47 protein-coding genes (1 of these 47 running past the window's edge) are annotated in these 57,671 nt (G+C 65.3%); 33 read left to right on the top strand and 14 right to left on the bottom strand.

What is annotated here, in order from left to right:
* Positions 1–277, top strand: the 3' end of a protein-coding gene (locus tag CBW66_RS04260) for a LysR family transcriptional regulator (protein ID WP_086136749.1). It extends 620 nt beyond the left edge of the window; only the last 277 of its 897 coding nucleotides appear in the window; its start codon lies off the left edge, out of view; it ends in the stop codon at positions 275–277.
* 2 nt (positions 278–279) lie between these two features.
* On the opposite strand, the gene CBW66_RS04255 is transcribed toward CBW66_RS04260, so the two are convergent.
* Positions 280–849, bottom strand: coding sequence for an XRE family transcriptional regulator (locus tag CBW66_RS04255; protein ID WP_086136748.1), 570 nt, complete (start codon positions 847–849; stop codon positions 280–282).
* A 102-nt stretch (positions 850–951) separates the two neighbouring features.
* Between CBW66_RS04255 and CBW66_RS04250 the strand changes: the two genes are divergently transcribed.
* Positions 952–1,482, top strand: a complete 531-nt coding sequence (locus tag CBW66_RS04250; protein ID WP_086136747.1) for a GNAT family N-acetyltransferase — start codon at positions 952–954, stop codon at positions 1,480–1,482.
* 27 nt (positions 1,483–1,509) lie between these two features.
* Here the strand turns inward: CBW66_RS04250 and CBW66_RS04245 are convergent, their stop codons facing one another.
* From CBW66_RS04245 to CBW66_RS04235, 3 genes are all read right to left on the bottom strand, one after another.
* Positions 1,510–2,700, bottom strand: coding sequence for a low temperature requirement protein A (locus tag CBW66_RS04245; RefSeq protein ID WP_086136746.1), 1,191 nt, complete (start codon positions 2,698–2,700; stop codon positions 1,510–1,512).
* A 62-nt stretch (positions 2,701–2,762) separates the two neighbouring features.
* Positions 2,763–3,716, bottom strand: coding sequence for a 2-hydroxyacid dehydrogenase (locus CBW66_RS04240; protein ID WP_086136745.1), 954 nt, complete (start codon positions 3,714–3,716; stop codon positions 2,763–2,765).
* A gap of 243 nt (positions 3,717–3,959) precedes the next feature.
* Entirely contained in the window at positions 3,960–4,631 is a 672-nt protein-coding gene (locus CBW66_RS04235) for a hypothetical protein (RefSeq protein WP_139841553.1), read from the bottom strand.
* Positions 4,632–4,862: 231 nt separating this feature from the next.
* On the opposite strand from CBW66_RS04235, the gene CBW66_RS04230 reads away from it, so the two are divergent.
* The 9 genes from CBW66_RS04230 to CBW66_RS04190 all read left to right on the top strand — a co-directional run bounded on the left by CBW66_RS04230 (position 4,863) and on the right by CBW66_RS04190 (position 15,581).
* On the top strand, positions 4,863–7,079 hold the full coding sequence (locus CBW66_RS04230) for a TonB-dependent siderophore receptor (protein ID WP_086136743.1): 2,217 nt from the start codon (positions 4,863–4,865) through the stop codon (positions 7,077–7,079).
* A gap of 85 nt (positions 7,080–7,164) precedes the next feature.
* A complete protein-coding gene (locus CBW66_RS04225) occupies positions 7,165–8,037 on the top strand; it encodes a hypothetical protein (RefSeq protein WP_139841552.1) in 873 nt (290 codons plus the stop codon).
* A gap of 83 nt (positions 8,038–8,120) precedes the next feature.
* A complete protein-coding gene (locus CBW66_RS04220; protein ID WP_170932813.1) occupies positions 8,121–9,248 on the top strand; it encodes a sensor histidine kinase KdpD in 1,128 nt (375 codons plus the stop codon).
* A gap of 169 nt (positions 9,249–9,417) precedes the next feature.
* Complete coding sequence (locus CBW66_RS04215; RefSeq protein ID WP_086136740.1) at positions 9,418–10,887, top strand: circularly permuted type 2 ATP-grasp protein; 1,470 nt, start codon at positions 9,418–9,420, stop codon at positions 10,885–10,887.
* The gene (locus CBW66_RS04210) at positions 10,881–11,825 is read left to right on the top strand and encodes an alpha-E domain-containing protein (RefSeq protein ID WP_086136739.1); all 945 of its coding nucleotides are present in this window, start codon (positions 10,881–10,883) and stop codon (positions 11,823–11,825) included. The genes CBW66_RS04215 and CBW66_RS04210 overlap by 7 nt, the downstream gene beginning before the upstream one ends.
* Positions 11,825–12,634, top strand: a complete 810-nt coding sequence (locus CBW66_RS04205) for a transglutaminase family protein (RefSeq protein ID WP_086136738.1) — start codon at positions 11,825–11,827, stop codon at positions 12,632–12,634. The genes CBW66_RS04210 and CBW66_RS04205 overlap by 1 nt, the downstream gene beginning before the upstream one ends.
* A gap of 91 nt (positions 12,635–12,725) precedes the next feature.
* Entirely contained in the window at positions 12,726–13,604 is an 879-nt protein-coding gene (locus CBW66_RS04200) for a peptidase (RefSeq protein ID WP_086136737.1), read from the top strand.
* Between the two features lie 108 nt (positions 13,605–13,712).
* Complete coding sequence (locus CBW66_RS04195) at positions 13,713–15,053, top strand: alpha/beta hydrolase (RefSeq protein ID WP_086136736.1); 1,341 nt, start codon at positions 13,713–13,715, stop codon at positions 15,051–15,053.
* Between the two features lie 102 nt (positions 15,054–15,155).
* Positions 15,156–15,581 carry a Fur family transcriptional regulator gene (locus CBW66_RS04190; protein WP_086136735.1) on the top strand — a complete coding sequence of 142 codons (426 nt, stop codon included), beginning with the start codon at positions 15,156–15,158 and terminating at the stop codon, positions 15,579–15,581.
* Between the two features lie 13 nt (positions 15,582–15,594).
* On the opposite strand, the gene CBW66_RS04185 is transcribed toward CBW66_RS04190, so the two are convergent.
* From CBW66_RS04185 to zigA, 4 genes are read right to left on the bottom strand one after another with little or no spacing between them, the layout of a single operon-like run.
* Positions 15,595–16,113, bottom strand: a complete 519-nt coding sequence (locus CBW66_RS04185) for a GNAT family N-acetyltransferase (protein ID WP_086136734.1) — start codon at positions 16,111–16,113, stop codon at positions 15,595–15,597.
* 44 nt (positions 16,114–16,157) lie between these two features.
* Positions 16,158–16,946: a hypothetical protein gene (locus CBW66_RS04180; RefSeq protein WP_086136733.1), complete on the bottom strand. Its 789-nt coding sequence runs from the start codon at positions 16,944–16,946 to the stop codon at positions 16,158–16,160.
* Entirely contained in the window at positions 16,943–17,947 is a 1,005-nt protein-coding gene (locus tag CBW66_RS04175; RefSeq protein ID WP_086136732.1) for a GTP-binding protein, read from the bottom strand. Before CBW66_RS04175 ends, CBW66_RS04180 begins: the two co-directional genes overlap by 4 nt.
* Positions 17,948–17,966: 19 nt before the next feature.
* On the bottom strand, positions 17,967–19,193 hold the full coding sequence (gene zigA / locus CBW66_RS04170) for a zinc metallochaperone GTPase ZigA (protein WP_086136731.1): 1,227 nt from the start codon (positions 19,191–19,193) through the stop codon (positions 17,967–17,969).
* Between the two features lie 251 nt (positions 19,194–19,444).
* Here zigA and CBW66_RS04165 point away from each other — a divergent pair, with 251 nt between their 5' ends.
* The 4 genes from CBW66_RS04165 to CBW66_RS04150 all read left to right on the top strand — a co-directional run bounded on the left by CBW66_RS04165 (position 19,445) and on the right by CBW66_RS04150 (position 25,170).
* Positions 19,445–20,491 (top strand): hypothetical protein, encoded by a 1,047-nt coding sequence (locus CBW66_RS04165; protein WP_205701091.1) that lies wholly within the window; start codon positions 19,445–19,447, stop codon positions 20,489–20,491.
* 114 nt (positions 20,492–20,605) lie between these two features.
* Complete coding sequence (locus CBW66_RS04160; protein WP_086136730.1) at positions 20,606–22,702, top strand: bifunctional 2',3'-cyclic-nucleotide 2'-phosphodiesterase/3'-nucleotidase; 2,097 nt, start codon at positions 20,606–20,608, stop codon at positions 22,700–22,702.
* A 56-nt stretch (positions 22,703–22,758) separates the two neighbouring features.
* Positions 22,759–23,451 (top strand): tetratricopeptide repeat protein, encoded by a 693-nt coding sequence (locus tag CBW66_RS04155; protein WP_086136729.1) that lies wholly within the window; start codon positions 22,759–22,761, stop codon positions 23,449–23,451.
* A gap of 282 nt (positions 23,452–23,733) precedes the next feature.
* Positions 23,734–25,170, top strand: a complete 1,437-nt coding sequence (locus CBW66_RS04150; RefSeq protein ID WP_086136728.1) for a catalase — start codon at positions 23,734–23,736, stop codon at positions 25,168–25,170.
* A gap of 78 nt (positions 25,171–25,248) precedes the next feature.
* Here CBW66_RS04150 and CBW66_RS04145 read toward each other — a convergent pair whose 3' ends face one another.
* Positions 25,249–25,581 (bottom strand): hypothetical protein, encoded by a 333-nt coding sequence (locus CBW66_RS04145; protein ID WP_086136727.1) that lies wholly within the window; start codon positions 25,579–25,581, stop codon positions 25,249–25,251.
* Between the two features lie 149 nt (positions 25,582–25,730).
* A complete protein-coding gene (locus CBW66_RS04140; RefSeq protein ID WP_086136726.1) occupies positions 25,731–26,909 on the bottom strand; it encodes a hypothetical protein in 1,179 nt (392 codons plus the stop codon).
* Positions 26,910–27,165: 256 nt separating this feature from the next.
* Between CBW66_RS04140 and CBW66_RS04135 the strand changes: the two genes are divergently transcribed.
* Genes CBW66_RS04135 through CBW66_RS04125 form a run of 3 tightly spaced genes read left to right on the top strand, consistent with a single transcriptional unit; the run spans position 27,166 to position 31,852 of the window.
* Positions 27,166–29,127 carry a serine protein kinase gene (locus CBW66_RS04135; protein ID WP_086136725.1) on the top strand — a complete coding sequence of 654 codons (1,962 nt, stop codon included), beginning with the start codon at positions 27,166–27,168 and terminating at the stop codon, positions 29,125–29,127.
* 2 nt (positions 29,128–29,129) lie between these two features.
* Entirely contained in the window at positions 29,130–30,347 is a 1,218-nt protein-coding gene (locus tag CBW66_RS04130) for a DUF444 family protein (protein ID WP_086136724.1), read from the top strand.
* Positions 30,344–31,852, top strand: a complete 1,509-nt coding sequence (locus CBW66_RS04125; protein ID WP_086136723.1) for a SpoVR family protein — start codon at positions 30,344–30,346, stop codon at positions 31,850–31,852. Before CBW66_RS04130 ends, CBW66_RS04125 begins: the two co-directional genes overlap by 4 nt.
* Before the next feature lie 71 nt (positions 31,853–31,923).
* Here CBW66_RS04125 and CBW66_RS04120 read toward each other — a convergent pair whose 3' ends face one another.
* Both CBW66_RS04120 and CBW66_RS04115 read right to left on the bottom strand, forming a co-directional pair.
* Positions 31,924–33,144: an SDR family oxidoreductase gene (locus tag CBW66_RS04120; RefSeq protein WP_086136722.1), complete on the bottom strand. Its 1,221-nt coding sequence runs from the start codon at positions 33,142–33,144 to the stop codon at positions 31,924–31,926.
* Positions 33,144–34,436 (bottom strand): nucleotide sugar dehydrogenase, encoded by a 1,293-nt coding sequence (locus CBW66_RS04115; protein WP_086136966.1) that lies wholly within the window; start codon positions 34,434–34,436, stop codon positions 33,144–33,146. Before CBW66_RS04115 ends, CBW66_RS04120 begins: the two co-directional genes overlap by 1 nt.
* 257 nt (positions 34,437–34,693) lie before the next feature.
* On the opposite strand from CBW66_RS04115, the gene prsT reads away from it, so the two are divergent.
* The 3 genes from prsT to CBW66_RS04100 are packed head-to-tail and all read left to right on the top strand — an operon-like array spanning position 34,694 to position 40,716.
* Positions 34,694–37,477 carry an XrtA/PEP-CTERM system TPR-repeat protein PrsT gene (gene prsT, locus CBW66_RS04110; protein WP_086136721.1) on the top strand — a complete coding sequence of 928 codons (2,784 nt, stop codon included), beginning with the start codon at positions 34,694–34,696 and terminating at the stop codon, positions 37,475–37,477.
* Positions 37,478–37,480: 3 nt separating this feature from the next.
* Complete coding sequence (locus CBW66_RS04105) at positions 37,481–39,943, top strand: hypothetical protein (RefSeq protein WP_086136720.1); 2,463 nt, start codon at positions 37,481–37,483, stop codon at positions 39,941–39,943.
* Positions 39,940–40,716: a serine protease gene (locus CBW66_RS04100; protein ID WP_086136719.1), complete on the top strand. Its 777-nt coding sequence runs from the start codon at positions 39,940–39,942 to the stop codon at positions 40,714–40,716. Before CBW66_RS04105 ends, CBW66_RS04100 begins: the two co-directional genes overlap by 4 nt.
* A 4-nt stretch (positions 40,717–40,720) precedes the next feature.
* Here CBW66_RS04100 and CBW66_RS04095 read toward each other — a convergent pair whose 3' ends face one another.
* Positions 40,721–41,467 carry a long-chain N-acyl amino acid synthase gene (locus tag CBW66_RS04095; protein WP_086136718.1) on the bottom strand — a complete coding sequence of 249 codons (747 nt, stop codon included), beginning with the start codon at positions 41,465–41,467 and terminating at the stop codon, positions 40,721–40,723.
* A gap of 200 nt (positions 41,468–41,667) precedes the next feature.
* On the bottom strand, positions 41,668–42,291 hold the full coding sequence (locus tag CBW66_RS04090) for an XrtA/PEP-CTERM system exopolysaccharide export protein (RefSeq protein ID WP_086136717.1): 624 nt from the start codon (positions 42,289–42,291) through the stop codon (positions 41,668–41,670).
* Between the two features lie 253 nt (positions 42,292–42,544).
* On the opposite strand from CBW66_RS04090, the gene CBW66_RS04085 reads away from it, so the two are divergent.
* The 12 genes from CBW66_RS04085 to CBW66_RS04030 form a co-directional block, all read left to right on the top strand.
* Entirely contained in the window at positions 42,545–44,074 is a 1,530-nt protein-coding gene (locus CBW66_RS04085; RefSeq protein ID WP_086136716.1) for an XrtA system polysaccharide chain length determinant, read from the top strand.
* Positions 44,075–44,093: 19 nt separating this feature from the next.
* Positions 44,094–44,918 (top strand): XrtA-associated tyrosine autokinase, encoded by an 825-nt coding sequence (locus tag CBW66_RS04080; protein WP_086136715.1) that lies wholly within the window; start codon positions 44,094–44,096, stop codon positions 44,916–44,918.
* Positions 44,902–46,437: a TIGR03016 family PEP-CTERM system-associated outer membrane protein gene (locus CBW66_RS04075; RefSeq protein WP_086136714.1), complete on the top strand. Its 1,536-nt coding sequence runs from the start codon at positions 44,902–44,904 to the stop codon at positions 46,435–46,437. Before CBW66_RS04080 ends, CBW66_RS04075 begins: the two co-directional genes overlap by 17 nt.
* Positions 46,438–46,449: 12 nt before the next feature.
* Positions 46,450–47,610 carry a non-hydrolyzing UDP-N-acetylglucosamine 2-epimerase gene (wecB, locus tag CBW66_RS04070; protein WP_086136713.1) on the top strand — a complete coding sequence of 387 codons (1,161 nt, stop codon included), beginning with the start codon at positions 46,450–46,452 and terminating at the stop codon, positions 47,608–47,610.
* Entirely contained in the window at positions 47,607–48,458 is an 852-nt protein-coding gene (locus CBW66_RS04065) for an XrtA system polysaccharide deacetylase (RefSeq protein WP_086136712.1), read from the top strand. The genes wecB and CBW66_RS04065 overlap by 4 nt, the downstream gene beginning before the upstream one ends.
* The gene (locus CBW66_RS04060; RefSeq protein WP_086136965.1) at positions 48,458–49,549 is read left to right on the top strand and encodes a FemAB family XrtA/PEP-CTERM system-associated protein; all 1,092 of its coding nucleotides are present in this window, start codon (positions 48,458–48,460) and stop codon (positions 49,547–49,549) included. The genes CBW66_RS04065 and CBW66_RS04060 overlap by 1 nt, the downstream gene beginning before the upstream one ends.
* A gap of 15 nt (positions 49,550–49,564) precedes the next feature.
* Positions 49,565–50,854, top strand: a complete 1,290-nt coding sequence (locus tag CBW66_RS04055) for a TIGR03087 family PEP-CTERM/XrtA system glycosyltransferase (RefSeq protein WP_086136711.1) — start codon at positions 49,565–49,567, stop codon at positions 50,852–50,854.
* Positions 50,851–52,440 carry an exosortase A gene (gene xrtA / locus CBW66_RS04050; RefSeq protein ID WP_086142835.1) on the top strand — a complete coding sequence of 530 codons (1,590 nt, stop codon included), beginning with the start codon at positions 50,851–50,853 and terminating at the stop codon, positions 52,438–52,440. The genes CBW66_RS04055 and xrtA overlap by 4 nt, the downstream gene beginning before the upstream one ends.
* Positions 52,430–53,644 (top strand): TIGR03088 family PEP-CTERM/XrtA system glycosyltransferase, encoded by a 1,215-nt coding sequence (locus tag CBW66_RS04045; RefSeq protein ID WP_086136708.1) that lies wholly within the window; start codon positions 52,430–52,432, stop codon positions 53,642–53,644. Before xrtA ends, CBW66_RS04045 begins: the two co-directional genes overlap by 11 nt.
* A gap of 10 nt (positions 53,645–53,654) precedes the next feature.
* Positions 53,655–55,595: an XrtA/PEP-CTERM system amidotransferase gene (locus CBW66_RS04040; RefSeq protein ID WP_086136707.1), complete on the top strand. Its 1,941-nt coding sequence runs from the start codon at positions 53,655–53,657 to the stop codon at positions 55,593–55,595.
* A 4-nt stretch (positions 55,596–55,599) separates the two neighbouring features.
* Complete coding sequence (locus CBW66_RS04035) at positions 55,600–56,814, top strand: TIGR04063 family PEP-CTERM/XrtA system glycosyltransferase (protein WP_086136706.1); 1,215 nt, start codon at positions 55,600–55,602, stop codon at positions 56,812–56,814.
* The coding region (locus tag CBW66_RS04030; RefSeq protein ID WP_139843041.1) for a glycosyltransferase family 4 protein at positions 56,811–57,671 on the top strand (861 nt) is incomplete at its 3' end. The genes CBW66_RS04035 and CBW66_RS04030, both read left to right, overlap by 4 nt.

The raw sequence follows: 57,671 nt of genomic DNA, 5'->3' as shown, positions 1-57,671 counted from the left end.
GGGGACATTGGAGGCGAGCCGGCGCGGCGGCTTTGCGGCGCAGGTGGTGTCGCGCCCGGGCAGCCTGGTGGCCGTGCTGACGGAAGTGTCGCTGGGCGTGGGCTGCGCCATCGTGCCCCATTCCGTAATGGCCAGCGTGCAATTGCCCGGCGTGGTCTTTCGCGAGCTGGAAGGGCCGCAGATCAGCTCGGAAATCGCCGTGGCCTTCCGCCGCCATGAACAGGCGCCCGCCGCGCGCGCCTTCATCGCCCAGCTGCGCGCGGCGGCGCTGGCCTGAGCTCAGCCGTTTTTCAATACCGCCACGGCGTAGGTGCAGGCGGTGGCCGCTTCATTGCGGAACACGCAGTCGGCGGGCGGCCCCAGTTCCAGGCAGTCGCCCTCGTCCAGCACATGGCGGGTTTCTCCTTCGACGAAGACGAGGCTGCCGGACAGCGACCAGATCAGCTGTCTGCGCGCCACATAGGCGGCAGCCGGCATGGCCACCACGGCGCCCGGCGGCAAGGTAATATGCACGAGGTCGAGCGGCATGTCGGACGCGGGCGACACATGGCGCCGTACATAGCCGCTCTGCGGATCGGTCCACACGGGCTGCTCAAGCTTGCGCAGCAAGCGCCCTGCGCGCATCTCGGCGCGGGCGATCAGTTCGGACATGCTCAGGCCGAAGGCGCCCGACAAGCGCGCCAGCAAGGTGGCCGTGGGACTGCAATCGCCCCGCTCCACCTTGTGCACCATGGCGCGCGACACGCCCGAGCGGGCCGCCAGTTCCGTCAGCGACCAGCCCAGGTTTTCCCGCTCGAGGCGCACCCTGGCGCCGATGCGCTGGTTCAATTCGTCTGGTTTAGTGGACATATGTCGGCTTCTATTCCGGTTTCCATTCGATTTTATTGGACAAGGTGTGGGCGGCAATCTATGATTTGTCCATTATAGTGGACACTTGACGAGGAGAGCAACATGCACATACGCGATGCCCACGCGGGCGATATCGGGGCCATCACGGCCATCTACAACGATGCCGTCAGCCATACCCTGGCCATCTGGAATGAACGGACGGTCGATGCGGCCAACCGCGCCGCCTGGCTGGCCGACCGCCAGCGGGCCGGCTATCCCGTGCTCGTCGCCATCGATGCAGAGGAAAAGGTGGCCGGCTACGCCACGTTCGGCGACTGGCGCCCGTTCGAGGGTTTCCGCCATACGGTCGAGCATTCCGTGTATGTGCGCGCCGATCGTCGTGGCGCCGGTGTCGGCAAGGCCTTGATGGGGGAACTGATTATGCGGGCGCGCGGCCTGGGCAAACACGTGATGGTGGCGGGCATCGAGGCCGGCAATGCCAGCTCGATCGCCCTGCACAAGCAGCTGGGCTTCGAGGAAGTGGGCTTGATGCGCCAGGTGGGCACCAAGTTCGGCGCCTGGCTCGACCTGGCGTTCTTGCAGCTGCAGCTCGATGCGCGCAGCGATCCGGACGACATCGCGCCGGCCGGATAAGGCCGGGCGGACGTCAGGAATTGCGCATCAGGGATCGATGTCCGGTGGCGGGCGGCGCAGCGCCATGTGCTCCCACACGGCTACCAGTACCAGCACGCAGCTCGTGATGCAGGCCAGGATCAAGGGCGAATACAGGCGGCCGTAGGCCATCGGGATCAACGCCAGGATGATCAAAATGCCCAGCAGATGCGACAGCGGCGGCGCGGCACGGTCGCTGCTGACCCATTTGAACAGCGCATTGCCCAGCAGATACAGGATCGGGCCACCCAGCAAGGCGCTGATGCCGGCGAAGCTCGCCTCGTCCGGATGCACGAGGGCCAGCTCATCGGCCACGGCGGAAACGATCACACCGCCCACGATCAGCACGTGGATATACGTGTACGCCTTGCGGGCGATGCGTCCCGGGTCTTTCGAGTGGGCGATGCGGTGGTGGCCCGCTTCGGCGCCCGTGTCGAAATAAATCCACCACATGGCGATGCTGCCGACCAGGGCCGACAGGAAGCCCAGCCAGTTGCCGGCCGTCCATTCCAGGCCCGCGAAGGTGGCGCCCGTCACCAGCAAGGATTCGCCGAGGGCGATGATGACGAACAGGCCGCAGCGTTCGGCCATGTGGCTGCCATCGACGTCCCAGTCGGCCGTCGTCGAGCGCCCCAGGCCCGGTATGCCGAACAGCATCCAGGGTCCGGCCAGGTCGATCAACAGGGCCGCGGCCCACCAGAAGATGCGCTGCTCGGGCGACGCGATGCCGCCGGCGATCCAGAAGATGCCGGATAGCACGGCCCACAGGGCGATGCGCTGGAAATTGCGGCGGCGCGCCAGCGCTTCGTGACGCACAGCCCACCAGGCGAACAGGGGCCGGCCCACCTGCATGGCGACGTAGGCACCCGCAAAGCCCAGGCCCCGCGTGCCGAACGCTTCCGGTATCGAGGCCGACATGATCAGCCCGCCCAACATCAGCGCAAACAGGCTGATGCGTACAGGAATGCGCTCGGGGTCGAGCCAGTTGGTGATCCACGAGGTGAATATCCACACCCACCAGACGGCCATCAGCAGCAAGCCCGTCTGCAGCCAGCCCATGGCGCTCAGGTGCGCCAGCAAGCCGTGCGACAGTTGCGTGACCGCAAACACGAACACGAGATCGAAGAACAGCTCGATCATGCCCACCTTGCCGCTGTCCAACCCGCCGCGCGTGCGCAACAGCGATTTACTTAATTCCATAGCTACTCTTTCATTCATGCTTGATTAAAACGGTTCATCCTGGACGTGGCCGGCCGGCAGGTCTACAACTTTACTGGTGTCAACAAGGGCAAGCCGGCGAAGTGGGCAGCCAGGTTATCGACGACCAGTTGCCCCATCGCATGGCGCGTTTCCACGGTCAGGCTGCCCACGTGCGGCGTGAGCACCACGTTGGGCAAGGTGCGCAAGGCGTTTGGCACGCGCGGTTCGTCCGCAAACACGTCGAGGCCGGCCGCGCCCAGGTGGCCATCCTGCAAGGCGGCGATCAGGGCGTCTTCGTCGATCAGGGCGCCACGGGCGATATTGATCAGGGTGCCTTGCGGACCGAGCGCGTCGAGCACGGTGCGGTCGACGATCTTGCGCGTGGCCGGCGTGCCCGGCGCGCAGACGATCAAATAATCGCTTTCCTGCGCCAGGGCCAGCAAGGACTCCGCGCGCGGCACGCTGGTGCCGGCAATGGCGCGCGGCTGGAAGTAGCGCACATGGATGCCGAAGGCGGCCAGGCGCAGTGCGATGGCTTGCCCGATCTGGCCGAAACCGAAGATGCCGGCCGTCTTGCCGCGCAAGGTAGATGCGGGGGCGATGGCCTCGCGGCGTTCCCAGCCCCCATCGCGCAGGTAACGGTCGAGTGCCACGACATGCCGCGCGCTGGCCAGCAGCAAGGCCAGGGCCAGGTCGGCGACGTCGTCCGTCAGCACGTTCGGCGTGGTCGTAACGGCGATGCCGCGCTCGCGCGCCACGTCGAGCGCCACGCCATCGAGGCCCACGCCATTGACGGCGACGATTTCCAATGCGGGTAGCAAGCCCATGTCGGCGGCGTTCAAGCCCAGCGCGCCCGTGGTGACGACGGCGCGGATGGCCGGCGCCCGCTCGGCCAGCCAGGCGTGACGCTCGTCCGCCGGCACTTGCCAGGCATGGTGGCAGGTATATTGCTGTTCCAGCTGCGCGTTGACGGCAGCCGAAGGGCTGGGAGCGAGGATAAGGATTTCGGGGAGCATGGGCGTCCTGGGTCGTGTCGACAAGATTTGCAGACGCAACTTAGCATATTTGAGACCCAGCCGGGGATGGCATCCCCTAATTCCAACCCTAAAACCCTGCACATCGCGCGGTCTATGCCGGCGTCGCGCTGCCCGATTCCATCGCAGGTCGGCTTAGCCCGCAGGGCGTAAGCCGACAAGCGCTCCCACGCAGCTTGTCAGATGACGCTGCGCTAATCTGACCTACGCAGCCGTCAATCCGGCTCAACCAGGGCAAGGCACTCTTTTGACCTTGCCGCCCGTCTTGAACGGATCGGCTCCCGCGCCCGGGTTCGCATCCAGCCCAAAGCACGTGGCGCCGCCGGGGTTGACGACGCGCGTGGCGGGACGCCCATCGGCCGTCAGGTATTCCTCTACGCGGATGACGGGGCCGCCGCGCCAGGCGGAGGCGACCTGTTTCTGGAACGCACTGTCGCCTTTGAGGTCGGCCGCGGCCAGCCATGGCTGTTGTTGCTTGAGTTCGCCACGCAAGGCCTTGTCGGCGGCGCCCGCGGCCAGCCGGGCGCGCGTGCGCAAATCGGGGCCAGCTAGCGCGTTCGGGGGCGCGGCGGACAATTCCTCGGCGGGCATGGTGATGGCTTCTGCTGTCACGGGCGGCATGTCAGGCACGACGGACGGAACCTGAGCCCGCGCGCGCGGCACGGGAATCGGCATGGGGGACGGCATGGCCATCGGCGGCGCCGGCGGCGTGGGCCGGGGCGGCAGCAAGGTCATGAAGGCCACTTCCGTGTATTGCTTGAGCTGCCGCGCCGGCAGCAGCAGGAAATACAGGCCCAGCGCGTGCATGGCCAGGATCAGCGCGACGGCCACGCCTTTCAGGCTCAAGCCCCGCCGCATGCGCATGGAAGTGGACTGTAGATGGCGGTGCAATGACATGCGGTTTCCTGTGGGCGCCGGGCGCGATGGCTTATTTTATCGAAACTTGACCATAGACATTAATAAATCCATAAGGTATCGGCTGGTGCGCCTTTTTACGCCAGATTCCAGTACCCAGGCGGGTCGGCTGTTGTAAAAATGGCGAGTTACGACAGCATTCTCACACTTTTCCACATCCCGCGCCGCTCTGGAATATAATGATAATCATTCTCATTAATATCCAGATAAGACATGCGCACCTTCCCTCTCGCCCCCACGCCCTTCGCCCTGGCCGCTTTCCTGCTGGCCAGCAGCGCCCATGCGCAAACCATCGCCACCACGGCATCGGCCGGCGACGCGCCAACCATGCCCACGGTCGTCGTGAATGCTTCGGCCGACGCCTCGGCGCAAGGTTTGTCGAAGGCGTATGCGGGCGGCCAGGTGGCGCGCGGCGGCCGCATGGGCATTCTCGGCTCCGTGGACATGATGGACTCGCCCTTCGGCAGCACCAGTTATACGCAGCAATTCATTGCCGACCAGCAAGCGCGCAGCGTGGGCGACTTGCTGCAGAGCGATGCCGCCGTGCGCATGTCTCGCGGCTACGGCAATTTCCAGGAAGTGTATGTGATCCGCGGCTTCGCCCTCGATTCCGATGACGTCGCGTACAACGGCCTGTACGGCGTCTTGCCCCGTCAATATGTCTCGCCGGAACTATTGGAACGCGTGGAAGTGTTCCGCGGCGCCAGCGCCTTCCTCAACGGCGCGGCCCCGGGCGGCAGCGGCATTGGCGGCGCCATCAATCTGATGCCCAAACGCGCCGGCAACGCGCCGCTGACGGAACTGACCGTGGGCGTGGAATCGGGCGGCCATGCCTACGCGGCTGTCGACGTGGCGCGCCGCTTCGGCGAGCACCAGGAATTCGGCGTGCGCGTGAACGCCGCCAAGCGCCAGGGCGAAACCGGCATCAAGCGCGAAGACCACGACGTGGGCATGTTCTCGGTCGGCCTCGATTACCGGGGCCGCGGCTATCGCTTGTCGGCCGACGCCGGCTACCAGAATTTCGATTTGACGGCGCCGCGTCCCTCCGTCAATACGGGCAGCCTGACGGCCTTGCCAGGCGCACCCGATGCGTCGAAGAACTTTGCCCAGCCATGGAGCTATTCGAAGGAGCATGACGTGTTCGGCACGGCGCGCGCCGAAGTCGACCTCGCCAGCGATGTGGTGGCCTGGGCCGCGTTCGGCAGCCGCTCGACGAACGAAGCGAACAGCCTGGCCCAGCCGACGTTGAGCTCGCTCAATGGCGATGCCAGCGTGTACCGCTTCGACAATGCGCGCAAGCAGGAAATCCGCACGGGAGAACTGGGCGTGCGCGGAAAACTCAATACCGGCACCGTCCGCCACACCCTGGTGGCCAGCTGGTCCGGCCACTGGAATGAGGCGAAAAATGCGTATGCGATCAGCGATTACGCTGGCTTGCCGACAAATATCTATCGTCCGCTGGACGTGGCCATGCCACCCACCCTGCCCGCGAACTCGGGTGGCGTGATGAGCGACCCGCGCCTGACGCAAAAGACTATCCTCAACAGCTACGCCGTGGCCGATACCATGGCCTTCCTCGACGACCGGCTGCTGCTGACCGTGGGCCTGCGTCGCCAGCAGATCCGCGATGCGGCGTATGCCTATGGTACGGCCGTGCAATATTCCAGCTATGACAAGAGCGCCACCACGCCCGTGGCCGGCATCGTCTACAAGGCAGGCAAGAACGTGTCGCTGTACGCCAACTACATCGAGGCGCTGGTCAAGGGGCCCGTCGCCAGCGGTACCTACTTCGATGGCAAGGAAAACCAGCTGGTCAGCAACCATGGCGAAGTCTTCGCCCCATACAAGTCGAAGCAGAAGGAAATCGGCATCAAGTATGACGGCGGCCGGCTGGGCATGAGCGCCGCGCTGTTCTCGACGGCAAAACCCTTGCCGGCCATCGTCGGCTCGCGCGCCACGCTGTCGGGCGAACAGCGCAACCAGGGCCTGGAACTGTCCGTCTTCGGCTCGCCGATGGCGGGCGTGCGCCTGCTGGGCGGCCTGACGTGGCTCGATACGGAACAGCGCAAGACGGACAAGCCCGCCAACAACGGCAAGAACGCCATCGGCGCGCCCAAAACACAGCTCAGCGTGGGCGGCGAATGGGACGTGCCCGGCGCGCCTGGCCTGAGCCTGAATGCCCGCACCGTCTACACCTCGACGCAGTATGCGGATCTGGCCAACAGCAAGCAGCTGCCATCGTGGACCCGCGTCGACATCGGCGCGCGCTACCTGACGCAGGTGGCGGGCCATGACGTGACCTTGCGTGCGCGCATCGACAACGTGGCCGACCGCAGCTATTGGGCCTCGGCCGTCTCCTCGTTCGACGCGGGCAGCCTGGTGCTGGCCGCGCCGCGCACCTTCGTCGTGTCGGGCAGCGTGGCGTTTTAACCCGGCCGACGCGAAGCTGCCGCTTCTCTTGGCAGCTTCGCGTGCGCGCCTGTGCCAACGGCCGGATTTGGGCGACAATGCCCGCATGAAACTCCCTGCCCTGCTGTTACTGCTCTGCATGTCCCTGCCCGCCGCTGCGCAAAAGCAAGCCGCCTGCCCTTACGCCGCCTGGAAAAGCGGCTTCAAGGGCGATGCGCGGGCGCAAGCCACGTGTCTGCTGCGCCCCGTGAAACTGTATGCGCGCCTGGGCGACAGCGCGCCGCTGCCGGCCTTTCTTGCCGGGCACGTCGGCCAGCGCACTGGCATCGACCCCATCGCCCTGCGCGCCTGGCTGGCCGGACAAGGCATCGCCGAGGCGGACGCGGGCGGCGCCGTCGATGCACCACTGTCGCGCGCCGCGGGCCGGCTGGCCGCGCCCATGGCCCGCTATTTCGTCATCCACGACACCAGTTACCCGAATTTTCTCAACGAAACCATTCCCGGCCACATCAACGACGCCAGCTGGGACTTCAACGACTTCAGCTTGCGCAATCCGGCGCTGGGCGGCGGTCCGAAAGGCCATGTCTACGTGAACCGCCTCGGCGCTTCCTTGGCCGTGCGCGACTTCGGCACGCCCGGCTACGCCAGCAAGCTGGAAAAGGACAAACCGTCGCTGACGGGATTGTTCCTGCACGTGGAATTGGTGCAGCCGCGCCGCTCGGTGCCCGGCGGCGGCAAGGGCAACGACGGGCTGGCGCCCGATCCCGGCTTTACTCCCGCGCAATACGAGCGACTGGCCCTGCTGTACATCGCCGCCAGCGTGCGCAAGGGCACGTGGCTGATCCCCGCCTTCCACGCCGTGCTCGATACGGGCTTTGCGAATGGTCATGACGACCCGCAGAACTTTTCGCTGGAGCAATGGGATGCGGCCCTCAGCCATTTGAGCGCCGTCATGACAGGCGCCCGCGCGCCAAATTGAACACCACCTGCGCGCCGATTTGGAGGATACTGTAGCTCCCGCCTTGCATCGCGCGGATGCCGGGATGTCGATGGGGAGCCGCGATGACCTATGCCTCTGACCAGAAAATGCATGCGCTGGACATGCCCGCGCGCACGCGGCGCATCTTCAGCATGCGCGATGCCGTGCTGACGCAGTGGGAACACGAAGTGCGCGCCAAGGTACGCGGCGCCGACGCCTTGCTCACGCCTATCCTCATCAACACCTTGCCCGCCTTCTTCGACAACCTGGCCGAAGCGCTCACGCCCGGCTATCCGCGCGACAATGCCGCCAGCAATACCAACGCCCCGGCCGTGCATGGCAACGAACGGGCGCGCATGACCAGCTATGGCCCGGAACAGGTAATCCAGGAGTACCAGATTTTCCGCGACTGCTTCGCCGATGCGGCCCTCGAGGCGGGCGTACCGCTGCGGCGCCGGGACTGGAAGATCATCAATGCCTCGATCGATACGGGCATCCGCGAAGCCATCCTGGAATTTACCGCCATGCACGATAGTTTTCAGCGCCGCATCGCCGCCGGGCTGTCGCACGACATGCGCAATCCCCTGTCCGTCATGCTCAACAGCGCCCAACTGCTGCAGCGGCGCCCGCAGCAGCTCGATGTGCCGGCCCTGGCGTCGAAAATCATCGAGCACGGCAAGCGCCTCGACGAGATGATCCAGGAGTTGCTCGATACGCTCAGCTACCACCGGGGGCAAAAGCTGCCGCTGGTGCTGCAGCGCTTCGATATCCTGCCGCTGGTGCACAAGGTCGGCGATAGCGTCAATACGGGCCATCCCGGAAAATGCCAGGTCACGGGCGTCTCTGTCACCGGCTGGTGGTGCGAGAATTCGCTGCGGCGGGCCCTGGAAAACCTCGTGGGTAATGCCGTCAAGTATGGCGACGACGGTCCCATCCATATTCATGTCGACAGTTTGCGCGAACGCATGATTTTGAGCGTGCACAACACGGGCAGCAACATCGCGCAGGAACAGACCGAGCGCATTTTCGAATACCTGCGCCGCGAGCACGAAGGCAACGCGCCCGGCTGGGGCATCGGCCTGCCCTTCGTGCAAAACGTGGCGGAAAGCCACGGCGGCAGCGCGCTGGTCGACAGTGCGCCGGAAACGGGCACCACGTTTACCATCGACCTGCCGATCGATTGCCGGCCCTTCGTCACGCCGGACGCCTGATCGCAGCTGCGCCCCATCTGCCTGCAAAATCGCTGCCGTAGCGCACCAAAGCGGTGCGAATGACGGTTTTACGCCACAAAAGTGGTCATTTTTTTATGCTTTCGGGTGTACCCCATTGGCACGCTTCCTGCTGAGCAATAGTCAGACACGGCTCAAGGGAAATCACAACATGGCAAATTTTTTCAATGAAATGACTGCAGATGACGTGGGTACGGACAGCAAGGTACGTGAACACTATCGTGAATTCAACAACTGGCTGGAACAGCAATCGCCCGAAACCATCGCCCACAAGCGGGCCGAAGCCGACCTGACGTTCCGCCGCGTCGGCATCACGTTCGCCGTCTACGGCGACGATGCCGGCACGGAACGCCTGATTCCATTCGACACCATCCCGCGCATCATCCCCGCCGCCGAATGGGCGCAGATGCAGACGGGCCTGGTCCAGCGCGTGCAAGCCTTGAACATGTTTATCCATGATATTTATCATGAGCAAAACATCATCAAGGCGGGCATCATTCCCGCCGAACAAATCTACAAGAATGCCCAGTACCGCCCGGAAATGCAGGGCATTGCCGTCGCCTCCGACATTTATGCGCACATCGCCGGCGTCGACATCGTGCGCGCGGGCCAGGGCGAATTCTATGTACTGGAAGACAATCTGCGCGTGCCCTCGGGCGTGTCCTACATGCTGGAAGACCGCAAGATGATGATGCGGCTGTTCCCGGAACTGTTCGCGCGCAACCGCATCGCGCCCGTCGACCATTACCCGGACATGCTGCTCGACAACCTGCGCTCCGTCGCGCCGATGGGCGTGGACGACCCCACGGTCGTCGTCATGACGCCGGGCATGTACAACTCCGCCTATTTCGAGCACGCTTTCCTGGCCCAGCAGATGGGCGTGGAACTGGTCGAGGGCAAGGATTTGTTTGTCAACGACAACTCCGTCTACATGCGCACCACGCGCGGCCCCAGGCGCGTCGACGTCATCTACCGCAGGGTCGACGACGACTTCCTCGATCCGCTGGCCTTCCGCTCGGATTCCTCGCTGGGCGTGCCGGGCCTGCTGTCCGTCTACCGCGCGGGACGAGTCACCTTGGCCAACGCCATCGGCACGGGCGTGGCCGACGACAAGTCGATCTACCCTTTCGTGCCCGACATGATCAAGTTTTACCTGTCGCAGGAGCCGATCTTGAACAACGTGCCCACCTACCAGTGCCGCAAGGCGGCCGATCTGTCCTACGTGCTGGCGAATTTGCCGAAACTGGTGGTCAAGGAAGTGCATGGCGCGGGCGGCTACGGCATGCTGGTGGGGCCGGCGTCGAGCGCCGCGCAGATCGAGGATTTCCGCCAGCGCCTGCTGGCCAATCCGGGCGGCTACATCGCCCAGCCGACACTCGCCCTGTCGGCCTGCCCCACGTATGTCGAGGCCGGCATCGCGCCGCGCCATATCGATCTGCGCCCGTTCGTGCTGTCCGGCAAGACGATTTCCATGGTGCCGGGCGGCCTGACCCGCGTGGCGCTCGGCGAAGGCTCGCTGGTCGTCAATTCCTCGCAGGGGGGCGGCACCAAAGATACCTGGGTATTGGAAGCCACATTATCAGAAGAAAAAGCAGCTTTTGCAGGAGAGAAAACATGCTGAGCCGCACCGCCGATCATTTGTTCTGGATGGCCCGCTACACGGAGCGGGCGGAAAACACGGCGCGCATGCTGGACGTTAACATGCAAACGTCCATGCTGCCCCAGTCCGAACAGGACGCGGAACAGGGCTGGCGCGCCACACTGGGGATTTCCGAGCTGCAAAGCGCGTACGACCATAAATATGGCCGCTTCCACACGCGCGACGTGCTCGATTTCATGGTGCGCGACCCGAACAACCCCTCGTCCATCCTCGCTTGCCTGACGGGCGCGCGCGAAAATGCCCGCGCCGTGCGGGGCACCCTGACGACCGAAGTGTGGGAAATCCAGAACGCCACCTGGCTCGACATGCAGAAACGTTTGAAAAGCAATCTGCTGGAAACGGACCCGAGCGCCTTCTTCGAATGGGTCAAGTACCGCTCGCACCTGTCGCGCGGCGTGACCCTGGGCACCATGCTCAAGGACGAGGCCATCCACTTCATCCGCCTCGGCACTTTTCTCGAGCGGGCCGACAATACGGCGCGCATCCTCGACGTGAAGTTCCATGGCGCGCGCGACACCTCGAAAGACATCGCCCAGCGCGATTTTTACTACTGGGCGGCCCTGCTGCGCTCCGTTTCCGGCTTCGAGATTTACCGCAAGGTGTACCGCGACGTTATCACCCCGGCGCGCGTCGCCGAATTGCTGATGCTGCGCGGCGACATGCCGAGGTCATTGCTGGCCTGCATGGATGACGTGGTGGAAAATTTGAAGCATATCCGCAACGACGTATCGGCCGATACGGAGCGGTTCGCCGGCAAGCTGCATGCAGAGCTGAAATTCGGCCATATCGACGACATCATGAAGGCCGGCTTGCACCATACCCTGACGGAGTTTCTAGAAAACATCTATGAGCTGGGCAACCGGGTCAGCCGCGACTTCCTCGTTCCCCTGGCGGCCTGATGCAGCTCACCATCCGCCACGCCACCCATTACGCCTACAGTGCACCGCTGGCCTACACCATCCAGCAGCTGCACCTGACGCCGCGTATCGAGCCGCAGCAGCGGGCACTCTCCTGGCAAATCACGACGCCTGGCCAGTGCCACGCCTATACGGATGCCTACGGCAATCTGTCGCACATGCTGACGATCAACGGCAGCCACCAGTCGCTGAGCCTGGTCGCCCAGGGCGTGGTGGAAACCATCTACCCGCACAAGGGACGGCTGAACCTGGTCGACACCTTGTCGCCGCTCTTGTTTACCATGCCAACGCCGCTGACGGCAGCGAACCCCGCCATCGTGGACCTGGCGGCCGCCAGCCTGCCGGACCGCCGCATGAGGGCCGGCACGGGCCATTTGCTGCGCCTGGCCGAGCACATCGTCGGCAAGGTGGCGTATGAAAGCGGCGCCACCATGGTCACCACCACGGCCGGCGACGCCCTGGCCCTGGGACGCGGCGTGTGCCAGGACCACGCGCATTTGTTCCTCGCCTGCTGCCACGCCTGGGGCATCCCGGCCCGCTATGTGTCCGGCTATATCGATCCGGGCACGACGGGCCACGCGGCCAGCCACGCCTGGGTCGACGCCTGGACGGAAGACACGGATTTCGCGGGCTGGGTCAGCATCGACGTCACGCATGCGCGGTTGATGACGGACGCGTATTGCCGCCTGGCCATCGGGCGCGACTACGATTCGGCCGCGCCCGTGCGCGGCGTGCGCCAGGGCGGCGGCACGGAAACCCTGCGCGTGGACGTGCAGATCGTGCCCGTGTAAAGCGGCAGGAATGAGGCTGGCCGGGGCTTGCGGCGGATATTCAAGCCCCGGCTGGTGTAGAATGCTACCCCTTTTGATTTGATTTACGACGATGACTTATTGCATAGGCATGCGCCTGAACGAAGGCCTGGTCTTCCTGTCCGACTCCCGCACCAACGCCGGCGTGGACCAGGTGGGCACCTTCCGCAAGATGAGCGTGTTCGAGAACCCGGGCGACCGCATGCTGGTCCTGATGACGGCCGGCAACTTATCGATCTCGCAGGCGATCCGCCAGATCGTCTCCGAACACGTCGATGCGGACGGAAGCAGCATCTGGAACGTGCCCAGCATGTACGACGCGGCGCGCATCGTGGGCGAAGCCGTGCGCACCGTGCACCTGCGCGAAGCGAAGGCCCTGGCCGACTGCGGCATCGATTTCAATGTCAGCATCATCCTGGGCGGCCAGATAGGCGCCGAGCGTTGCCGATTGTTCCAGGTGTATTCGGCCGGCAATTTCATCGAATCGCACGACGAAAACACGTATTTCCAGATCGGCGAAGCGAAATATGGCAAGCCCATCATCGACCGCGTCGTCAACCCGTTCACGCGCCTCGATGAAGCGGCCAAGTGCGCACTCATTTCCATGGATTCCACCTTGCGTTCGAACATTTCCGTCGGCTTGCCGCTCGACCTGCTTGTCTACGAGACGGGCAGCCTGGCCGTCACGCGCTTCGTCACCATCGATGAAAAGAACCAGTATTTCCGCATGATCCGCGACACCTGGGGCGAACAATTGAAACATGTTTTCGAGGGCATCGTCGATCCCGTGTGGAACGCGGCACCCGAGACCACGACGAACGTGCTGTCGTCCGCCAACATGCACAGCAAGCCCGTGCGCGTGGCCATCCCCGAGCACGTGAGCCGCGGCGGCCTGACGCTGGCCCCTCTGCAATCCCTGGCGCAGCAGTTCAGCGACGACAAGCAGCATTGATCTGCCGCGCACCGCCTGCGCGCGGTGCTGGACAAGTCGCTTTTTGCGTGCTTTTATGGCAATATGGGTTGATATTTAATCCAGATTGACCTGAAAGGCAGGTGGCGCATGGACTTGATTACTTCCGCCGTCGTGGCGGCCATCGAACATGGCGCGCCCCGCCACGCGCCGCAAGCCGTCGCCAGCCACTATGAGCGCCTGAAGCTGGCCATCGCCAAGTTCGACAGCGCCGCCGCCATCCTGGCCGCCATCGCCGCGCTGGAAGCCGAACCCGCCTCTCCCCAGCTGCAACTGGCCCTGTCGGCCGCCCTGTCCGCGGCGAAAGTCCCCGACGATATGGAAACCCTGTTTGCCGCGCAAGGCTTGCTCGATGTGCTGCAGCGCCCCTTCCCCCAGGCACCCGAAGTGGAGGCCGCGCCCGCCCCGGCCGATAAGAGCACCGTCGTGTCGAACTATGCCGTGGTGAAAGTGTATTTCGCCACGGACCGCCAGCGCGACGTGGGCAAGCCGCCGGCGCAGCGCTTCAGCGGCGAACGCAACATCATGAGCGGCAATGGCCCGCTCGCCTATGGCAGCTGCGACATCAGCATCCCGCGCGACCACCGCATGGGCCAGCTGGAATCGCCGTCGCTGTGGCGCCTGGAATTTCGCGACGACCCGGCCAAGCACGTGGTGCTGCTGTCTGCCGAAGTACAAGACCGCGACAACTTCTTTGCGGCCTTGAAGACGCAGATCCGCGCTGCGGCCGGCAAGAGCGCCTTTATCTTTATCCACGGCTATAACGTGACTTTCGAGGATGCGGCGCGGCGCACGGGACAGATGGCCTACGACCTGGGCTTCGATGGCGCGCCCGTGTTCTACAGCTGGCCGTCGCGCGGCGACGTGGCCAGCTACACCATCGATGAAAACAATATCGAATGGAGCACGCCCCACCTCACGGCCTTCCTGGCCGACTTTCTCGCCAGCACGGAAGCGGCGCAAGTGTATCTGGTGGGCCACAGCATGGGCAACCGGGGCCTGGCACGGGCCGTAGCGGACTTGCTGGCCGCGCAGCCGCAACTGGCGCAAAAGATCACGGAAATCATCCTCTCCGCGCCCGATATCGACGCGGCCATCTTCAAGCACACGATCGCGCCGGCACTGGCCCAGGCGCGCAATCCCGTGACCTTGTATGCTTCCTCGCAAGATCTGGCCCTGGCCGCCTCGAAGGTCGTGCACGGCTATCCGCGCGCGGGCGACAGCGGCGCCGGCATGCTGATCGTGGCGGGCGTGGAAACCATCGACGCCACCGGCGTGGACACGAGCTTCATGAAGCACTCGTACTTTGCGGAAAAACGCTCGGCCCTGTCCGACATGTTTTATCTGATACGCAACCAGGCGCGCGCCGACCAGCGCTTTCTCGACCCCGTCGATACGCCGGCGGGCCGCTATTGGACGTTCAAACCATGACGCGGCTTCATGCTGTGCGGCACGCGTGCTAAGATACGGCCCATAGGGTGGCACAGGCACGGCGATGACGCCGCCAGCCGATCTCCCGCAAGCAGGCTTATCATGTTGACATCATCTTCTACACCGCACGCCGAATCGCTGATCCGCAACACCAACGCCCGCGTCACCAAGACGCGCGTGAAGGTGCTCGACTTTTTAATGGCGCAAAGCCGTTCGCTGACCCACCATGAAATCCAGCAAGCGCTGTCGCAGGACAGCGATATCGATTCCGTCACCCTGTACCGGGTGCTGGAATGGCTGACGGAAAATGCACTGGTGCACCGCATCGCGGGCGCCGACCAGGTGTGGCGCTTCAGCGCCGGTGCCGGCCACCAGGCGCACGAGCACGCGCACTTCCAGTGCACCAAATGCGCGAACGTCACCTGCTTCAATGAAGTCAAGCTGCCGCCGCCCGTGCTTCTGCCGGAAGGTTTCAGCGGCGGCGAAGTCGATTACCTGATCAAGGGCCTGTGCCCGCGCTGTAAATAATTCCTCCGAAACATCACTTGAGCAGCAAGGCCAGGTGATGCTCGTCATAAAACAAGTCGCCCACGCGCATCGAGCGCGGCTCCGTGCCATACGCGATAAATCCCAAGGATTCATACAGGCGCAGGGCGGCATTGTTTTCCGCATTCACGCTCAGGTGCACCTGCATGACGGCCGGGTCCGACTCGGCCAGCTCGATGCAGGCGTTGACGAGCCGCCGCGCCACACCGTGGCCCCGTTGCGTCACATCGACGAACACGCCCCATAACACGGCCTTGTGCGACAGCTGGCGCAGCGGCTCGCGCCGCAAACCGGCAAAACCCACGAGACGCTCGCCATCGAAGGCGCCAAAGCCCCGCTGCATGGCACCGCCGGCGATGCGCTGCACGTGTTCTTCGGGCGTCCGGGCCAGTTCATCCTCGCGCGACGAGGAAAACGAGCTGGGCGAATCAAGGATGGCGCGCAGGCGCAGCGCGCAAAAGGCGGTGGTGTCGGCTGGCGTCAGCAGGCGGATGACGATATCGGAGGCGGGCATGGGAGGACTCGGCAGTTTTTTTCCATTATACCCACGCCCTTCCCTCATGCACGCACGCGGCGCAAGCCGAGCAAGGTCCAGCCGTACAGGGCCGCCATCAGCAGCAGCATGGCCGCGCCCAGCGCCGCCGTCCAGCTTTCCGGCAGCGACCAGGCCGGTTCCAGCTTGCCGGCAGCCAGGTAAGCGGCCATCGCCACGCAGATGGCGACGATGGGCCAGCCCAGGCGGCGCCGGAAGGCGCGCACGACATCAAGCTTGCCGGTGCGCATGACCTTGGCCGTGACCCAGCCATCGAAGGTATCCGTCACGCCCATGCCGGCGGCAAACACCGTCCCCGTGAGCAAGGCCGGCCCCATGCCGCCCAGCGCGACGGCCGCATAGCCCCAGGCTGCCGCCTGCAAGGCCGTATCGAACACGAGCGCGAACAGCATGCCGACGAGGATGGCGCCAAATGGCCCGGAAGCGCCCCGCAGCCGGCGTGGCAATAGCCGGCCGCGCACCTCGGCCAGCTGCGCGCCGGCCAGCAGGCTGCGCGCATTCAGGGCGGCGATGAGCAGCAGCAAGGCGATGGGCAGCCATTCCAGCCAGCCGAACAGGCGTGGCGAGGGCGTAAATTGCCGCGCTGCCACGGCGGTGACAGTGACCAGAGCCAGCACGCAGACGCCATGCCCCAGCGCAAACAGCGCCCCCATCCATGGCGTCCAGCGCGGATGGGCCGCCTGGCTGCGCAAAGTCAGGCCGTCGACGGCGGCAAGGTGGTCCGGTTCCAGCCCATGCCGCATGCCGAGCAAAAAGATCAGCGCCAGGGCGGGCAAGCCCGCTTCCACGCTCATGCGACCACCCCGGCCGGGCTGGCTGACTTGACCACGCAGCGGTCCAGGCCCCGGATCAGCATCTCCTGCGGCAAATCGCGGCCAATAAAAATGATCTTGCTGGCGCGCGGTTCATCGTCGCGCCACGGCGCGCCCAGTTCCGAGCCCATCAGCATGTGCACGCCCTGGAAGACGGCGCGGCATGGCAGGTCGGCGACATATAAGATGCCCTTGTAGCGCATCAGCTGGCTACCGAACAGTTGCACCACGGCGTCGAGGAAATTTTCTACCTGCATCAGATCGAGAGGCTGAGACTGGTGGTACACGAACGATTGCACGCCATCGCCATGGCGGTGGCCCAGTTCCCCGAGGAAATCCGGCTCCAGCTCGACGATGGCGTTCAAGTTAAAACCGCGGATGTTCAGGATGTCGCGCAGCGGCACATTGCCGAAGCGCACCTTCTGTATGCTGGCGCGGCCATTGATGGCGACCAGGCGCTGGCGCAGCGCGGCCAGTTCATCCTTGCCGACCAGGTCCGTCTTCGACAGCAGGATGCGGTCGGCAAAGCCCACCTGCTCCTGCGCTTCCTGGTGCGCCGTCAATTGCTGCTGCGCATGGCGCGCATCGACCACCGTCAAGATGGCGTCGAGCAGGTAGCACGCACTGACGGACGGTTCCGCAAAAAAGGTTTGCGCCACGGGCCCAGGCGCGGCCAGGCCCGTCGTTTCGATGATGACGTGGTCGAAGGCGATGGTCCCGGCTTCACGCCTGGCGTAGAGCTCGCCCAAAATGCGGATCAGGTCGCCACGCACGCTGCAGCAGATGCAGCCATTGTTCATTTCCACGATCTGCTCGCCGCTGTCCTGCACCAGCAAACCGTGGTCGATACTTTCGGCGGCGAATTCGTTTTCGATCACGGCGATGCGCACGCCGTGATCGCCCTGCAATATGCGCTTGAGCAAGGTGGTTTTCCCGCTGCCGAGAAAACCCGTGATGATGGTGACGGGGATCAGTTCTGTCATATTGCTTTCCTGTCGATGGTTAATCTTCGAGTTCTTCCATCCGTTGCCATTGGGGAAACGGGTCGGGCAGCTGGCGCCAGGCGGCCATGCCCTGGCGCGTTTCCGTGTAGTTGAGTTGACATTTCTTTAAGTCCGCCTCGATGGCGGCCTGGTCCATGTCCTGGCCGATGAAGACGAGCTCCTGGTAGCGGTCGCCATGCGGCTCGCTCCAGCCCGCCTTGATTTCCGCCAGCGATCCGGCATCCGCGGGCCAGCGTTCCTTCGGCACGGCCGCCCACCACAGGCCCACGGGCTCGATATTCATCAGTTTGCCCGCGCCGGACAGGCTGGCCACCCACTCGGGGCGGCTGGCCAGCCAAAAGTATCCCTTGCTGCGCACCACGCCCGGTATCGGCTGCGAAATATAGTCGTGCAGGCGCTGCGCGTGGAACGGTGCCCTCGCCCGGTAGACGAAGCTGCCGATGCCGTAGGTTTCCGTCTCCGGCGCATGCACGCCGGCCAGCTCTTGCACCCAGCCCGGCATGCTGGCCGCCTGCTCCAGGTCGAACAAGTTCGTGCCCAGGATGGCGTCGAGCGGCACGACGGACTGGTTGGTTTCGATGATGCGCGCACCGGGATTGAGGGCTTTTATAATGGCCAGCACGCGCAGGCGCTCGTCCGCCGCCACCATGTCGACCTTGTTGAGGACGATGACATTGGCAAATTCAATCTGTTCCGTCAGCAAATTGGCCAGCTGGCGGTCGTCGCCCTCGCCCGCCGTTTCTCCCCGTTGCTCCAGGCTGTCTTCGCTGTGGAAGTCAGCCAGCAAGTTGGCGCAGTCGACGACGGTGACCATGCAATCGATGCGCGCCACGTCGTTCAGGCTGTCGCCGTGCTCGTCCTCGAAGTCGAACGTGGCGGCCACGGGCATCGGCTCGCCCACGCCCGTCGACTCGATCAGCAGGTAATCGAAGCGGTCTTCGGCAGCCAGGCGCCGCACTTCCAGCAGCAAATCGTCGCGCAGGGTGCAGCAAATGCAGCCGTTGGACATTTCCACGAGTTTTTCTTGCGTGCGCGACAAGGCCGCGCCGGCGGCCTCGGCGCTGTCCTTGACCAGCGAAGCGTCGATATTGACTTCGCTCATGTCGTTGACGATGACGGCCACGCGCTTGCCTTCGCGGTTGCGCAGTATGTGGTTGAGCAAGGTAGTCTTGCCGGCGCCAAGAAAGCCGGACAGGACGGTGACGGGGAGTTTGCGCTGGGGCATGGGGAATCCTTCGGATGGGTGAGTACGTGATGGTCAATGTAAATGCAGTTCAGTTGCATTGACGAATTATAATGCAACTTAGTTGCATTGACGCGACAATCGTTACCCGCCGTCCCGAAAAAAATCCAGGCGCCACGCCGCGCAGTCCAGGCCACGCTCCTCAAGGTGCTATAGTGGAATTGGCCGGCCAGGCGATCGAAGCAAGCGCCTGGCGGCTGAACAGTTAAATTCTCCCCGTTCCCAAGGATTCGATGATCTTACGCAGCTATACAAGGTTTTTTGCATTGGCCTTTTTGATGATGGGCAGTGCGATTGCCGCGGAAATAAAAAACCCGATCAAGCACTATATTTACTTTAATCACCGTGAACAGCACGGGGAAAACATACGCTCGGATAAGGCATTGCGCGATCCGCGCTTCAGCGGTGCCCAGATCGTGTACACCTGGCGCAGCCTGGAGCCGGAACAAGATCGGTACGATTTTGCGGCGATCCGCCACGACATCCGCTATCTCGACTCAATCGGGAAAAAGCTGTGGATACAATTGCAGGAAAAATCCTTCACGCCACGCCATAATGTGCCGGCGTATTTGCTCAGCGATCCTCGCTACCAGGGCGGCATCATCAAGCAGAGCATGCTTTCCGCACCGGAACGCGACCCGAATAAAGCGGCCACGGAAGATGAATATGGCTGGTCGCCAAAAATGTGGGAAGGACCGGTACGCGAGCGTTATCAACGCTTGATCCAGGCGCTGGGCAAGGAATTTGACGGGAAAATCGAGGGCATCAATTTCAGCGAAAGCTCGATCGACATTGGCGTGGAGGACAGCAAGGGAAATACGACGTTCCCCGATGATTTCAAGCCGCAACAATATGTCGATGCCATCAAGGAAAACATGCAGGTACTGGCCGCTGCCTTTCCCCACACCACCACCATGGTGTATCTGAATTTTCTGCCCGGTGAATGGCTGCCGTGGACCGACAAGGGCTATATGCGCAGCCTGTTTGCACAGGCGCAAACGCTGCAGATGGGCGTGGGCGGTCCTGACCTGATGCCATATCGGAAAAGCCATATGGGCCAGAGTTACGGCTTTATCAGGGACTATCCTGTCAACCTGGTCAAGGGCATGGCCGTACAGGACGGCAACCTGCGCCAGATCAATCCCCGTACCAGGAAAAAAAATTCCGTGGAAGATATGCTCGATTTTGCCCGCAATTACCTGGACCTCGACTACATTTTCTGGGTAGAAGACGAGCCGTACTTCAGCAATGAAGTGCTGAAAAAACTGCCGGCCCCTTGACAGGCCGTCGCGCCATCGCGCGCAACCCTGCATCCATGCGCCTTGCACGGCTGTCATCGCCGCGTCATATGGCGGCGTTACAGTCGCGTCCTTTGAATCTTTCCGAGGGCGGTAATGAAAACAAATTGGGTCATGCTGGCGGCGCTGGCAAGTGCGGGTCTCGTCGGTTGCAACGGCAGTTCGAACACGGCGCCGGCCATTCCCGAGGGCACGACGGTCACCGTGGCATTGCTGGAAACCACCGATATCCACTCGAACGTGTTGAGCTACAACTATTATGCGCTGGCCGAAGACACGAGCCTGGGCCTGGAGCGCACGTCGACCCTGATCCAGGCGGCGCGCGCGGAAAACCCGAACAATGTGCTGCTCGACGATGGCGACGTCATCCAGGGCACCTTGCTGGCCGACCTGCAAGCCGTGGCCGCGCCCGTGCCCTGCTCCGGCACCCTGGCCGTGCACAAGGCCATGAATGCGCTGAAATACGACGCGGGCGGCATGGGCAACCACGAATTCAACTATGGCTTGCCCTACCTGAGCCAGATCACCAACACGGATTTCGGCATTCCCGGCGTGGCCAAGCCCACGGGCACCTGCGGCGCCCCAGCCTTCCCTTCCGTGCTGAGCAATGTAATCGGCGTCGCCAGCGGCAAACCCATATTCCAGCCCTACACCCTGCTGCCCCGCGATTTCGCCGCCACGGCGCCCGACGGCAGCAAGCTGACCGTGAAGATCAATGTGGGCGTGCTGAGTTTTGTACCGCCGCAAATCCTCGAATGGGACCAGAAAGTGCTCGCCGGCAAGGTCAGCGTGACGGGCGTGCAGGAAGCGGCCAAGCAATATGTGCCGGAATTGCGCAGCAAGGGCGCCGACCTCGTCGTGGCCCTGTCGCATGGCGGCCTGGACACGAGCGCCTACAGCCCGAAGATGGAAAACGGCAGCTATCACCTGACCAGCACGGGCATCGACGCGCTGATGATAGGCCACTCGCATTTGATCTTCCCGAAGGGCAAGGAGACGGGCGCGGCCGCGCTGGACGCTTCGTTTTCCGCCTTCCCCTCCAGCGCGAAGATCGACGCCGTCAACGGCTTTGTGAACGGCGTGCCTACCGTCATGGCGCAAAGCTGGGGCCGCCGTTTGGGCATCATCAAACTGACCATGGTGTACCAGGCCGGCAAGTGGGTGGTGCAGCCGGCCAAGACGACGGTGGAATCGCGCGGCTTCAAGTACACGGATGGCACGACTCTCGTGAAAGCCGACCCGGCCATCGCGCCGCTGGTAGCCACCGAGCACGCGGCCACCATCGCCTACGCCAAGCAACCGCTGGGCATCAGCACGGATTTCGAAATGTCCGCCTATTTTGCGCTGGTGGGCGACGTCAGCGCCATCCAGCTGGTGAACCAGGCCCAGCTCGATTATGTGAAGAACTTCATCGCCACCAGCACGGATGCCACCTTGTCCAGCTACAAGAATATCCCCGTCATCTCGTGCAGCGCGCCGTTCAAGGCGGGCCGCAACGGGCCGTCAGACTTCACGGACGTGGCTGCAGGCGCGACGCCGGCCGCACCAATCGGCTTGCAAGTGCGCAATCCGGGCGACTTGTATTTGTATAGCAATAACAACCTGCAAGCCGTGAAGATCAAGGGCGCGGACTTGAAGGCGTGGCTGGAAACGTCGGCCAAGCAATTCGCGCAGATCGATCCGAGCGTCACGGCCGAACAGGATCTGGTGCCGTCGTATGGCACGATCTATAACTATGACGTGTTCTACGCGGAAAACAATGCGCTGACGTACCAGATCGATGTGACGAAAAAACCGGGCAGCCGCATCGTCAACCTCACGTACAAGGGCGCGCCCGTGGCCGACGGCGATGATTTCATCGTCGCCACCAACGACTACCGCGCCGGTGGCGGCGGCGCCGTGCCAGGCATCGACGGCAGCAAGACCATCATCAAGTCGCCCGACGCGAACCAGGCCGTGGTCAGCAACTACCTGGCGTCGCTCAGCACCAAGGGCGGCAAGGTGACCCTGGCGGCGAATGGCAGCGCGCGCAGCTGGAGCTTCGTCAAGACGGCCACGGCCGGCCCCGTAATCCTGCGTTCGGCACCGGGCCACCTGGCGCTGGCGCAAGGCAGCGGCATCGCCAGCGTGGCGGCCGAAGGCGCACTCGACGCCAGCGGTTTCGCCAAGTACCGCATCGACCTGAGCAAATAAGGTCCATGGGCCGGGACGGATGTCGTTCCGGCCTGTCTTGATGAAAGGTAATCAACATGAAACACGCACTCTCCCTTCCCGCCGTCGTGCTGGCCGCCGCCCTGGCCGCCTGCCAGTCATCGCCACCGCCCACGGCGGCGGAAATCGAAGCCGTCGCCATGCATGCGCGCCAGGCGGGCGACCACCAGGCCGAACGCAAGGTACGCAGCTGGGCCGGCAAGGACATGCCCGTCGCCGAGCGCGAACTGGCGCTGATTTACCAGCCCCGTCCCGCCCGCCGCGCCGAGGCATTGAGCCTGTTCGAACAGGCGGCCCGCGCCGGCGACACGGAAGCGGCTTTCGAGCTGGGCCAGATGCTGCGCGCGGCCACGCCGGGCCAAGCCTGGCTGTGGTACCGGCAAGCGGCGCAGCAAGGCCATGCGAAGGCGGCCCTGATGCTGGGCCTGCTGGCGGCGAATGGCGAAGGCGTACCGAAAGACCAGAGTGAAGCGGCGCGCTGGCTGGCAAAATCAAGCGAACTAGGCAATCCGCACGCCATGTTCCTGCTGTACAACGCCTACCGCGAGGGCCGCGGCGTGCCGCGCGACCTGGCCAAGGGCCGTGAGTTGCTGGAAGAAGCGGCCCACCACGAATACCCGCCCGCCATCCAGGAACTGGCCATGACGGTACAGGCCGACGACGCCTTGCGCGCCGGCCACCTGATGAAGGAAGCGACGGAGCACCGGCATAACAACTGGAACAAGTTTTAAAAACTGGGCAAAAGGCCAGTGGCGCGATCGTCGCCGGTCTTTATATACTGGCAAATTGCAAGCGTGCGGGAGCGGCAGCCATGGAGCGATTATGATGCAAGTACGCCAGCTGAGCTTGCTCGGACGGCGTGGCAAGCCATCCCGTAGCAAAGAGTTTACACTGGTTTGCATTTTAGAAATTTTACTCTGGACCAGCCCCGGTGAGTGTGCATTCAGCCCAGCCAGTGTTTGAGTAGCGCCGGTGCGTCCATTGCTCTGCCTAGCCATGAAAGAAAGAGTCCAATGAAAAAGCTCACCACCGCCTTTGGCGCGCCTGTCGTCGACAACCAGAACATCCAGACGGCCGGCCCGCGCGGCCCCGCCCTGTTGCAAGATGTGTGGTTCCTGGAAAAGCTGGCCCACTTCGACCGCGAAGTGATTCCCGAGCGCCGCATGCATGCCAAGGGATCGGGCGCGCACGGCACGTTTACCGTCACGCACGACATCACGCGCTACACGCGCGCAAAAATCTTTGGCGCAGTGGGCAAGCAAACGCCGATGTTCGCGCGCTTTTCCACGGTGGCCGGCGAACGGGGCGCGGCGGACGCGGAACGCGACATCCGCGGCTTTGCCTTGAAGTTCTACACGGAAGAAGGCAACTGGGACCTGGTCGGCAACAACACGCCCGTGTTTTTCATGCGCGACCCGTTGAAATTTCCCGATCTGAACCACGCCATCAAGCGCGACCCGCGCACCGGCTTGCGCAGCGCCAATAGCAACTGGGACTTCTGGACCTCGCTGCCCGAAGCCCTGCACCAGGTGACGGTGGTGATGAGCGACCGGGGCTTGCCGCGCAGCTTCCGCCACATGCACGGCTTCGGCAGCCACACCTTCAGCTTCCTGAACGCGCAAAACGAGCGTTTCTGGGTCAAGTTCACCTTTAAAACCCAGCAAGGGATACAAAACCTGACGGACCAGGAAGCCGAGGAGCTGGTGGGCAAGGACCGCGAAAGCTCGCACCGCGACCTGTACGAAAGCATCGAAAACAAGGATTTCCCCCGCTGGACGCTGTACGTGCAAATCATGCCGGAAAAAGAGGCAGGCACGTATCACCTCAACCCCTTCGACCTGTCGAAAGTGTGGCCGCACGGCGACTACCCGCTGATCGAGGTGGGCGTACTGGAATTGAACCGCAATGCCGACAATCACTTTGCGGAAGTGGAACAGGCGGCATTCAACCCGGCCAACGTGGTGCCCGGCATCAGTTTTTCGCCGGACAAGATGCTGCAAGGCCGCCTGTTTTCGTATGGCGACGCGCAGCGCTATCGCCTCGGCGTCAACCACAGCCATATTCCCGTCAATGCGCCGAAATGCCCATTTCACAGCTACCACCGCGACGGCCAGATGCGCGTCGACGGCAACCAGGGCGGCACCCTGGGCTATGAACCGAACAGTGAGCAGGAATGGGCCGAGCAGCCCGATTTCCGCGAACCGCCGCTGAGCATCGAGGGCGCGGCCGACCATTGGAACCACCGCGTCGACGAGGATTACTATTCGCAGCCGCGCGCCCTGTTCCGCCTGATGACCGCGGCGCAGCAGCAAGCCTTGTTCGACAACACGGCGCGCGCCATCTCGGGCGCCTCGGAGCAAGTCAAGCAACGCCACATCGGCAACTGCACGCTGTGCGATCCCGCCTATGGCGCGGGCGTGGCCGAAGCGATCGCCCGCCTGAGCAAGTAAGGCAGGCTGAAAAGAACCCGGAAGGCTTGGCAACAGGCCTTCCGCCGCAACGATCAGCGGCCAGGCGGCCAGGCCTGCCTACCAGCGCTGGATATCGATCTGGCCAGTGATGCTCGTTTCCACCGGATAGCCCTCAACCTGCGACGGCACGCGCCGCTTGACGGACGAGTCGCGCAAATACACGACGAGCGCGTCCTTGCCCACGGCCGTGTGTCCCACGCTGACGCCTTCCACGCCGTCGATGGCCATCAGCGCCCGCTCGTTGCGCCGCTTTGCCGCTTCCAGGCGGCCCTGGGGCGCGGCCGGAGTGTACTGCCCCATGCCCTGTCCAGGAATCTCATCCGGCAAGTACGGCATGGCGGCGTCTTCGAAGACGGCATATGGCGATGGTACGAATTTACTGTTTGACATGACAAACCTCCTGAGGCATTCCATGATACACCCGGCCATCCGGCGCTGTAGCGCCGTTCGCCGGGCACAACCATGCATGGCTGCGGCCTCTCATACAATCATCATCGTGCAAAAAGCAACGTTATGCAAGGCGGCACCTGGCAGCGTGCTCAAGTGTACAAATTGATGTCGAGCGCCGCCACGACCCGCCGCATCTGGTTGGCAAACGTGATGTTATTGCCGCCGGCAAACAGCAGGCCGACGGGATTGCGCTGCTGGTTCCAGGTCCAGATGGATGAACCGGAATCGCCGCCCGCGCTGAATGTCCCGCTCACGCCCGTGATGGCGATCTGGTCCTGAAACAGCGCGATCCTGCCGCCGCCGTAATTGACGTTGATGGTCGCGCCCAGGCCCGTGATGCGGCCCTGCGTCAATTGCGTCGTGCGGCCGGACTTGCCGACCAGCATGCCCAGCACGGGCGCCACCAGGGCATTGCTGATGCGGAAGTAGGCAGGCACGCCGCCGTCCAGGTAAACCAGTTCGGGCCGCACCCTGTCTGGCCAGGCCCAGCCGGTGGCGCAATCGACAAAGTTGACGCCGCCGCTGAAATTGATGGGCACGAAGCGTTCGAGCACGGCCACCTGGTCTTGCGGGCAGCGGCCGCCATCGATGGGGCCCGGCTGCACGATGCAATCGTTGAACACGCCGCCGTTGGAATTGGCCAGCACATGATTATTGCTAAGAATCATCAAGCGGCTGCTGCGCGGCGCGCTGCGGCCCACGGCCAGGCAGCCGATGGTGCCGGCCGTGATGCGGAAATGCCCGACCGACACGCCGCCCGGCGCCGGGCGCAGGCGGAAACGGTGCGGCTGCGCATCGATCACGCCCGTGACGACGATATTCACGGGCACCCTGTCGCTGGCCACGGCGCGCACGCCCATGGCCCCCACGATGGCGGCCTTGGCACGGTCGACGGAGGTGGGCTCGGCCACGTACAGGGTCAGGGCCGGCAAGCCCGGCTCGCCGGACGAGCTGTCGCTGGCGCCCTCGCCCAGGCCAATGGACACGCCCTGGATATTGCCGCCGTCGCTGAAGGCGTCGGCCGCGCGCACGCCGCCCGCCTGGGAAATACCCTGGCGCATGCCGTCTTCGATGCTGCGCTTGATTTCCAGTAGTTCCATGCTGACGCCGCTCAGGGCGTCGGGCACCTCCGAGACGGACGCGGTCTCGCTCGTATTGTCGTCTTCGCCGGGGGCGGCAAACTGGCCGACGGCCTCTTCATCGTCCGCGCTTTGTCCCCTGCCGCTGCCGCCAGGCGGGGCGCTGAAACCATTCTCGTTACCTATCATTATGTTCTCCTCGTGGGTCGTCGCAAGACCAGTGTGGACGTGCCGCGCAGGCCAGTATTGATCTGGATTGAACCGCGCTGACGCATGGCGGTGCTGTCTCAATGGGCGCTGCGAGGATAAAAATAGTTCCCTCGTCAAGGTTGAGCGAGATCAGTCGTGCGGGCAGAGGCAGCGTCGTATACTTGACTGGCAGGCTGGAACTGGGCCTGCACACGGCAGCAACGGTATGGATGGGGAAATAATGACGATTCCTGGTATGCCACACCATGACGACGCGCCTGCGGGCGAGCAAGGCCAGCATGCGGGTTTTGTGCACGGCATGGCGGCCTGGGCGGAAAAACACCGCATCAGTCCCTGGCGCGGCAGTTTTGCCGACTTCATCGAGCAAATCCTGCCCGGCCGCGCTGGCCTGCTGACGCGCAGCGCGCACCAGTATCTGTGGGACATGATGCGCTGGAACGGCCACACCGACGACAACGGACGCTTCCGCTGCCGCCTGTTCGACGACGAGCTGTTCGGCATTGACGAGGCAATCGACCGGGTCGCCGCCTACTTCAAGGCGGCCGCCGCCGGCTCCGAAGTGGGCCGGCGCATGCTGTTGCTGCTGGGCCCGCCATCAGGCGGCAAGTCGACCATGGTGATCCTGCTCAAGCGGGGGCTGGAAGAATACAGCCACAGCAGCGAAGGCGCGCTGTACGGCATCGCCGGCTGTCCCGTGCACGAATCGCCGCTGCATCTGGTGCCGCACAGCATGCGCGCCGACTTTCGCGCCAGCTATGATGCCGAACTGCACGGCGAACTGTGTCCCCATTGCCGCGCCCGCCTGGAAGAGCAGTACGGGGGTGACTTCCTGCGCATGCCCGTCGAGCGCATCCACCTGTCCGAGGCGGGCCGCTGCGGCATCGGCACGTATGCGCCGCACGATCCCACCACAGCCGACCTGGCCGACCTCGTGGGCTCCGTCGACCTGTCGAAAGTGGCACAGTACGGCGACGAAGGCGATCCGCGCGCCTGGTCCTGGTCCGGCGCCGTGTATGCGGCCAGCCGCGGCATGCTGGAAATGATCGAAATCCTCAAGGTCAAGCGGGAATTTCTCTATTTACTGCTCACCTTGACGCAGGAAAAGAATGTCAAGGTGTCGCGCTTCCCCCTGATTTACCTCGACGAAACCATTGTCGCGCACACGAATCTGGCGGAATTTCGCAAGTTCATGCAAGAAAGCGAAAACGAGGCCCTGCTCGACCGCATGGTCATCGTGCAAGTGCCGTACACGCTCAATTACCGCGAAGAAGCGCGCATTTACCGCAAGTTGATCCTGGCGGCAGCGCCCGCCTTCCGCGACGTGCACCTCGATCCGCACGTGCTGCATGCGGCGGCCGTGTTCGCCATCCTGAGCCGCTTGCCCGAGGGCGACGAAAAGGAAGCGGAACTGGTCAAGAAACTGCGCGTGTACGCCGACGAAGACGTCGACGACTTGCAGCATGCCGACATCCGCCGCCTGCGCGAACGCGACAAGGCGCCCGACGAAGGCTTGGCGGGCGTGTCGCCCCGTTTCGTCATCAATGCCCTGTCGCACGCCATCATTTCCGCCCAGCGCAACAGCCTGTCCACCATGGACGTGCTGCTGGCCCTGAAAGACGGCATCGAAAGCGATGCGCGCATCGAACCGCGGCGCAAGCGCAAGTGGGTCGATTACCTGGTGCTCACGCGCAAGGACTTTTATAACCGCTGGGTCAAGGCCGACGTGCACAAGGCCTTGTTCGTGTCGTTCGAGCAAGAAGCGCAAGACTTGCTGAACAAATATCTCGATGAAGTCGAAGCCATGCTCGACAACCGCCAGATCCGCGACCCCATCACCAGCGAAGAACGCCGTCCCGACGAACGCTTCCTGCGCGCCGTGGAAGAAAAAATCCATATCAGTGATGCGGGCAAGCAGTCGTTCCGCCAAGAAGTGGTGCGCAAGGCCATGAGCGCCTTCAAGCGGGGCGAGGCATTCGGCCTGGGCAGCCATGCGCAACTGCACGACGCCATCCAGCAATATCTGTTCGAGCAGCGGCGCGACGTGCTGCGTCTGGTGGGTTCAGCCAAGCGTCCCGATGACGACGTGCGGGCAAGGATTTCCGCCGTCGAACAACGCCTGGTCGACGAATACGGCTACGACACCCACAGCGCGCGCGAAGCGCTCAACTACGTGACCACCTTGCTGGCACAGGAATAGCCATGTCCGCCACGACCTCGCCAGGCAAAGGCAAGCAGGATAGCCCTGCGGGAGCAGCCGCGCCCGACCTGGCCCAGCCCTGGTACGGACTGTTCTCGCGCGGCGCGCGCGACTGGCTGCGCCACAACCAGAAAGTGCGCGACGCCGTGCAGGCCCACTTGCCCGAGCTGATCGCCACGCCTGACCTGATCGGCGGGCCGCAGCAGCGCACGGTGCAAGTACCCATGCGCCTGCTCGAACATGCGCGTTTCCGTCTGGCGCCCGCGCGCAACAGCATGGGCGCGGGCCAGGGCGATGGCCAGCCCGGTGATATCCTGCGCGCGGCCGACCCTGCCGCCACGGGCGGGGCAGGAACGCAAGGAGAAGGCGGCAATGGCGAGGGAGCCGTGCGCCTGCTGCTGGAGTTTCCCATCGACGACATTCTCGACTGGCTGTGGGACGCCTTCGAGCTGCCGCACCTGCAGCCCCGCCATGTGGGGCCGATGGACGAGGTACAGCTCGTGCGTAGCGGACTGGACCGTCATGGCGCCCGGTCGCGCCTGGACCGCCGGCGCACCGTCAAGGAAGCGATCAAGCGGCGCGCGCTGCAAACGCAGCCCGTGCCCTTCACCAATGAGGACTTGCGTTACCGCCAAGTCCTGCCACAACCCCGGCCCAGCACGAACGCCGTCGTGTTTTTCGTGCTGGATGTGTCGGCCAGTATGGCGCAGGCCGAGCGCAAACTGGCCAAATCCTTCTTTTTCTTTGCCTTGCAGGGCTTGCGCCGCAGGTATGCGCGCGTGGAAACGCGCTTCATCGCCCATACGACGCGGGCCTGGGAGTTTTCCGAAGCCGAGTTCTTCCAGGTCAATGGCATGGGTGGCACCATGGCGTCCACCGCCTTTCGCCTGAGCCGCGAACTGTTGCAGGAACACTACGCGCCAGGCCGCTACAACGCCTACCTGTTCTATGCCTCCGATGGCGAAAATTTCAGCGAAGACCGGACGGCGGCCAGCCTGGCCCTCGGCGAACTGGCCGCCTTGCTCAATTACATGGGCTATGTGGAAACCGTGCCCGGCGTGCCGCACAGCCTGGAAACGGAAATGCACAGCCTGTGCGCCGAGCAGGAAAGGCGCGGCTTGCCCTTGCACAGCAGCATCCTGAGCAAAAATGACGATATCTGGGCGGCGATCCGCACCTTTTTCCTGCACGAGGCGGCCGATACGGAGGACGCGGCATGACGCGGCATGTCGCTCAGCGCCTCGCCGACCCGGCAAACATAGCCGGCCTGGGCGCCTACGCGGCCCGCATCGAAGCGCTGGCACAGACACTGGGCCTGGAATTTTCTCCCGTCGAGTTCGAGCTGGTGCCGGACAGTTTCATGGCCGAGATCGCCATCTATGGCTTGCCCGTGCGCATGCGCCACTGGTCGTTCGGCGTGCGCTACATCCACCAGCTCGTGCATCAAAAGATGGGCAACTCGCATATGTTCGAAGTCATGTTTCCCGGCGACCCATGCCATGCCTACATGGCCGAGCACAATTCCGTGGCGGAAAACACCCTCGTCACCGCCCACGTGCTGGGCCACGCCGACTTTGCCAGCCGCAATGCCCTGTTCCTGCGTTTCGGCGCCATGGCGGGCCAGCACATCCTGGAACAAAGCGCGGCGCGGGCGCAGCGTCTCGAACTGGCGCTGCAACGCCATGGGCAAGAGCAGGTGGAAGCCGTGCTCGACGCAGCACTGGCGCTCGAGCAGCACGTGGATGTGCACGCCGAACTGCACCGGCCGCCGTATGCTGTGGCAGCGGCGCCAGCCGGCGTGGCCGGCACGCAAGACAGACCCGGCGCGGAAGATCCTTTTGCACAACGCTACCGGCGCTTGCCCGGCGAAGCGGCGGCGCTGGCGGCGCACGAGGCGGCGCGGGCAAGGCTGGCGCAGCGCCCGCTCCTGCCGCCGAATGCCGAATACGATTTACTCTGGTTTATCGCACAACATGGGCCGGAACTGGCGGACTGGGAACGCGACATTTTCCTGGCCGTGCGCGAAGAGTCGTTTTACTTTTATCCCGTGTACGCCTGCCAGATCATGAACGAAGGCTGGGCCTCGTACTGGCATGCGCGGCTGCTGCGCGAAGCCGATTTCCTGCCGCCGGCCTTGTACCTGTCCGCCATCAAGTCCCATTCGGACGTCGTGCGCCCTTACGCGGGCGAGCACCAGCAGGCGCTGGCCGTCAATCCCTACCATTTGGGCTTTTGCATGTGGGAACACATCATCGAGCGCGAAGGACTGGCGCGGGCGCGCCAGATTTGCCGCGACGACGACGACTGCAGTTTCATACGCAATTATCTGGACGGCGAACTGGCTGACCGCCTGGGCCTGTTCGTTCATGAAAGCCACCGCGATGGCGAAACGCGCCTGGCCAGCCGCGATTTGCCGGCCATCCGCGAAGCCATCCTGGCGCCCAAATACAACTATGGCGCGCCGTGCATCGCCGTCACGCTGCTCAACGACGACGGCAGCCTGGTGCTGCGCCACGATCACCAGCGCGATGGGCGCGGCCTCGACCTGGAGCGGGCGGAACAGGTACTGGCGTATATCGGCCGCATCTGGCGCCGCCCCGTGACCCTGCATACGGCCGATTTCCGCGGCACACCCAGGGTTTTGCGCAGCAAGACCGATGGCGTGCCGGAGCCACCCGCACCGACAGCGCCACCGGCACCGACGGCCGCGCCCGTGCAACGCTAAAAGGCCGCCGATCGAACGAATATCGGAGTGTACCTGGCCAGCTTGTACCTCAGACCTGGCGGGCCAGGTTCTCATGCACGCTCCGCCTGCGCCACATACCAGGCGATGGTCTGCCGCAAGCCTTGCGCCAGATTGTGCGTGGGGACATAGCCGAGCAGGCGGCCCGCCTTGGCGATGTCCGCCTGCGAATGGCGCACGTCGCCGGCGCGAAACTCGCCGTAGTGCGGCGCTTGCGGCACGTGCAGCGGGCGGACGGCCAGCAGCATCTGCTGCATGGTGGCGTGCAATTGGGTCAGGCTGGTGCGGGCGTTGACGGCCACGTTGTAGACCTGGTTGACGGCCGCCGGGTCGGTGCGCGTGGCGGCGAGGATATTGGCTTGCACGGCATTGTGCACGAAGCAGAAGTCGCGGCTGGTGGCGCCGTCGCCATGGATGCGCACGGCCTGATTGTCCAGCATGGCGGCGATCCAGCGGGGAATGACGGCCGCGTAGGCGCCCAGCGGGTCCTGGCGCGGACCGAAGACATTGAAGTAGCGCAAGCCCACCGTCTGCATGGCGTAGCAGCGCGCGTACACCTGCGCGTACAGTTCGTTGACGTATTTGCTCAGGGCGTACGGCGACAGTGGCGCGCCGATGTGCTGTTCCACTTTCGGCAAGGCCGGATGGTCGCCATACGTGGCGCTGGACGCGGCATACACGAAGCGCCGCACGCCCGCCTCGCGCGCGGCGGCCAGCATGTTCAGAAAGCCGCTGACATTGACTGCATGGCACAGCAGCGGATCTTCCAGCGAACGCGAGACGGAACCGAGCGCCGCCTGGTGCAGCACGTAATCGACAGGCCCGCCCGTATCAGCCGGGCCGCGCCAGGCCAAGCTGCCGCCAGCGCCACTGGCACCATCGGCCGCATCCGGCCCGCCGTCCGCCTCGCCATCGCCGCCGCTGGCGGCCTGTACCGGTGCGCCGCACGCGCGCATGCACGGCTGCAGGTCGCGGATATCGCCTTCAATGAATGTGAAGCGGCGCCACGCCTGCTCGCCCACGCTGGCACGCACCTGCTCCAGATTGTGGCGATGGCCTGTCATGAAGTTATCGAGGCCGCGCACTTCCTGTCCCAGGTGCAGCAGGGTTTCCAGCAGGTGCGAACCGATGAAGCCGGCCACGCCCGTCACCAGCCAGCGGCGCGGCGTTTGCACCAGTTGCGCGCAGGCTTGCGCGTACGCGCCTGCAGCCGGGCCGCCAGCAGGGGCGCCTTGCGCCGCGTTTGCGGCCCGATCGAAGGTATCGGCCGCCATCACAGCCGCCACACGTGCAAGCCGCCATGCTCCAGCGGACGGGGGTCGAAATGCGATTTGATGTCGATGAAGCAGCCATTTTCCAGCACCTTGGCCTGGAAGTCGGCCAGCGGGCGGGCCAGCAGTGCCTGGTGCGAGACGGCGCTGATGATGGCCTCGGCCTGCGGCAGCTGTTCCCAGCTTTCCAAGGTCAAACCGTATTCTTCCAGCGCTTCGCGACCATCGGCGACCGGGTCGTGCACATGCACCTGCACGCCGTATGACTGCAGTTCATGGATCATGTCGACCACTTTCGAGTTGCGCAGGTCCGGGCAGTTTTCCTTGAAGGTCAGGCCCAGCACGTTGACGTGCGCCCCTTTCAATTTGAAGCCGGCCCGCACCATTTCCTTGATGGTTTTTTCCGCCACGAACTTGGCCATGCCATCGTTGATGCGGCGCCCGGCCAGGATCACATGCGGGTGGTAGCCCAGCATTTCCGCCTTGTGCGTCAAATAGTATGGGTCGACGCCGATGCAGTGGCCGCCCACCAGCCCGGGGCGGAACGGCAGGAAGTTCCATTTCGTGCCGGCCGCCTGCAGCACTTCCAGCGTGTCGATGCCGATGCGGTCGAAGATGATGGCCAGCTCGTTCATCAGCGCGATGTTCAGGTCGCGCTGCGTGTTTTCGATGACCTTGGCCGCTTCGGCCACCTTGATGCTCGACGCCCGGTGCACGCCCGCCTCGACCACGCCCTCGTACAGGGCGGCCACCTTGTCCAGGGTCGTGGCATCATCGCCCGAGACCACTTTGCGGATGCTGTACAGGGTGTGATCCCTGTCGCCGGGGTTGATGCGCTCGGGCGAAAAGCCCACATGAAAGTCTTCCTTCCAGCGCAGGCCCGAATGCTGTTCGAGGATGGGAATGCAGATATCCTCGGTGGCGCCCGGATATACGGTCGATTCGTAGATGACGATGGCGCCGCGCCGCATGTGGCGGCCGACGGCCGCGCTGGCGCCGGCCAGGGCGGAAAAGTCGGGATTGTGCGCGCTGTCGACGGGCGTGGGCACGGCCACGACGATGAAATCGGCCAGTTCCAGCTCGGCCGGATCGCAGCCGACGCTCAGCCATTGCGCCGCGCGCAGCTGCTCCGTGCTCACCTCGCCGGTGGGATCGACATGGCTGCGGTAGCTTGCCACCTTGCGCGCCGACAAGTCAAAGCCGATCGTGCGCTGGCGCATGCCAAACGCCACGGCCAGCTGCAAGCCCACGTAACCGAGACCCACCACCGCCACCACGCCCGCCTTGCTATTCATATTGCTATTCACATTGCTGTCCATATGCATGTGCTCCGAATGGTTGCGGCCTGCGCATCGCCGTCCGGGAAATTCTACGGTTGCCGGTCTGACCATTCTTGAGCGGGAACAAGAAAGCCGGGACGGCGGCAAGCAGGCGCCCGGAGAATCGGCGGCTTGTTGAGCGCAATCAAGGAGACCGGCTGCCATCTTTTTAAGCTAGGCCATGCCCATCGCCCATCGCCCATCGTTCACGCACGCCGCTACCGGAGATTTCCATGGCCCGTACCCTGCCCCGCCCTTTCCCTGGCCTGCCGGCCGCCGCGCTGTGCTGTGCCCTGCTGCTACCCCTGCTGACGGCTTGCCACGGCACGCAGAGCAGCGAAACCCTGCTGGCCGACGCGCAGCAGTACCGGCAGAAAGGCGAAGCGCGGGCCGCCATCATCCAGTTGAAGAACCTGCTGCAAAAGGAACCGGACAATGCGGCCGCGCGCTTGCTGCTGGGCAGTATCTATATCGACACGGGCGAAGCGCTGTCGGCTGAGAAAGAATTGCGCAAGGCAAAGTCGCTGGGCCTGCCGGCGCAGCAAGTGATGCCATTGCTGGGCAAGACCTGGCTGATGCTGGGCCAGTTCGACAAGGTGCTGACCGAGATCGCCGACGATGCGGCGCAGCCAGCCGGCGTGCTGGCCCTGCGCGGCGACGCCTTGCTGGCCCTGGGCCGCCAGGACGAGGCGCGCGCCCTGTACTCGCGCCTGCTCGAAGCCCATCCCGACCAGGTCGAGGCCTTGCTGGGACTGGCGCGGCTGTCGGCGCTGGACCAGCAGGTACCGGTGGCCGAGCTGCTGCTGGCGCAAGCCCTGAAAAGCGCGCCCGCCAACCTCGACGCCTTGCGCCTGCAGGGCGACCTGCTGCGCCTGCAAGGCAAGAACGGCGCGGCGCGGCTTTCCTACATGCAAATCCTCAAAATCAAGCCGGACAATACCCAGGCGCACATCGACCTGGCCAACCTCGACATCGTCGAAAACCGCTACCTGGAAGCGACGACCGAGCTGGCCACGGCGCGCAAGTCGGCGCCCAACAGCCTGGGCTTGCTGCAGGCGCAGGCCTTGCTCGATTTTCGCCAGGGCAAGAACAAGGCGGCCTTGCAGGGCTTGCAGCTGGTGCTCAAGGCGGCGCCCGATCACATGCCGTCCATCCTGCTGGCCGGCGCCGTGCAACTGGCGCTCGGTTCGCCGCAACTGGCGGAAAGCTATCTGCGCCGCTTCCTGGCCGTGTATCCCAAGCACTTGTACGCCGTCAAGATGATGGCCTCGATCGAACTGATGCGTGGCAAGACCGACGCTGCCATCGACTTGCTGCGCCCGATGCTGGCCGCCTTCCCCGACGACGTGGAATTACTGTCGCTGGCCGGCGAAGCCCACTTGCGCGCGCGCCAGTACGACAAGGCGACGGCGTACTTCGAAAAAGCCAGCACTCTGGCGCCGGACACGGCCAGACTGCATGCGGCCTTGGGCATCAGCCGCCTGGGCATGGGCGAGAACAGCCGCGCCATCAATGAACTGGAACGCGCCAGCATGCTCGACAAGAGCACGCCGCAGGCGGGCACCATGCTGGTGATGACCTTGCTGCGCAACAAGCAGAACGACAAGGCCCTGGCCACGGTCAAGATGATGGAACAGCAGCAGAAAGGCACGAATCCCCTGCTGCTGAACCTGAAAGGCGGCGTCTATCTGGCCCTGCGCGATCTGCCCGCCGCGCGCGCCAGTTTCGAGCAAGCGCTGGGCATGGACCCTGTGTACTTGCCCGCCCTGAACAACCTGGCGCAGATCGACCTGGCCGAGAAAAAGCCGGAGCAGGCGAAACAGCGCTTCGAGAAGGCGCTGGCGAAGGCGCCGAAAAATGCCGACCTGTGCGCGGCGCTGGCCAAGCTGGCCGCGTCGCAGGGCAAGACGGATGAGGCGCGGCGCTGGCTCGAACGGGCTCACCGCGACAATCCCGACGCCGTCGCGCCGGCCCTGCTGTTAAGTAACTTTTACCTGAAGACAGGCGCGCCCGAGAAGGCGCTGGAACTGGCGCGCACCTTGCAGACGGGCCATCCGGGCGACGCCGATGCGCTGGCCCTGCGCGCCCAGGTGGAGTACAGCGCCGGCCAGGCGCCGGCCGCGCTCGACAGCTACAACAAGCTGGCCAGCCTGCAAACGACGTCCGCCCCCTTGCAGATGCGCATCGCCAGCCTGCACCTGGCGCTGGGCGACCAGCATAACGCGCTGCAAGCCGTCAAGCGGGCGCAGGCGCTTGATCCCGCCCTGCTCGAAGCGCGCGTGGTCGAAGTGGCCCTGCTGTTGAACCTGAACCGCCAGCGCGAGGCGCTGGCCGTGGCGCGGCAAGTGCAGGAACAGCAGCCGAAGCTGGCGGCCGGCTACAAGCTCGAGGGCGATGTGCTGATGGAGCAAAAGCTGCCGCAGCAAGCCGTCAAGCTGTACCAGCACGCCTTCGACATCAGCCCCATCGGCCCCTTGCAGGTGCAGCTGTACCGCGCCTTGCAGGCCTCGGGCCAGACGCGCGAAGCCGATGCGCGCATGGCCACCTGGCTCAAGGAGCATCCGGAAGACTTGCCGACGCGCACCTACCTGGCGGGCACGTACCTGGCGGCCAGGCAATACCGCGCCGCCATCGAGCACTTTCAGTATGTCGTCACCAAGGACACGGGCAATGTCGTGGCGCTGAACGACCTGGCCTGGGCGTATCAGCAGGAAAAAGATCCGCGCGCGCAAGCGACAGCCGAGCAGGCGCTCAAGCTGGCGCCCGACAATCCCGCCGTGCTCGACACCCTGGGCTGGATTGTGCTGCAGCAAGGCGACGTCAAGCGCGCCACGGCCCTGCTGCGCCAGGCGGCGGGGCTGGCGCCGACCTCGCCCGAAGTGCAGTACCACCTGGGCGCGGCCCTGGCGAAATCGGGCGACAAGGGCGGTGCGCGCAAGCAACTGGAACAATTGCTTGCCGCTAACAAGGACTTTCCGCAGCGGGCCGAGGCGCAGGCCTTGCTGACCCAGCTGTAGGCCATGGCTGTGCAAGCTGCCGTGGCCGGCCTGGCAGCGCGTCCGCTGGCCCTGCTGGCGGGCGTGGCCTGCGCGCTGGCCTTGCGCCACTATCCGCTGGGCCACGGCTGGCCCGGCCTGCTGTTTGCAGCGCTGCTACCCGCGTATTTCCTGCTGCTGTGCTGGCGCCCCGCCTGCTGGCTGTTCTGCGTGCCCGCCCTGCTGCCCGTTCTTGACCTGGCGCCGTGGACGGGCTGGTTCTTCCTCGAAGAAATCGACGTGCTGCTGTTGCTGACGGTGGCCTGCGGCTACTGGCGCCTGGGCGGCCCCGCGCAGAGCGCCGCGGCCACGCTCCCGCCCGCCGCCCGCGCCTGTTTGCTGCTGTGCAGCCTGGCGTGGCTGGCGGCGCTGCTGCGCGGCGTGCTGCCGCTGGCGCCCCTCGACCTGAACGCCTGGGATAATTATTTGAGTCCCTACAACAGCCTGCGGCTGGGCAAGGCCTGGGCCTGGAGCATGCTGCTGCTGCCGCTGCTGCTGCGCGACGGGAATGCTTCCGCCCTGCGCCGCTACGCGCTGCCGGGCATGCTGGCCGGACTGGCCATGGTGTCGCTGTTCGCGCTGTGGGAACGTGCCGTGTTTCCCGGCCTGACGAACCTGTCGAGCGACTACCGCATCACGGCGCCGTTTTCCGCCATGCACACGGGCGGCGCCGCGCTCGACGGCTACCTGGCGCTGAGCCTGCCGTTTGCCGCACTGTGGCTGGCGCGCGCCCGCAGCCGCTGGCAGGCGGCGCTGGCCTTGCTGCTGCTGGCCCTGGCCCTGCATGCGGCGTTCACCACTTTTTCACGCGGTCTGTACGCGGCCCTGGCGACGGCCATGCTGCTGGCCTTGTGGCAGACCCTGCGGAAGGCGCCCGGCGCGGCGCGGCGTCCGCCTGACCGCCCGCCCGCGCGCGGTGTGCTGCTGCGGCTGCTGCTGGCCGGCCTTGGCACTGTCCTGCTCGCATACATGTTCAGCCTGGCCGGCTACCGGGGCTTGCTCGCCGCCGTCGTCCTGCTCGCGGCCAGCTTCGTGCTGGCGGCGCGGCCCTTGCCGTGGCGTCTGGCGCCGGCCAGCCTGCTGTGCGCGCTGTGCCTGCAGGGCTTGCTGGCCGCCTGGTGGCCGGAGCCGGCCGGCCAGCACACGGCCGGCTGGCTGAAAGGTCCGTATTTTCTGTTCCTGCTGGCGGCCGTATTGCTGGCAGCCGTGCTGTGGACCGGCGCTGGCGCCGCTAAAGGACCTGTCAGACTGGGCCTGGCGATGATGGCGTGGACCATGCTGGCGTGCAATCTGGCGTGGATAGGCTGGCACTGGGCGGGTCCGCCCGCCCTGCTGCCGGCCGGCCTCGTCGTGCTGCTGGCCATGCTGATGCTGTGCAACGGCCGCTTGCGCCCGCCGCTGTGGCGGCTGGACAGGGCCAGCCTGAGCATCGCGGGCGCGGCCGGCATCCTGCTGCTGCTGGCCATCCCCGTGTCGGCCAGCTATTACGCTACCGAACGTTTCGCCACCACGGCCTTCGACATGCAAGGCCGCTTGCGTCATTGGCGGCAAGCGCTGACCATGCAGCCGTCCGACTGGGCCAGCCGCCTGTTCGGCACGGGTACCGGCAGCTTTCCCGCCACCTATTACTGGCACAATCCCCAGCGCGAGGTGCCGGCCAGCATCGCGTATGCCGAGGAAGGGGGAAACCGCTATGTGCGCCTGGCCAGTCCAGGCTACAGCGCCGGTTATGGCGAGCTGCTGCGGCTGCTGCAACGCCTGCCCCTGCAGCCCGCCACGCGCTACACGCTGGCGCTCGACGTGCGCCGAACGGGCCCCATGCCCGTGCTGCTGGTGCGCCTGTGCCAGCGGCAATTGCTGTATGCACAAGGCTGCGTGAATGTCCCGCTGCGCCTGCGCCCTCATCCGCCCGGCAGCCCCCCGGCGGCCTGGCAGCATTACGAAGTGCCGTTCGACAGCGCCTGGCTGGGTGCCGGCGCCTGGCTGCTGCGCCCGCCCGTGCAGCTGGAACTGGCGGCCAGCGGGGCGGCTGACTCGTCCGTGCTCGAAGTCGACAATCTGAGCTTGCGCGCCCCGGGCGGCGAGGACTTGATCGCCAACGGACGCTTTACGCAAGCCAATAATTACTGGTTTTTCAGCAGCGACCACCATCATTTGCCGTGGCATATCAAGAGCATGGCCTTGCATTTGCTGATCGAAACAGGCTGGTGCGGCGCCCTGTCCATGCTGGCCCTGCTGGTACTGGCTGGCACGCGCCTGCTGCGCCAGGCGGCGCGCGGCGATTCCGGCGCGCTGGCTTGCGCCGCCGCCCTGCTGGGCTTTCTCGTCGTCGGCCTGTTCGACAGCCTGCTCGACGTGCCGCGCATCGCCCTGCTGTGCTATCTGATGCTGCTGTGCGCGCTGCTGCAGCCCGTGCCACCTCCTCACGTTGAAAGTGCGCCGCCATGAAAGCCCTGCCGTTGACATGCTTTTCCGCCCTCCTGTTTTGCCTTCCCCTGACCAGCGCGCCATGCCGCGCCGATGCTCCGCTGGCGCAAACCATCGCGCGCATCAAACCATCGATCGTCGGCGTGGGAAGTCTGCAAAAAACGCGCACGCCGCCGATGAATTTCATCGGCACGGGCTTCGTCGCCGGCGACGGCCTGAGCGTGCTCACTTGCGCCCATGTGATCCAGAAACTGCTCGACGCCAATCCGAACGAAGTCATCGGCATACTCACGGGCCAGGGCGAGGCAGCGCAATTTCGCCCCGCCAAGGTCCAGGCGCTGGACACGGAGCACGACCTGGCCTTGCTGCGCCTGGCAGGCACACCGCTGCCTGCCCTGGCGCTGGGCGACGCGGCCACGGTGCGCGAAGGCCAGGCCATGGCCTTTACAGGGTTTCCGCTAGGCACCTTGCTGGGCTTGCACCATGTGACCCACCGCGCCACCGTGTCATCGCTGACGCCCGTGGTCATGCCCAGCGAAAACGCGCAGCGCCTCGACGTCCGGCGCCTGGCGCAGCTGCAAAAAGCGCCTTACACCGTGTTCCAGCTGGACGCGACGGCGTATCCGGGCAGCAGCGGCAGCCCCTTGTTCGATCCCGAGACCGGTCTCGTCTACGGCATCGTCAACATGGTGTACGTCAAAGGCCTCAAGGAGGCGGCCATCAGCGCGCCGAGCGGCATCACTTACGCGATTCCAGGTGGCTACATGCAGGCGATCTTACTGAAAAATAAATAAATAATCAGTTGCGCCCCTGCCTCAGCCGGCCGGTAATACCGGGCTCATCCCATGTCGGAAAAAAAAAGGGGTAAAACGACCGTTCACCCCCATGCTGTTCCATCAGGCCACCGTATTTGCGGATCTGGGCCCCCATGTAATCGAGGTCCAGCCGTAGCAGCACGGCCGGCGCCCCCACGCGCGTGCACTCGCGTTCGCCGCCGAAGTCCTGGAAACCCAGCATGCGCTTGTAAAACACCACGTGGCGCGGGTTGACTTCAATCACGTAATCCGTAAAGCCGTGAATATTGTGGGCATAGATATAAGAAATATGAATCAGCGCCGCAAACACGCGCTTGCTCACGCCCTTGTCGATGGCAAGGCGCGACGGTTCGCACAGGCGCCGGCGCTGCTCGCGCAGGACGTCGAGCTTGTCGCGGAAGTTTTCATCGGCGGGCAAGCCCGTCTCGTCATTATCAAGGCACAAGGTCATGGTGCCGACAGTGGTGCCCGCCGTTTCCGCAAACAGTGTGATTTTATTGAGCGCATGGGCCGTGCCGGGATCGACGGCATAGCCGCGCCAGCCGTACATCTTGCGGATCAGCAAGCTGGCCGCTTCGCGCCGGCCACGCGAATTGGCCATGCGGATATGAAAGCGCTGCAGGTCGAGCTCATGCTCCATGGCCGGGTCGATCTGCCCCTCGCCCACCACCAGGTCACTGAAAGTACCAGGCGTGTCGAAAGAAATAATGGGTTCATCTTCAAAGCTCATCTTGTCCTCACGTTCATCGGCAGCCGTCGAAACGGACTGAAGCCAATGCCTTGTGACAAGACAAAAACGGGAGAAGTTCCCACCTTGAGCTAAAAAAACAGAAGAAATCTGTCTTTAGATAGCAAAAGAACACGCTGAAATTTGCCGAAAAGTACAAAATGACAAATATAAGTGCTGTTTTGACATTGCCGAGCTCGCTGTTAAAAAAAACTTTCCGGTATCAATAAAACGTCGCCCGGCCGCATCATGACATTGGCCGAAATATCGCCATCCTTCAGCAAATCGTCGAGCCGCACCGCCAGCTGCTGCTGGTTGCCTTCGCGCATGCGGATGATGCTGGCTTTGTTGCCGGCCGCGAAGTCGGTGATGCCCCCCACGGCGATGAGCACGTCCATCAGCGACATGCCCTGCCGGTACGGCAGCGCCTGCGGCTTGGCCGCCTCGCCGATCACCCGGATCTGCTCGCCATATGGCCCCGAAAAATTGGTGACGATGACCGTCACCACGGGCTGCTGGATGAACTTGCTCAAGGCTTGCTCGATGTCGCGCGCCAGCTGGGTCGACGTCTTGCCGCTGGCGGCCAGATCCTCGACCAGCGGCGTGGTGATCTTGCCGTCCGGCCGCACCGCCACCGTCAGCGACACTTCCGGATTGCGCCAGACGATGATGTTGACGGAGTCGCCCGGACCGATCAGGTAATCGTGCATGGGAGCGCTGTCGTCGGAAGGCGCCAGCGGATAGCGGGTGCGGCAGGCGCCCAGCAGGCTGGCGGCGCCGGCCAGGACCAGCGTGTTGCAGAGAAATACACGGCGAGATGGATTCATGCGGAGCCTCTTCGAGTCGATGCGCGTCCATGGGCAGCCCCGCAGAACCAGGCTGGGCCGCGACTTCCTATGATTATTAAAACCCGGCAAGTGAACCTTGAGGCGTATCAAGAAGCAATCATCTTGGGAAATCTTGCTCCGCAGCCGCCCTATACTTTGCTTACTCAACAAGCAAGTATTTTTTGCAAGACGTCGTCGTGATCCGCGCCGCCAGCCCATCTACCGTGCAGCACCGCCATCTGAAGGAAGCGACATGGAAGAATTGATACAGCAACTGCTTTCCGGCTTGAAAGGCATCTGGAAGTATCGCTGGCATGCGGTGCTGGTGGCGTGGCTGGTGGCCATCGGCGGCTTCATCAAGGTAATCACCCTGCCCGATGACTACCAGACGTCGGCGCGCGTGTTTGTCGATACGCAAACCATCCTCAAGCCGCTGATGGCCGGCATGACCAGCGTGCCGAACACGGAACAGCAGGTGGCCATCATGAGCCGCACCCTGCTCAGCCGCCCGAACGTGGAGCGGGTCATGCGCATGGTCGACCTCGATCTGGACTCGAAGACCGTGCGCGAGCACGAGGCCCAGCTGGACGAGTTGATGAGCCGCATCAAGATCACGGGCACGAATGCCTATGACATCTACACCATCAGCTACAGCGGACGCGATCCCAAGCTCGTGCGCGACGTCGTGCAAAGCCTGCTGACCATCTTTGTCGAAGGCAGTTTCCAGGGCAAGAAGGGCGATTCGCAGAAGGCGGTGCAATTCATCGACGAGCAGATCAAGAATTACGAGGACAAGCTGAGTGCGGCGGAAAACCTGGTGAAGGAATTCAAGATCCGCAACAACCTGCTGCTGCCGCGCCAAGGCATCGACTACGGCAGCCAGTTGCTGATGTCGTCCGATAGCCTGAACAATGCCAAGCTGGAACTGGTCGAGGCGGAACAGGCGCGCAAGGCCATCCAGAGCCAGATCGAGGGCGACGAGCCCGTGCTCGACATGGAGCCGAACGCGGCGTCCATCACGAATCCCGAACTCGACGAGCGCATCGCTTCGCTCAACAAGAACCTCGACAACCTGCGCATGCAATTTACGGAATTGCACCCCGACATCATCGCTTCGAAGCGGCTCATTGCCCAGCTGGAAGAACGCAAGATCGAGGAAAGCAAGCTGAAAACGGCGTCCGGCGACCCGGGCAAGAACTACAGCCCCATGCTGCAGCAATTGAAGGTGGCGCTGACGGACGCGGACGCCAAGGTGGCCGCCATCCGCGCCCGCGTGCAGGAATACACGGCGCGCAACGAACGGCTGCTGGCGCAAAGCAATGCCGTGCCCGAGGTCGAATCGCAGCTGGCGCAGCTCAACCGCGACTACATCATCAACAAGGAAAACTATGAAAAGCTGATCGGCCGGCGCGAAGCGGCCAAGCTGTCGGGCGAACTCAGTTCCACCACCGACATGATGGCCTTCAAGATCATCGACCCGCCCACGGTGCAATATGCGCCCGTCGGCCCGAACCGTCCGCTGCTGTTCAGTGCGGCGCTGGGCGCGGCGCTGGTGGCCGGCGTCGCCACGGCCCTGCTGATCAGCCAGGTGCGCCCCACCTTCCTCAGCCCCTCGGAACTGCGCGACGCGACGGGCTTGAACGTGCTGGGCACGGTATCGATGAACTGGACGCCGCTGCAGCAGGTACGTCGCCGCCGCGCCCGCTATGGCTTCGGCGCCTGCCTGGGCAGCTTGTTCCTGCTGTACGGCGGGGTCATGACGGCCGCGCTGCTGAAATTCTAGAGCCACCAAGGGAGCGACGATGAGCAGCAAGGACAGCGGCAAGCAGGAACCCACGATCCTCGGCGTGGCCGAGGCCAGCGTGCCCTATGGCGTCGATGGCGCGCAGACGGCCCGGTCGCCCCAGTACCGGGCCCTGAACCTGGACCGGCTGGCCGAGCAAGGCATGCTCACGCACGATGGCGGGCGCAGTTCGGTGGCCGAGGATTTCCGCATCATCAAGCGCCCGCTGCTGCGCCAGGCGCGCGCCAGCGGCGCCGAGGCCATCCGCCACGGCAACCTGATCGTCGTCACCAGCGCCATGCCCGGCGAAGGCAAGACCTACTGCGCCATCAACCTGGCCATGAGCATCGCCATGGAAATGGACATGACGGTGTTGCTGATCGATGCCGACGTGGCGCGCCCGTCCGTGCTGAAAGTGCTGGGCCTGCCGCCCGAACCGGGGCTGATGGACGTGCTGCTGGACCCGCAACTGGCGATGGCCGATGTGATCCTGAAAACCAATGTGGCGAACCTGAGCATCCTGCCCGCCGGACGCAGCAACAAGCACGCGACGGAATTGCTGGCCAGCCGGGCCATGAGCCGGCTGCTGGCCGAAATCGCCAGCCGCTATGGCGACCGCATCGTCGTCTTCGATTCGCCGCCCCTGCTGATCACCAGCGAAGCGCACGCGCTGGTGGGACAGATGGGACAGGTGGTGATGGTGGTCGAGGCGGAAACGACGACACAGCACGCCGTCAAGGAGGCGCTGCGCCAGATCGAGTCGTGTGAACACATTCATTTGATCTACAACAAGACCAAATCGTTCCCCGGCAACGACTACTACGGTTATGGCTATTACGACTAGCCGCCGCGTTTCGCTGCCGCTGCCCCTGCTGCCCTTGCTGTCCCTGCTGCTGCCCGCGCCGGCGGGCGCGGTCGACTGGCTGGTGAAGCCGTCGCTGCGCCTGCGCGAAAGCTATACGGACAACGCCTTGCGCGCGCCGCCGGGCCAGGCGCAATCGGACTTCATCACGGAAATCGCACCCGCCATCGCCCTCATCGGCACAGGTCCCCGCCTGCGCGTGCACCTCGACTACAGCTGGCATAAATACCTGTCGGGACAGCGCGCCGATACGGACAACCACGAACTGCACGCCTCGGCCGACGCCGAACTGGTCAAGGATTGGTTCTTCATCGATGCCAACGCCAGCGTAAGCCGGCGCAACATCTCACCGTTCGGCCCGCAACTGATCGACGACCTGCCGGACACGGACAATACCAGCAGCGTGCGCACCACGGGCATCAGCCCCTACCTGCGCCACCGTTTCCACGGCCTGGCCACGGCCGAGCTGCGCTACACGCGCAACACGGTCGATAGCGGTGGCGACCTGCTGTCCGTGCACAGCGATGAAATGGAATTGCTGCTCAGCGGCGAGCCGCGCGCCGGCGGCTGGACCTGGAACGCCAGCCACGACGTACGCCGCACCCAGGACAGCAAGCTGACACCCGTGCGCATGCAGCGCAGCAGCGTGGGCCTGCGCTATCCGTTCAACAGCAAATGGTCGGCCACGGCCAGCGGCGGCATGGAAAAGGAAGGTTATATCTCGACCAGCGGCAAGGCGCCTGAGGGCCGCTTCTGGTCACTGGGCGGCGTGTGGACGCCGTCGCCGCGCACCAGCATCGCCTTCAGCACGGGCAAGCGCTTTTTTGGCACCACCTACAGTCTGGACGCCAATTTCCTGCAGCGTCATACCAACTGGCAACTGAACTACAGCGAAAACATCACTACCATGCCGACGCAGTTTTCGCGCCTGGGAAACCGCGACGCGGGCCAGTTGCTTGATCAATTGTGGCGCGGCATCTTTCCCAACGCGCGCGACCGGCGCCTGCGCATCGACGCCTTCCTGCGCTACGCCAACAGCCTGGGGCCGGAACGGGGCGCCATCAATTATTTCAGCCACCGCTATTTCCTGCAAAAGCAGCTGAAGCTGACGATGGCGCGCGCCACGGCGAAAAGCACGATGATCGCCGGCATCACGGCCGTCGACCGCACGGCGCAAACGGCCAGCGGCATCGACAGCGGCTTGCTGCCCGGCGTGGAATTCGGCAGCGAAGACCGCACGCGCCAGATCGGCGGCAACCTGGGCTGGAACTGGCAAGCCAGTTCGCGCACCAGCGTGAATGTCAATGCCGGTTACGCCAGCGTGCGCTCTCTGACCGTGCCCCGGCGCGACAACAACATCACCGTGACGGCCGGTTACACGCGCATCCTGCAGCCGAACATGACGGCCAGCATCGACGTGCGGCATACGCGGCACGCCAGCAACCGGGGCGGCGACTACCGCGAAAACGGCGTCAGCGCCACCCTCACCATGCAATTCTAAGGAGGCCGCAGCATGTCCGACTCCTCTCTTGCGACCGCCGGCCCGGCACACCTGCTGTGCGTGGTGGCCGCGCGCCCCAACCTGATGAAGATGGCGCCCATCCTGGCTGCCCTGGCGCGCCAGGCGCCCGCCGTGCGCGTGACCTTGTTGCATACCGGGCAACACTACGACACGGCCATGAACGGACAATTGTTTGCTGACCTGGACTTGCGCGCGCCCGACATCGCCCTCGACGTCGGCTCCGGCAGTCACGCGCAGCAGACGGCCGAGATCATGCGCCGCTTCGATGCCGTGCTCGACGCGCATCCGCCGCTGGCGCCCGATGCCCTGCTGGTGGTCGGCGACGTCAATTCCACCCTTGCTTGCGCGCTGGTGGCGGCCAAGCGCGGCACGCCCGTGATCCATGTCGAGGCGGGACTGCGCAGCGGCGACCGTCGCATGCCCGAGGAAATCAACCGCGTGCTGACGGATCAATTGTCCGATCTGCTGCTCACCAGCGAAGAAGGCGCGCGCGCGAACCTGCTGCACGAAGGCATCGCCGCCGAACGCATCCACTTCACGGGCAACGTCATGATCGACAGCCTGCGGCGGCAGCTGCCGCGCGCAGCCAAGCCGGCCGCCACCCTGCGCGCGTACGGCCACGCCTGCCCGCCCGCGTATGGACTGTTGACCTTGCACCGTCCCTCGAACGTCGATGATCCGGCGCAGCTGAAAGCGCTGCTGCAGGCGCTGGGACAACTGTCAACCCGCCTGCCGCTGCTGTTTCCCATCCACCCGCGCACCCTGGCCGGCCTGCGCCTGGCGGGCCTGGAACCCTTGCTGGCGCGCCACGCCATCGTCCGCCTGCCGCCACTGGGCTACCTGGAAATGCTGGGCCTGATGCAAGAGGCGCGCCTGGTGCTGACGGATTCGGGCGGCATTCAGGAAGAAAGCACGGCCTTGGGTGTGCCCTGTTTGACCCTGCGCGCCAACACGGAGCGCCCCGTCACCGTGACCGATGGCACGAATACCCTGGCCGGCACGGACCCGGCAGCCATCCTGGCGCTGGCAAGCGCCATCCTGGACACGGGCGGCAAGCGTGGCCGCATTCCGCCCCTGTGGGATGGCCACGCGGCCGAACGCATCGCGGCCGTCATCGCGCCCTGGCTGGCGGCGCGCCGGAGAGCGCCATGACGCCGCCAGTGCCGATGCGCAACGCGCTCACCATCGACGTGGAAGATTATTTCCAGGTGTCCGCCTTTGCGCCGCACATCGCGCGCGCCGACTGGCCCCGCCTGGAATGCCGGGTCGAGGCGAACATCGAGCGCATCCTGCTGCTGCTCGACAGCCGCGGCATCCACGCCACCTTCTTTACCCTGGGCTGGATCGCCGAGCGCTATCCGGCCATGCTGCGCCGCGTGGCCGCCGCCGGGCACGAAGTGGCCAGCCACGGCTATGCGCACCTGCGCGCCAGCGAACAGTCGGCCGCGCAGTTTGCCGATGATGTGCGCCGCAGCAAGGCCATCCTGGAACAGTTGACGGGGCTGGCCGTGCGCGGCTACCGGGCGCCCAGTTTTTCCATCGGCGCGGCCAACCTGTGGGCCTTCGACGTGCTGCAGGAAGCCGGCTACCGCTACAGTTCCAGCATCTACCCGATACGCCACGACCATTACGGCATGCCCGATGCGCCCCGCTTCGCCTGGCGCCCACGCGGCCCGCACGGCGTGCTGGAACTGCCCGTCAGCACCGTGCGCCTGCGCGGGCGCAACCTGCCGGCCGGCGGCGGCGGCTATTTCAGATTGATGCCGTATGCACTGTCGCGCTGGCTTTTGCGACGCATCAATTCGCGCGACGGGCAAGCTGGCATATTCTATTTTCATCCTTGGGAACTCGATCCCGGCCAGCCGCGCCCGCCAGGCCTCAGCGCCAGGACGCGCTTTCGCCACTACCTGAACCTGGGGCGCATGGAAGCGCGGCTGGGGAGCCTGACGCGCGATTTTGCCTGGGACCGCATGGACCGTATTTTTCTGGAAAGCACATGATGCACGAGGCCAGCCTTGCTCCCGACCCGGCACAGTCCAGCGCCGCCATCGCCGTGCGGTCCCTGCAGGGGCACGAGCATGCGCGCTGGGATGCCTTTGTCGACACGTGCCCGGAAGCGACCTTTTTTCACCGGGCCGGCTGGCATACCATCATGGAGCAAGGTTTTCAGCACGACAGCTATTTCCTGTACGCGGAACAGGATGGATGCATCGCCGGCGTGCTGCCGCTGGCCCATCTGCGCAGCCGCCTGTTCGGTTCTTCCCTCGTCTCGCTGCCGTTTTGCGTCTACGGCGGCATCGCCGGCGGCGGCGCGGCAGTGCGCCAGGCGCTCGACAGCGCCGCGCTGGCGCTGGCCCGGCGCCTCGGCGTGGGGCACCTGGAATACCGCTGGCGCGAAGTGCGCGAAAATGCGCAAGAAAACGCAGATGCATCCTGGCTGCAGCAACCGCTGTATGCGACCTTCCGGCGCCCTCTGCATCCGGACGCCGAACAGAATCTGCTGGCCATTCCCCGCAAGCAGCGCGCCGTCGTGCGCAAGGCCATGGCGGGCGGCCTGCACAGCGCCGTCGACTACGACCTGCGCCATTTCTACCCGATCTACGCGGCCAGCGTGCACCGGCTGGGCACGCCCGTCTTCGCGCGCCGCCATTTTGCCCTGCTGCGCGCGGTCTTCGGCGACGCCTGCGACATCCTCACCGTGTATCACGGCCAGCAGGCGCAGGCCAGCGTGCTGCTGTTCTATTTCCGCGACGAAGTGCTGCCCTATTACGGCGGCGGCAGCGTGCTGGCGCGCAGCACGGGCGCCAACGACTTCATGTACTGGGAAGCGATGCGCCGCGCCTGCGCGCGCGGCTACCGCCTGTTCGATTTCGGCCGCAGCAAGCTGGGGACCGGCGCCTGGGATTTCAAGAAGAACTGGGGTTTTGCGCCGCAGCCGCTGCCCTATGCCTACCAGCTCGTGCGCGCCAAGGCTTTGCCACTAGTCAATCCGCTGAATCCGAAATACGCGCTGTTCATCCGCGCCTGGCGCCGCCTGCCGCTGCCGCTGGCCAACCTGCTGGGGCCGCACATCGTGCGGCAACTGGGCTAAGCAAGGAGATTCACCATGCGCGAACTGCTCTTCCTCGCCCACCGTCTGCCGTATCCGCCCAACAAGGGCGACAAGATACGCTCGTGGCACATGCTGCAATACCTGAGCCGGCATTTCCGCGTGCACCTGGGCTGCTTCATCGACGATGACGACGACTGGCAGCATGCGAAAACCGTGGCCGCCCTGTGCGCCAGCACGCGCTTCATCGGCTTGCGGCGCGGCCCGGCCCGCTGGCGCGCCATGCAGGCGCTGCTGTCGAGGCAAGCCATGAGCGTGCAGTACTACCGCGATGCGCGACTGCTGCATTGGGTCGACGGCTTGTTATCGGGCGGCAAGGTACGCCACGCGCTGGCCTTTTCCGGGCCCATGGCGCAATACATCGACGGCAGCGCGGGCCGCGGCCTGCACCGCGTGATCGATTTCGTCGATGTCGATTCCGACAAGTGGCGCCAGTACAGCGACAGCAAGCCCTGGCCCATGTCGCTGCTGTACCGGCGCGAAGCGCAGCTGCTGCTGCAGTACGAGCGCCATATCGCCCAGCAGTTCACGGCCGCCAGCTTCGTCTCGCCGGCCGAGGCGGCCCTGTTCCGCCAGTGCGCCCCGATGGCGCGGCGCAAGACCGGATACGTCAATAATGGCGTCGACACGGCGTACTTCACGCCCGTGCCGGCCCAGCCCAGCGTGTATCCGCCGGGCGTGCAGGCGCTGGTGTTCACGGGCGCCATGGATTACTGGCCGAACGTCGACGCCGTGCAATGGTTCGTGCGCCACGTCTGGCCCGCCCTGCGGCGCCAGTTTCCCCAGCTGCAGTTCTATATCGTCGGCAGCGCGCCCGTGCCCGCCGTGACGGCGCTGGCCAGGATGCCTGGCGTGGTGGTGACGGGCAAGGTGCCCGACATCCGCCCCTACCTGGCCGGCGCGGCCTTGGCCGTGGCACCGCTGCGCATCGCCCGCGGCGTGCAAAACAAGGTGCTCGAAGCGATGGCGATGGGCAAGATCGTGCTGGCCACGCCGCAGGCGCTGGAAGGCATCCCCGCCCAGCCTGGCCTGGAACTGCTGCTGGCGCGCGACGACGCCGAGTTCATCCACCATGCGGCGCGCGTGCTGCACAATATCCAGAATGGTGCGGCCGAAGGCAGCGGCGCGGCCATCGGCGCGGCGGCGCGCCAGCTGGTCCTGCAGGAATACGACTGGGAACGCAACTTGCGCGGACTGGGCGCCATGCTGGGTGTGCCTGCCGAGGCCGATGTGGCGGTCAGCGGCGCCGCCACGCCCTTGCAGCCGGTGCGGGAGCCGTCCACATGAGCTTGCAGCTCGACCAGATGGCCCGTTTGCCCGAGGCGGCCGTCTTGCCGCAGAACCGGCGCCAGGCCGCGCTGGCGGCCTTGCTGCTGTCCCTGGCCGGCGTCGTGCTGCTGTACCACGCCACTTTCTGGTCGATGGTGGAACTGTGGGCCCGCTCGCAAACCTTCGCGCACGGTTTCCTGATCGTGCCCATCAGTTGCTGGCTGGCATGGCGCCAGCGCGCCCGCCTGGCCGCGCTGGCGCCCCGGCCGTCGCGGCAGGGCTTGCTGCTGCTGGGCGCGCTGGGCCTGGCATGGCTGCTGGCCGACGCCGCCAACGTGCCCGTGGTGGAACAGTATGCGGCCACGGCCATGTTGCCCGCCTGCGTGCTGGCCATCCTTGGCTGGCCGGCCGTGCGCCTGCTGGCTTTTCCGCTGGCCTATCTGTTTCTCGCCGTGCCGTTTGGCGAAGTGTTCCTCGACCCGCTGATCGACTTCACGGCCGCCTTTACCGTCACCGCGCTGCAATGGTCGGGCGTGCCCGTGTTTCGCGATGGCAGCAATTTTTCACTGCCCACCGGCAATTGGTCGGTGGTGGAAGCGTGCAGCGGCTTGCGCTACCTGATCGCCGCGCTGGCCCTGGGCGCCTTGTTCGCGCACATCAACTGTCACAGCACGCGGCGGCGCCTGGCGGTCATGGCCGCCGCCCTGCTCGTGCCCATCCTCGCCAATGGCGTGCGCGCCTACCTGATCGTGATGCTGGGCCACCTGAGCGACATGCGCCTGGCCGTGGGCATCGATCACCTGATTTATGGCTGGCTGTTCTTCGGCCTGGTGGCGCTGCTGCTGTTCTGGTTGGCCGCGCGCTGGCGCGAATTGCCGCCGCCACGTACCGCGCCGCCGGCTCAGCCCATACGCCTGAGCGCCACCAGCGCGGCCAGCCCGCGCGCCGTCGTGCGCGCCGGCATCGCCTGCCTGCTGCTGGCGGCCGTGTGGCCGGCACTGGCCCTGGCCAGCCACCGCGACGACGGCCCGGCGGCAACCGGCTCCCCCACCGTGTTGGCCTTGGCCGACCCGACCGGCTGGCACCGCCTGCAAGACGCGGTAACCGCGTGGCAAGCGCCATATGCGGGCGCGCCCGCGCGATTTGCCGGCACGTACGCGCGCCGGGACGGCGACGGCGACGGCGCACCGGTGGGCCTGCAATTGCACTGGTATGCGCGCCAGGCGCGCGATGCGGAACTGCTGACGCACCAGGCCTTGCCGTATGGCCCGCGCTGGATGCCGCTGGCGCAGCGCGTGCAAGACGTCAGCCTGGCAAGCGGCGAGCTGGCCGTGCGCGAAAGCGTGCTGGCGCAAGGGGGCGAACGCCTGCTGGTATGGCGCGTCTACCGCCAGGGCGGCATCGTCACGGCCCGGCCCGTGCTGGTCAAACTGCTGCTGGCGCAAGCCAAGCTGCTGGGCAGGCGCCAGGATGGCGCCGACATCCTCGTCTTTGCCGCCTACGACGAGCTCGCGCCGCCGCCGCGCGCGCGCCTGCAAGCCTTCCTGCGGGCGGCCCTGCCCGTCATCGAACAACGCTTGCAGGAGCTGCCGCATGGCCCTTGACTTCGATACCGGCGGCACGCGGCAGGCTGCCGAAGGGTCCGGCGCCGCTCCCTTGATCGTGCACGTGATCCACCAGCTCGACGTGGGCGGGCTGGAAAACGGCCTGGTCAACCTGATCAACCATTTGCCGCCCGAGCGCTACCGGCACGCCATCGTCTGCATGAAAAACGCCACCGCGTTCCGCCAACGCCTGACGGCTCCTGGCGTCGACGTGATCAGCCTGGACAAGCGCGAAGGCAAGGACTGGCGCCACTACCTGCGCCTGTACCACGTGCTGAAACAGCTGCGCCCTGCACTCGTACACACGCGCAACCTGGGCTGCCTCGAAGCGCAGTTGCTGGCCTGCCTGGCCGGCGTGCGCCTGCGCGTGCATGGCGAACACGGGCGCGACATGAACGACTTGCACGGCACCCGCCGCAAATACCGGCTGCTGCGCAAATGCATGCTGCCGCTGGTGCAGCACTTCATCGCCGTCAGCGCCGACCTGGGACACTGGCTGGTGGACGCCATCGGCGCGGCGCCCGCGCAGGTGTCGCACATCGGCAATGGGGTCGACAGCGTGCAATTCCATCCGCGCCTGGGGCCGCCCGCCGCCGTGGGCCCGCCCGGTTTCCTGTGCAACGGCGCCTTCGTCATCGGCAGCGTGGGGCGCATGGCGGCCGTCAAGGATCACGCCGCGCTGGTGCAGGCCTTCCTGTTGCTGCTGGCCCAGCCGGGCGCCCGCGCGCGTCTGCGCCTGATCATCGTCGGCGACGGGCCCTGCCGCCAGGCGTGCCTGGAGCTGCTGCGGCAGGCCGGCGTGGCCCATCTGGCCTGGCTGCCCGGCGCGCGCGACGACGTGGCGCAACTGCTGCGCGCGATGGACCTGTTCGTGCTGCCGTCCCTGGCCGAAGGCAGCTCGAACACCATCCTCGAAGCGATGGCGACGGGGCTGCCCGTCGTCGCCACGCAGGTGGGCGGCAACGCGGAGCTGGTGCAGTCGGGCTGGAGCGGCACACTGGTGCCGCCAGGTTCGCCCGAGATGCTGGCCGACGCCATGCTCGACTACTACGGCATGCCGGAACTGGGCCCGCGCCACGGGGCGCGCGGGCGGCGCCAGGTGCTGGCCGAGCACAGCCTGCCCGCCATGGCAGGCGCCTACCTGGCCGTGTACGACCGCCTGACGGGCGCGCGCCAGCCGTCCCACCTGTCCACTTATCCCTGAAAGGCCTTCCATGTGCGGCATCAGCGGCATCTTTGATTTGCAGGGCCAGCGCGACATCGACGTGCTGCTGCTGGCGCGCATGAACCACAGCCTGCGCCACCGTGGGCCGGACGAGGGAGGATTGCACCGCGAGCCGGGCCTCGGCCTGGCGCACCGGCGATTGTCCGTGATCGACCTGGCCAGCGGCCAGCAGCCGCTGTTCAACGCCGACCGCAGCATCGCCATCGTCTTCAATGGCGAAATCTATAACTATCGCGGCCTGATGGCGGAACTGCGCCAGTTCGGCCACACCTTCCGCACCAGCAGCGACACGGAAGTCATCGTCCACGCCTGGGAACAATGGGGAGAGCAATGCGTGCGGCGCCTGCGCGGCATGTTCGCCTTCGCCCTGTGGGACCGCCGGCGCCACCTGCTGTTCCTGGCGCGCGACCGCCTGGGCGTCAAACCGCTGTACTACGGCGAGGCGCAGGACGGCACCCTTCTGTTCGGCTCCGAACTGAAAGCCCTGCTCGCGCATCCGGCCATGCCGCGTGAACTCGACCCGCTGGCCGTAGAGGAGTATTTCGCCTACGGCTACGTACCCGAGCCGCGCAGCATCTTCCGGCACGCGCGCAAGCTGCCGCCCGGGCATACGCTCTCCATCCGCGCGGGCCAGCCGCTGCCCGCGCCGCAAGCGTACTGGGATATTCCGTTCACGCCGAACCCGCCCGCCAGCGAGGCGCAGGCGGCCGACGAACTGCTGGCGCGCCTGCGCGAGGCGGTGCGCATCCGCATGGTGGCCGAAGTGCCGCTGGGGGCGTTCCTGTCCGGCGGCGTCGATTCGAGCGCCGTCGTGGCGCTGATGGCCGGGGCCAGCGCCACGCCCGTCAACACGTGCTCCATCTCGTTCGGCGACCCCGCGTACAACGAGGCGCGCTACGCCGACCTCGTGGCGCGCCGCTACGGCACGTCGCACCACGCGCGCCAGGTGGAGCAGGACGACTTCGAGCTGATCGACCTGCTGGCCAATCTGTACGACGAACCGTTCGCCGACAGTTCGGCCATGCCCACGTATCGGGTCTGCCAGCTGGCGCGCCAGCGGGTCACGGTGGCCCTGTCGGGCGACGGCAGCGATGAAAGCCTGGCCGGCTACCGGCGCTACCGCCTGCACACGCGCGAGGAAAAGCTCAGGGGCATGCTGCCGGCCGGCCTGCGCCAGTCGCTGTTCGGCACCCTGGGACGGCTGTATCCGAAGGCCGACTGGGCGCCGCGCTTCCTGCGCGCGAAGACCACCTTCGAAGGCCTGGCGCGCGACACGACAGACGCGTATTTTCACGGCGTCAGCCTGCTGGGCGACGCCATGCGCGCGCGCCTGTTCAGCCCCGAGCTGCGGCGCAGCCTGCAAGGCTACCGCGCCGTCGAAGTGCTGCGTCGCCACGCGCTGGCCAGCCCCGCGCAGGACCCGCTGTCGCAGGTGCAGTACCTGGACCTGAAAACCTACCTGCCCGGCGACATCCTCACGAAAGTCGACCGGGCCAGCATGGCGCATGCGCTGGAAGTGCGTTCGCCCCTGCTCGACCATGAACTGGTGGCGTGGATGTCCGGACTGCCGCCGCAATTCAAGCTGCGGCGCGGCGAAGGCAAGTACCTGCTGAAAAAAGCCCTGCGCCCGCTGCTCCCCGACACCCTGCTGTACCGCCAGAAGATGGGCTTTTCCATCCCGCTGGCCGACTGGCTGCGCGGCCCGCTGCGCCAGCGCCTGCAGCAGCGGCTGCTCGGTCCCACCCTGGCGCAGTGCGGCCTGTTCGACATGGACTACGTGCGCCTGCTGCTCGAACAGCACGCGAGCGGCCGGCGCGACTACAGCGCGCCACTATGGTCGCTGCTGATGTTCGAAGCCTTTTTGCGCCAGGTGCTGCCCGTCGACGGCCGCAAGGCGCCGGTGCTGGCGCCAGCCATGGCGCTGGAGTGAATCGATGCGCATCCTGCACATCCTCGACCACTCGCTGCCCCTGCACAGCGGCTACACCTTCCGCACCCTGGCCATCCTGCGGCAGCAGCGCGAACTGGGCTGGTTCACCATACAGCTCACCAGTGCCAAGCAGGGGCCGTCCGATGCAGCGCAGCAGCTGGTCGACGGCTGGCATTTCTACCGCACGGCGCCCGCCAGCCACTGGTGGGCGCGCCTGCCCGTGCTGCGGCAAGTGGCCGTCATCATCGGCCTGGCCGTGCGCCTGCGCCAGCTGGCGCGGCAAGCCAGGCCCGACATCCTGCATGCGCATTCGCCCGCCCTGAACGCCATCGCGGCCCTCAACGCGGGCCGCGCGCTGGGCATCCCCGTCGTGTACGAAGTGCGCGCCTTCTGGGAGGACGCGGCGGCCGACCATGGCAGCAGCCGGCCCGGCGGCTTGCGCTACCGCCTCACGCGCGCGCTGGAAACCTATGCGCTGCGCCGCGCGGACGCCGTCACCACCATCTGCGACGGCCTGCGGCGCGAGCTATGCGCGCGCGGCGTGCCGGCGCATAAGATCACGGTGATCCCGAACGCCGTTGATGCGGGCGCCTTTTGCGCCAGCGCGCCCGAAGACCTCTGGCTGGCGCACAAACTGGGCCTGCATGGGCACCTGGTCATCGGCTTCATCGGCTCTTTCTATGCCTACGAGGGTCTGGCCCTGCTGCTGCGCGCCATGCCGCGCCTGCTGGCGGCGCAGCCCGCGTTGCGCCTGCTGCTGGCCGGCGGCGGACCGCAGGAAACGGCGCTGCGCACGCTGGCGGCGCAGCTGTGCATAGACCATGCCGTGGTCTTCGCGGGCAGCGTGCCGCATGCGCAGGTGGCAAGCTATTATCAGCTGGTCGACATCTGCGTGTATCCGCGCCTGCCCATGCGATTGACCGAGCTGGTGACGCCATTGAAACCGCTCGAGGCGATGGCGCAGGGCCGCCTGGTGGTGGCCTCGGACGTGGGCGGTCACCGCGAACTGGTTGAGCATGGCAAGACAGGCATGCTGTTTCGCGCCGGCGACGCCGAGGCCTTGGCGCATTCCATCCTGTCGCTGCTGCTGGCACCGGCCAGTTGGCCGGCGCTGCGGCGCCAGGCACGCGCCTTCGTCGAGACGGAGCGCAGCTGGGGCGCCAGCGTGGGCCGCTATGTGCCCGTGTATGCGCGCGTGGCGGCGGGAGCCATGCCATGATCTTCACGGGCCTGCGCATCGCGCTGGTCGGCCCGCTGCCGCCGCCGGCCGGCGGCATGGCGAATCAAACGGCGCAACTGGCGCGCAAGCTGCGCGAGGACGGCGCGCAAGTGCAGCTGCTGGCCGTCAACGGCCCCGTGCTGCCGCCCTGGCTGGCGCGCATCCGCTACCTGCGCGCCGCCCTGCGCCTTCCCGTGCACCTGTGGCGCCTGTGGCGCGCCGCCAATACGGTCGACCTGTTCCACGTCATGGCCAATTCCGGCTGGTCCTGGCATCTGCAGGCCGCGCCGGCACTGTGGATCGCCAGCCTGAAAGGCAAGCCCGCCCTGCTCAACTACCGGGGCGGGGAAGCGGCCGCCTTTTTCGCCCGTTCGCCGCGCCTGGTGGCGTTCAGCCTGCGCCGCGCCAGCGCCATCGTCGTGCCCTCGGCGTATCTGGCCGGCGTCTTCGAGCAATATGGCCATACGGCGCACATCGTGCCGAACGTGGTGGACTTGCAGCGCTTCAAGCCCGCCGCGCCGGCCTCGCCGCGTGCGCCTGGCGACGCCGGCCCGTGCATCCTCGTCGCGCGCCACCTGGAACAGTTGTATGACAATGCCAGCGCCGTGCGCGCCTTTGCCATCGTGCGCGAAGCTTTTCCCGCGGCGCGCCTGGTGCTGGCCGGCGGCGGGCCGCAGCGCGCGGCGCTGGCGCGCCTGGCCAGGTCGCTGGGCGTGAACGATGCCGTGCGCTTCGCCGGCCCCGTCGACAACGCCGCCATGCCCGCCCTGTACCAGGCCAGCGACATCGTCCTCAACCCCAGCCTGGCCGACAACATGCCCAATTCCGTGCTCGAAGCGCTGGCTTGCGGCATCCCC

It is taken from the genome of Janthinobacterium sp. GW456P, assembly GCF_002127655.1.
In the GTDB taxonomy this organism is placed as follows: Bacteria; Pseudomonadota; Gammaproteobacteria; order Burkholderiales; family Burkholderiaceae_D; genus Janthinobacterium.
This window is presented reverse-complemented; position numbering and strand designations above follow the sequence as displayed.

Coding starts and splice junctions, on each gene's coding strand:
- CBW66_RS04060 (WP_086136965.1), top strand. CDS start 48,458: ATGCACGAGGCCAGCCTTGCTCCCGACCCGGCACAGTCCAGCGCCGCC.
- CBW66_RS04240 (WP_086136745.1), bottom strand. CDS start 3,716: ATGCTCCCCGAAATCCTTATCCTCGCTCCCAGCCCTTCGGCTGCCGTC.
- CBW66_RS04045 (WP_086136708.1), top strand. CDS start 52,430: ATGGCCCTTGACTTCGATACCGGCGGCACGCGGCAGGCTGCCGAAGGG.
- CBW66_RS04140 (WP_086136726.1), bottom strand. CDS start 26,909: ATGATAGGTAACGAGAATGGTTTCAGCGCCCCGCCTGGCGGCAGCGGC.
- zigA (WP_086136731.1), bottom strand. CDS start 19,193: ATGCCCCAGCGCAAACTCCCCGTCACCGTCCTGTCCGGCTTTCTTGGC.
- CBW66_RS04255 (WP_086136748.1), bottom strand. CDS start 849: ATGTCCACTAAACCAGACGAATTGAACCAGCGCATCGGCGCCAGGGTG.
- CBW66_RS04120 (WP_086136722.1), bottom strand. CDS start 33,144: ATGGCGGCCGATACCTTCGATCGGGCCGCAAACGCGGCGCAAGGCGCC.
- CBW66_RS04225 (WP_139841552.1), top strand. CDS start 7,165: ATGAAACTCCCTGCCCTGCTGTTACTGCTCTGCATGTCCCTGCCCGCC.
- CBW66_RS04105 (WP_086136720.1), top strand. CDS start 37,481: ATGGCTGTGCAAGCTGCCGTGGCCGGCCTGGCAGCGCGTCCGCTGGCC.
- CBW66_RS04190 (WP_086136735.1), top strand. CDS start 15,156: ATGTTGACATCATCTTCTACACCGCACGCCGAATCGCTGATCCGCAAC.
- CBW66_RS04075 (WP_086136714.1), top strand. CDS start 44,902: ATGGCTATTACGACTAGCCGCCGCGTTTCGCTGCCGCTGCCCCTGCTG.
- CBW66_RS04230 (WP_086136743.1), top strand. CDS start 4,863: ATGCGCACCTTCCCTCTCGCCCCCACGCCCTTCGCCCTGGCCGCTTTC.
- CBW66_RS04235 (WP_139841553.1), bottom strand. CDS start 4,631: ATGTCATTGCACCGCCATCTACAGTCCACTTCCATGCGCATGCGGCGG.
- CBW66_RS04215 (WP_086136740.1), top strand. CDS start 9,418: ATGGCAAATTTTTTCAATGAAATGACTGCAGATGACGTGGGTACGGAC.
- prsT (WP_086136721.1), top strand. CDS start 34,694: ATGGCCCGTACCCTGCCCCGCCCTTTCCCTGGCCTGCCGGCCGCCGCG.
- CBW66_RS04055 (WP_086136711.1), top strand. CDS start 49,565: ATGCGCGAACTGCTCTTCCTCGCCCACCGTCTGCCGTATCCGCCCAAC.
- CBW66_RS04040 (WP_086136707.1), top strand. CDS start 53,655: ATGTGCGGCATCAGCGGCATCTTTGATTTGCAGGGCCAGCGCGACATC.
- CBW66_RS04115 (WP_086136966.1), bottom strand. CDS start 34,436: ATGAATAGCAAGGCGGGCGTGGTGGCGGTGGTGGGTCTCGGTTACGTG.
- CBW66_RS04080 (WP_086136715.1), top strand. CDS start 44,094: ATGAGCAGCAAGGACAGCGGCAAGCAGGAACCCACGATCCTCGGCGTG.
- CBW66_RS04035 (WP_086136706.1), top strand. CDS start 55,600: ATGCGCATCCTGCACATCCTCGACCACTCGCTGCCCCTGCACAGCGGC.
- CBW66_RS04130 (WP_086136724.1), top strand. CDS start 29,130: ATGTCCGCCACGACCTCGCCAGGCAAAGGCAAGCAGGATAGCCCTGCG.
- CBW66_RS04150 (WP_086136728.1), top strand. CDS start 23,734: ATGAAAAAGCTCACCACCGCCTTTGGCGCGCCTGTCGTCGACAACCAG.
- CBW66_RS04205 (WP_086136738.1), top strand. CDS start 11,825: ATGCAGCTCACCATCCGCCACGCCACCCATTACGCCTACAGTGCACCG.
- CBW66_RS04180 (WP_086136733.1), bottom strand. CDS start 16,946: ATGAGCGTGGAAGCGGGCTTGCCCGCCCTGGCGCTGATCTTTTTGCTC.
- CBW66_RS04185 (WP_086136734.1), bottom strand. CDS start 16,113: ATGCCCGCCTCCGATATCGTCATCCGCCTGCTGACGCCAGCCGACACC.
- CBW66_RS04100 (WP_086136719.1), top strand. CDS start 39,940: ATGAAAGCCCTGCCGTTGACATGCTTTTCCGCCCTCCTGTTTTGCCTT.
- CBW66_RS04125 (WP_086136723.1), top strand. CDS start 30,344: ATGACGCGGCATGTCGCTCAGCGCCTCGCCGACCCGGCAAACATAGCC.
- CBW66_RS04245 (WP_086136746.1), bottom strand. CDS start 2,700: ATGGAATTAAGTAAATCGCTGTTGCGCACGCGCGGCGGGTTGGACAGC.
- CBW66_RS04200 (WP_086136737.1), top strand. CDS start 12,726: ATGACTTATTGCATAGGCATGCGCCTGAACGAAGGCCTGGTCTTCCTG.
- CBW66_RS04145 (WP_086136727.1), bottom strand. CDS start 25,581: ATGTCAAACAGTAAATTCGTACCATCGCCATATGCCGTCTTCGAAGAC.
- CBW66_RS04155 (WP_086136729.1), top strand. CDS start 22,759: ATGAAACACGCACTCTCCCTTCCCGCCGTCGTGCTGGCCGCCGCCCTG.
- xrtA (WP_086142835.1), top strand. CDS start 50,851: ATGAGCTTGCAGCTCGACCAGATGGCCCGTTTGCCCGAGGCGGCCGTC.
- CBW66_RS04165 (WP_205701091.1), top strand. CDS start 19,445: ATGATCTTACGCAGCTATACAAGGTTTTTTGCATTGGCCTTTTTGATG.
- CBW66_RS04065 (WP_086136712.1), top strand. CDS start 47,607: ATGACGCCGCCAGTGCCGATGCGCAACGCGCTCACCATCGACGTGGAA.
- wecB (WP_086136713.1), top strand. CDS start 46,450: ATGTCCGACTCCTCTCTTGCGACCGCCGGCCCGGCACACCTGCTGTGC.
- CBW66_RS04160 (WP_086136730.1), top strand. CDS start 20,606: ATGAAAACAAATTGGGTCATGCTGGCGGCGCTGGCAAGTGCGGGTCTC.
- CBW66_RS04135 (WP_086136725.1), top strand. CDS start 27,166: ATGCCACACCATGACGACGCGCCTGCGGGCGAGCAAGGCCAGCATGCG.
- CBW66_RS04250 (WP_086136747.1), top strand. CDS start 952: ATGCACATACGCGATGCCCACGCGGGCGATATCGGGGCCATCACGGCC.
- CBW66_RS04195 (WP_086136736.1), top strand. CDS start 13,713: ATGGACTTGATTACTTCCGCCGTCGTGGCGGCCATCGAACATGGCGCG.
- CBW66_RS04090 (WP_086136717.1), bottom strand. CDS start 42,291: ATGAATCCATCTCGCCGTGTATTTCTCTGCAACACGCTGGTCCTGGCC.
- CBW66_RS04175 (WP_086136732.1), bottom strand. CDS start 17,947: ATGACAGAACTGATCCCCGTCACCATCATCACGGGTTTTCTCGGCAGC.
- CBW66_RS04210 (WP_086136739.1), top strand. CDS start 10,881: ATGCTGAGCCGCACCGCCGATCATTTGTTCTGGATGGCCCGCTACACG.
- CBW66_RS04095 (WP_086136718.1), bottom strand. CDS start 41,467: ATGAGCTTTGAAGATGAACCCATTATTTCTTTCGACACGCCTGGTACT.
- CBW66_RS04220 (WP_170932813.1), top strand. CDS start 8,121: ATGACCTATGCCTCTGACCAGAAAATGCATGCGCTGGACATGCCCGCG.
- CBW66_RS04085 (WP_086136716.1), top strand. CDS start 42,545: ATGGAAGAATTGATACAGCAACTGCTTTCCGGCTTGAAAGGCATCTGG.